56 protein-coding genes (2 of these 56 cut by a window edge) are annotated in these 55,200 nt (G+C 70.5%); 35 read left to right on the top strand and 21 right to left on the bottom strand.

Annotated elements, in window-relative coordinates:
* From ASF45_RS24350 to ASF45_RS24340, 3 genes are all read left to right on the top strand, one after another.
* On the top strand, positions 1–934 hold the 3' portion of the coding sequence (locus ASF45_RS24350) for an ABC transporter substrate-binding protein (protein ID WP_056669277.1). Its footprint begins 287 nt before the window's first position; 934 of the gene's 1,221 nt are visible here — the last part of the coding sequence; its start codon lies off the left edge, out of view; it ends in the stop codon at positions 932–934.
* Between the two features lie 125 nt (positions 935–1,059).
* On the top strand, positions 1,060–2,706 hold the full coding sequence (locus ASF45_RS24345; protein WP_056669273.1) for a long-chain-fatty-acid--CoA ligase: 1,647 nt from the start codon (positions 1,060–1,062) through the stop codon (positions 2,704–2,706).
* Positions 2,707–3,042: 336 nt separating this feature from the next.
* Complete coding sequence (locus tag ASF45_RS24340; protein ID WP_056669270.1) at positions 3,043–3,354, top strand: MTH1187 family thiamine-binding protein; 312 nt, start codon at positions 3,043–3,045, stop codon at positions 3,352–3,354.
* 187 nt (positions 3,355–3,541) lie between these two features.
* Here the strand turns inward: ASF45_RS24340 and ASF45_RS24335 are convergent, their stop codons facing one another.
* Together ASF45_RS24335 and ASF45_RS24330 are read right to left on the bottom strand one after the other, a co-directional pair.
* A complete protein-coding gene (locus ASF45_RS24335; protein ID WP_056669265.1) occupies positions 3,542–3,853 on the bottom strand; it encodes a DUF4148 domain-containing protein in 312 nt (103 codons plus the stop codon).
* Between the two features lie 196 nt (positions 3,854–4,049).
* The gene (locus tag ASF45_RS24330; protein ID WP_056669263.1) at positions 4,050–4,967 is read right to left on the bottom strand and encodes a YicC/YloC family endoribonuclease; all 918 of its coding nucleotides are present in this window, start codon (positions 4,965–4,967) and stop codon (positions 4,050–4,052) included.
* Between the two features lie 73 nt (positions 4,968–5,040).
* Between ASF45_RS24330 and ASF45_RS24325 the strand changes: the two genes are divergently transcribed.
* From ASF45_RS24325 to ASF45_RS24300, 6 genes are read left to right on the top strand one after another with little or no spacing between them, the layout of a single operon-like run.
* Positions 5,041–6,051: a serine/threonine-protein kinase gene (locus ASF45_RS24325; protein WP_056669259.1), complete on the top strand. Its 1,011-nt coding sequence runs from the start codon at positions 5,041–5,043 to the stop codon at positions 6,049–6,051.
* A complete protein-coding gene (locus tag ASF45_RS24320; RefSeq protein WP_056669257.1) occupies positions 6,048–6,935 on the top strand; it encodes a PP2C family serine/threonine-protein phosphatase in 888 nt (295 codons plus the stop codon). Before ASF45_RS24325 ends, ASF45_RS24320 begins: the two co-directional genes overlap by 4 nt.
* Before the next feature lie 54 nt (positions 6,936–6,989).
* The gene (gene rph, locus ASF45_RS24315) at positions 6,990–7,718 is read left to right on the top strand and encodes a ribonuclease PH (RefSeq protein ID WP_056669255.1); all 729 of its coding nucleotides are present in this window, start codon (positions 6,990–6,992) and stop codon (positions 7,716–7,718) included.
* 8 nt (positions 7,719–7,726) lie between these two features.
* Positions 7,727–8,326: an RdgB/HAM1 family non-canonical purine NTP pyrophosphatase gene (gene rdgB, locus ASF45_RS24310; protein ID WP_056669253.1), complete on the top strand. Its 600-nt coding sequence runs from the start codon at positions 7,727–7,729 to the stop codon at positions 8,324–8,326.
* Positions 8,326–9,594: a radical SAM family heme chaperone HemW gene (gene hemW / locus ASF45_RS24305; protein ID WP_056669250.1), complete on the top strand. Its 1,269-nt coding sequence runs from the start codon at positions 8,326–8,328 to the stop codon at positions 9,592–9,594. The genes rdgB and hemW overlap by 1 nt, the downstream gene beginning before the upstream one ends.
* A 26-nt stretch (positions 9,595–9,620) precedes the next feature.
* Positions 9,621–10,418, top strand: coding sequence for an SDR family oxidoreductase (locus tag ASF45_RS24300; protein ID WP_056669246.1), 798 nt, complete (start codon positions 9,621–9,623; stop codon positions 10,416–10,418).
* Between the two features lie 6 nt (positions 10,419–10,424).
* Here ASF45_RS24300 and ASF45_RS24295 read toward each other — a convergent pair whose 3' ends face one another.
* Both ASF45_RS24295 and murJ read right to left on the bottom strand, forming a co-directional pair.
* Complete coding sequence (locus tag ASF45_RS24295) at positions 10,425–11,282, bottom strand: SirB1 family protein (RefSeq protein ID WP_056669236.1); 858 nt, start codon at positions 11,280–11,282, stop codon at positions 10,425–10,427.
* A gap of 52 nt (positions 11,283–11,334) precedes the next feature.
* A complete protein-coding gene (murJ, locus tag ASF45_RS24290) occupies positions 11,335–12,903 on the bottom strand; it encodes a murein biosynthesis integral membrane protein MurJ (RefSeq protein ID WP_056669233.1) in 1,569 nt (522 codons plus the stop codon).
* 118 nt (positions 12,904–13,021) lie between these two features.
* Between murJ and rpsT the strand changes: the two genes are divergently transcribed.
* Positions 13,022–13,327, top strand: a complete 306-nt coding sequence (rpsT, locus tag ASF45_RS24285) for a 30S ribosomal protein S20 (protein ID WP_056669227.1) — start codon at positions 13,022–13,024, stop codon at positions 13,325–13,327.
* A gap of 123 nt (positions 13,328–13,450) precedes the next feature.
* On the opposite strand, the gene ASF45_RS24280 is transcribed toward rpsT, so the two are convergent.
* Complete coding sequence (locus ASF45_RS24280) at positions 13,451–13,768, bottom strand: DUF3579 domain-containing protein (protein ID WP_056669225.1); 318 nt, start codon at positions 13,766–13,768, stop codon at positions 13,451–13,453.
* Positions 13,769–14,049: 281 nt separating this feature from the next.
* Between ASF45_RS24280 and ASF45_RS24275 the strand changes: the two genes are divergently transcribed.
* From ASF45_RS24275 to ASF45_RS24255, 5 genes are all read left to right on the top strand, one after another.
* Positions 14,050–15,261 carry an aspartate aminotransferase family protein gene (locus ASF45_RS24275; protein ID WP_056669221.1) on the top strand — a complete coding sequence of 404 codons (1,212 nt, stop codon included), beginning with the start codon at positions 14,050–14,052 and terminating at the stop codon, positions 15,259–15,261.
* Complete coding sequence (argF, locus tag ASF45_RS24270) at positions 15,258–16,175, top strand: ornithine carbamoyltransferase (protein ID WP_056669217.1); 918 nt, start codon at positions 15,258–15,260, stop codon at positions 16,173–16,175. The genes ASF45_RS24275 and argF overlap by 4 nt, the downstream gene beginning before the upstream one ends.
* A gap of 13 nt (positions 16,176–16,188) precedes the next feature.
* The gene (locus ASF45_RS24265) at positions 16,189–16,749 is read left to right on the top strand and encodes a hypothetical protein (RefSeq protein ID WP_056669208.1); all 561 of its coding nucleotides are present in this window, start codon (positions 16,189–16,191) and stop codon (positions 16,747–16,749) included.
* A 164-nt stretch (positions 16,750–16,913) separates the two neighbouring features.
* Positions 16,914–17,357, top strand: coding sequence for a DUF2141 domain-containing protein (locus tag ASF45_RS24260; RefSeq protein ID WP_063887775.1), 444 nt, complete (start codon positions 16,914–16,916; stop codon positions 17,355–17,357).
* Positions 17,358–17,367: 10 nt separating this feature from the next.
* Complete coding sequence (locus ASF45_RS24255) at positions 17,368–18,873, top strand: carotenoid oxygenase family protein (RefSeq protein ID WP_056669197.1); 1,506 nt, start codon at positions 17,368–17,370, stop codon at positions 18,871–18,873.
* A gap of 33 nt (positions 18,874–18,906) precedes the next feature.
* Here ASF45_RS24255 and ASF45_RS24250 read toward each other — a convergent pair whose 3' ends face one another.
* A complete protein-coding gene (locus ASF45_RS24250; RefSeq protein WP_082551248.1) occupies positions 18,907–21,117 on the bottom strand; it encodes a TonB-dependent siderophore receptor in 2,211 nt (736 codons plus the stop codon).
* A gap of 124 nt (positions 21,118–21,241) precedes the next feature.
* On the opposite strand from ASF45_RS24250, the gene ASF45_RS24245 reads away from it, so the two are divergent.
* The 4 genes from ASF45_RS24245 to ASF45_RS24230 are packed head-to-tail and all read left to right on the top strand — an operon-like array spanning position 21,242 to position 24,856.
* Positions 21,242–21,898 (top strand): response regulator transcription factor, encoded by a 657-nt coding sequence (locus tag ASF45_RS24245; RefSeq protein WP_056669192.1) that lies wholly within the window; start codon positions 21,242–21,244, stop codon positions 21,896–21,898.
* Positions 21,895–23,274: an ATP-binding protein gene (locus ASF45_RS24240; protein WP_056669188.1), complete on the top strand. Its 1,380-nt coding sequence runs from the start codon at positions 21,895–21,897 to the stop codon at positions 23,272–23,274. The genes ASF45_RS24245 and ASF45_RS24240 overlap by 4 nt, the downstream gene beginning before the upstream one ends.
* Before the next feature lies 1 nt (position 23,275).
* Entirely contained in the window at positions 23,276–24,532 is a 1,257-nt protein-coding gene (locus ASF45_RS24235) for an MFS transporter (RefSeq protein WP_255357808.1), read from the top strand.
* Positions 24,533–24,535: 3 nt separating this feature from the next.
* Positions 24,536–24,856, top strand: coding sequence for a YkgJ family cysteine cluster protein (locus ASF45_RS24230; protein WP_056669180.1), 321 nt, complete (start codon positions 24,536–24,538; stop codon positions 24,854–24,856).
* A gap of 28 nt (positions 24,857–24,884) precedes the next feature.
* Here ASF45_RS24230 and ASF45_RS24225 read toward each other — a convergent pair whose 3' ends face one another.
* From ASF45_RS24225 to ASF45_RS24175, 11 genes are all read right to left on the bottom strand, one after another.
* Positions 24,885–25,628: an aspartate/glutamate racemase family protein gene (locus ASF45_RS24225; protein ID WP_056670010.1), complete on the bottom strand. Its 744-nt coding sequence runs from the start codon at positions 25,626–25,628 to the stop codon at positions 24,885–24,887.
* Between the two features lie 4 nt (positions 25,629–25,632).
* On the bottom strand, positions 25,633–27,051 hold the full coding sequence (gene hydA / locus ASF45_RS24220) for a dihydropyrimidinase (RefSeq protein ID WP_056670007.1): 1,419 nt from the start codon (positions 27,049–27,051) through the stop codon (positions 25,633–25,635).
* A 213-nt stretch (positions 27,052–27,264) separates the two neighbouring features.
* Entirely contained in the window at positions 27,265–28,071 is an 807-nt protein-coding gene (locus ASF45_RS24215) for an SDR family NAD(P)-dependent oxidoreductase (protein WP_235581022.1), read from the bottom strand.
* Positions 28,064–29,059, bottom strand: coding sequence for an NAD(P)-dependent oxidoreductase (locus tag ASF45_RS24210; RefSeq protein WP_056669177.1), 996 nt, complete (start codon positions 29,057–29,059; stop codon positions 28,064–28,066). Before ASF45_RS24210 ends, ASF45_RS24215 begins: the two co-directional genes overlap by 8 nt.
* On the bottom strand, positions 29,059–29,829 hold the full coding sequence (locus tag ASF45_RS24205; protein WP_056669173.1) for an ABC transporter ATP-binding protein: 771 nt from the start codon (positions 29,827–29,829) through the stop codon (positions 29,059–29,061). Before ASF45_RS24205 ends, ASF45_RS24210 begins: the two co-directional genes overlap by 1 nt.
* 1 nt (position 29,830) lies before the next feature.
* Positions 29,831–30,655 carry an ABC transporter permease gene (locus ASF45_RS24200; RefSeq protein WP_162244050.1) on the bottom strand — a complete coding sequence of 275 codons (825 nt, stop codon included), beginning with the start codon at positions 30,653–30,655 and terminating at the stop codon, positions 29,831–29,833.
* A 10-nt stretch (positions 30,656–30,665) separates the two neighbouring features.
* Positions 30,666–31,661, bottom strand: coding sequence for an ABC transporter substrate-binding protein (locus ASF45_RS24195; protein WP_156473169.1), 996 nt, complete (start codon positions 31,659–31,661; stop codon positions 30,666–30,668).
* A gap of 208 nt (positions 31,662–31,869) precedes the next feature.
* Complete coding sequence (locus ASF45_RS24190) at positions 31,870–33,225, bottom strand: amidohydrolase family protein (protein ID WP_056669171.1); 1,356 nt, start codon at positions 33,223–33,225, stop codon at positions 31,870–31,872.
* Between the two features lie 67 nt (positions 33,226–33,292).
* Positions 33,293–34,030, bottom strand: coding sequence for a GntR family transcriptional regulator (locus tag ASF45_RS24185; protein WP_056669168.1), 738 nt, complete (start codon positions 34,028–34,030; stop codon positions 33,293–33,295).
* Between the two features lie 66 nt (positions 34,031–34,096).
* Positions 34,097–34,828 carry an aspartate/glutamate racemase family protein gene (locus ASF45_RS24180; protein WP_056669165.1) on the bottom strand — a complete coding sequence of 244 codons (732 nt, stop codon included), beginning with the start codon at positions 34,826–34,828 and terminating at the stop codon, positions 34,097–34,099.
* A gap of 190 nt (positions 34,829–35,018) precedes the next feature.
* Positions 35,019–36,068 (bottom strand): ABC transporter substrate-binding protein, encoded by a 1,050-nt coding sequence (locus tag ASF45_RS24175; RefSeq protein ID WP_056669162.1) that lies wholly within the window; start codon positions 36,066–36,068, stop codon positions 35,019–35,021.
* A gap of 288 nt (positions 36,069–36,356) precedes the next feature.
* On the opposite strand from ASF45_RS24175, the gene ASF45_RS24170 reads away from it, so the two are divergent.
* From ASF45_RS24170 to ASF45_RS24160, 3 genes are read left to right on the top strand one after another with little or no spacing between them, the layout of a single operon-like run.
* Positions 36,357–37,445, top strand: a complete 1,089-nt coding sequence (locus ASF45_RS24170) for an ABC transporter ATP-binding protein (protein WP_056669159.1) — start codon at positions 36,357–36,359, stop codon at positions 37,443–37,445.
* Positions 37,446–37,449: 4 nt separating this feature from the next.
* Entirely contained in the window at positions 37,450–38,307 is an 858-nt protein-coding gene (locus tag ASF45_RS24165; RefSeq protein ID WP_056669156.1) for an ABC transporter permease, read from the top strand.
* Complete coding sequence (locus tag ASF45_RS24160; RefSeq protein ID WP_156473168.1) at positions 38,300–39,169, top strand: ABC transporter permease; 870 nt, start codon at positions 38,300–38,302, stop codon at positions 39,167–39,169. Before ASF45_RS24165 ends, ASF45_RS24160 begins: the two co-directional genes overlap by 8 nt.
* A 142-nt stretch (positions 39,170–39,311) precedes the next feature.
* Here ASF45_RS24160 and ASF45_RS24155 read toward each other — a convergent pair whose 3' ends face one another.
* Complete coding sequence (locus tag ASF45_RS24155; protein ID WP_056669153.1) at positions 39,312–39,776, bottom strand: nucleoside deaminase; 465 nt, start codon at positions 39,774–39,776, stop codon at positions 39,312–39,314.
* Between the two features lie 32 nt (positions 39,777–39,808).
* Here ASF45_RS24155 and ASF45_RS24150 point away from each other — a divergent pair, with 32 nt between their 5' ends.
* The 11 genes from ASF45_RS24150 (at position 39,809) to kynA (ending at position 51,117) form a co-directional block, all read left to right on the top strand.
* Positions 39,809–41,323, top strand: a complete 1,515-nt coding sequence (locus ASF45_RS24150; protein WP_056669150.1) for an amidohydrolase family protein — start codon at positions 39,809–39,811, stop codon at positions 41,321–41,323.
* Between the two features lie 52 nt (positions 41,324–41,375).
* On the top strand, positions 41,376–42,224 hold the full coding sequence (locus ASF45_RS24145; RefSeq protein WP_056669147.1) for a transporter substrate-binding domain-containing protein: 849 nt from the start codon (positions 41,376–41,378) through the stop codon (positions 42,222–42,224).
* Positions 42,224–42,877 (top strand): amino acid ABC transporter permease, encoded by a 654-nt coding sequence (locus ASF45_RS24140; RefSeq protein ID WP_056669143.1) that lies wholly within the window; start codon positions 42,224–42,226, stop codon positions 42,875–42,877. Before ASF45_RS24145 ends, ASF45_RS24140 begins: the two co-directional genes overlap by 1 nt.
* Positions 42,871–43,629, top strand: coding sequence for an amino acid ABC transporter ATP-binding protein (locus ASF45_RS24135; protein ID WP_056669140.1), 759 nt, complete (start codon positions 42,871–42,873; stop codon positions 43,627–43,629). The genes ASF45_RS24140 and ASF45_RS24135 overlap by 7 nt, the downstream gene beginning before the upstream one ends.
* Positions 43,622–44,968 carry an amidohydrolase family protein gene (locus ASF45_RS24130; protein WP_056669992.1) on the top strand — a complete coding sequence of 449 codons (1,347 nt, stop codon included), beginning with the start codon at positions 43,622–43,624 and terminating at the stop codon, positions 44,966–44,968. The genes ASF45_RS24135 and ASF45_RS24130 overlap by 8 nt, the downstream gene beginning before the upstream one ends.
* Before the next feature lie 2 nt (positions 44,969–44,970).
* Entirely contained in the window at positions 44,971–45,876 is a 906-nt protein-coding gene (locus tag ASF45_RS24125; RefSeq protein WP_056669989.1) for a polysaccharide deacetylase family protein, read from the top strand.
* Positions 45,873–46,619 (top strand): aspartate/glutamate racemase family protein, encoded by a 747-nt coding sequence (locus ASF45_RS24120; RefSeq protein WP_056669138.1) that lies wholly within the window; start codon positions 45,873–45,875, stop codon positions 46,617–46,619. Before ASF45_RS24125 ends, ASF45_RS24120 begins: the two co-directional genes overlap by 4 nt.
* Complete coding sequence (locus ASF45_RS24115) at positions 46,616–48,004, top strand: amidase (protein WP_235581021.1); 1,389 nt, start codon at positions 46,616–46,618, stop codon at positions 48,002–48,004. Before ASF45_RS24120 ends, ASF45_RS24115 begins: the two co-directional genes overlap by 4 nt.
* Before the next feature lie 281 nt (positions 48,005–48,285).
* Positions 48,286–48,927, top strand: a complete 642-nt coding sequence (gene kynB / locus ASF45_RS24110) for an arylformamidase (RefSeq protein WP_056669132.1) — start codon at positions 48,286–48,288, stop codon at positions 48,925–48,927.
* Positions 48,928–48,931: 4 nt separating this feature from the next.
* Positions 48,932–50,281: a kynureninase gene (kynU, locus tag ASF45_RS24105; protein WP_056669129.1), complete on the top strand. Its 1,350-nt coding sequence runs from the start codon at positions 48,932–48,934 to the stop codon at positions 50,279–50,281.
* A complete protein-coding gene (gene kynA, locus ASF45_RS24100; protein WP_056669126.1) occupies positions 50,281–51,117 on the top strand; it encodes a tryptophan 2,3-dioxygenase in 837 nt (278 codons plus the stop codon). The genes kynU and kynA overlap by 1 nt, the downstream gene beginning before the upstream one ends.
* Before the next feature lie 12 nt (positions 51,118–51,129).
* Here kynA and ASF45_RS24095 read toward each other — a convergent pair whose 3' ends face one another.
* The 3 genes from ASF45_RS24095 to ASF45_RS24085 all read right to left on the bottom strand — a co-directional run bounded on the left by ASF45_RS24095 (position 51,130) and on the right by ASF45_RS24085 (position 53,876).
* Positions 51,130–52,011: an alpha/beta hydrolase gene (locus ASF45_RS24095; protein WP_056669122.1), complete on the bottom strand. Its 882-nt coding sequence runs from the start codon at positions 52,009–52,011 to the stop codon at positions 51,130–51,132.
* A gap of 81 nt (positions 52,012–52,092) precedes the next feature.
* Positions 52,093–52,770 (bottom strand): nitroreductase, encoded by a 678-nt coding sequence (locus tag ASF45_RS24090; RefSeq protein WP_056669119.1) that lies wholly within the window; start codon positions 52,768–52,770, stop codon positions 52,093–52,095.
* Positions 52,771–52,886: 116 nt separating this feature from the next.
* The gene (locus tag ASF45_RS24085) at positions 52,887–53,876 is read right to left on the bottom strand and encodes an AraC family transcriptional regulator (protein ID WP_056669116.1); all 990 of its coding nucleotides are present in this window, start codon (positions 53,874–53,876) and stop codon (positions 52,887–52,889) included.
* Positions 53,877–53,955: 79 nt separating this feature from the next.
* On the opposite strand from ASF45_RS24085, the gene ASF45_RS24080 reads away from it, so the two are divergent.
* Together ASF45_RS24080 and ASF45_RS24075 are read left to right on the top strand one after the other, a co-directional pair.
* The gene (locus ASF45_RS24080) at positions 53,956–55,164 is read left to right on the top strand and encodes an MFS transporter (protein ID WP_056669113.1); all 1,209 of its coding nucleotides are present in this window, start codon (positions 53,956–53,958) and stop codon (positions 55,162–55,164) included.
* 28 nt (positions 55,165–55,192) lie between these two features.
* A protein-coding gene (locus tag ASF45_RS24075) for an ion channel (RefSeq protein ID WP_056669986.1) crosses the window boundary here: on the top strand, positions 55,193–55,200 show its 5' portion. The gene runs 655 nt beyond the window's last position; 8 of the gene's 663 nt are visible here — the first part of the coding sequence; the start codon lies at positions 55,193–55,195; the stop codon falls past the right edge of the window.

The following is a 55,200-nucleotide window of genomic DNA, read 5'->3' as shown; positions in this document are numbered from 1 at the left end:
GCGCACCGTGGAGCAGGCGCGCAAGCTGGTCGAGCAGGACGAGGTGCTGCTGTTGTTCGGCACCCTGGGCACGGCCCACAACATGGCGATCCAGCGCTACATGAACGCCAAGAAGGTGCCGCAGTTGTTCGTGGCCACGGGCGCCACGCGCTTCGGCGATCCCAAGGCCTTCCCCTGGACCATGGGCTGGCAGCCGACCTACCAGGCTGAGGGCCAGATCTACGCCCAGCACATTTTGAAGAACAAGCCCGACGCCAAGATCGGCATCCTGATGCAGAACGACGACTTCGGGAAGGACTACCTGAAGGGCTTCCTCGACGGCCTGGGCGACAAGGCCAAGACGATGGTCGTCTCCCAGCAGACCTACGAGGTGACCGATCCGACCGTGGACAGCCAGCTCGTGGCGCTCAAGGGCTCGGGCGCCGACGTGTTCTTCTCGATCACCACGCCCAAGTTCGCGGCCCAGGCCATCCGCAAGGTGGCCGAGATCGGCTGGAAGCCCACGCACTACCTGGCCAGCGTCTCGCAGTCGGTGACCTCGGTGTTCAAGCCGGCCGGTTTCGAGAACGCCAAGGGCGTGATCTCGGCCGCCTACCTGCGCGACCCCACGGACTACAAGGACACCAAGGAAGTGCAGGACTACCTGGCCGTGATGGCCAAGTACTACCCGGGCGGCGACCCGAACGACTCGCTCAACGTGCTGGGCTATTCCTCGGCCCAGACGCTGGAGGCGGTGCTGCGCAAGGCCGGCGACAACCTCACGCGCGAGAACATCATGAAGATCGCGGCCAACCTGCAGCTGAATTTGCCCATGCTGTATCCGGGCATCGACCTGAAGACCGCGCAGGACGACTTCTACCCGATCGAGCGCATGCAGCCGCAGCAGTTCGACGGCACCAAGTACGTGCCCATGGGTCCGGTGCTGGGGCGTTGAGGCAGCACGGCGGCGCAATCGTCCGTTCCGACGACGCCGCCAGTGGCGCCGCCGCCTAGCATGCCGGCGCACCGCCAGGCCCGCCGGCCGGCACGGCATTCGAGATGAAAGAGGACACACACGCCATGGCATCCCCCTTGTTCGGCCTCATGCAGGACCGCCCGTTGCTGATCTCGTCGCTGATCGAGCATGCGGCACGCTTCCACCCCAAGGCCGAGATCGTCTCGCGCCTGCCCGAGGGCGGCATGCACCGCACCGACTGGGCCGGCATCCGCAGCGAGGCCTGCAAGGTGGCCAATGCCTTGAAGACGCTGGGCATCGGCACGGGCGACCGCGTCGGCACGCTGGCCTGGAACAGCTACCGCCACCTGGCGCTGTACTTCGGCGTGTCGGGCTCGGGCGCGGTGCTGCACACGGTCAATCCGCGGCTGTTCCCCGAGCAGATCGAATACATCGTGAACCATGCCGAAGACCAGGTGATGTTCTTCGACACCAGCTTCGCGCCGCTGGTCGAGAAGCTCGCGCCGAAGTTCAAGACGGTCAAGGCCTTCGTCTGCATGTGCACACGCGAGGCCATGCCCAAGATCGACGTGCCCAACCTGCACTGCTGGGACGACCTGATCGGCGGCCAGAGCGATGCCTTCACTTGGCCCGAGTTCGACGAGCGCACGGCCTCCTCGCTGTGCTACACCTCGGGCACCACGGGCAACCCCAAGGGCGTGCTGTACTCGCACCGCTCGACCATGCTGCACACGCTGATGGAGCTGGCGCCCGACACCTTCGGCGTGAGTTCGCGCGAGACCGTGATGCTGATCGTGCCGATGTTCCACGCCAACGCCTGGGGCACGCCGTACGCCGCTGCGATGGTCGGCTGCCGGCTCGTGCTGCCCGGCCCGCACCTGGACGGGCAGAGCGTCTACACGCTCATGCGCGACGAGAAGGTGACCTTCTCGCAGGGCGTTCCCACGGTCTGGCTCATGCTGTTCCAGTACCTGGACGCGAATCCCGACATCGACCCGAAGAAGCTGGGCATCACGCGTGTGGGCATCGGCGGCGCGGCCGTGCCGCGGGCCATGCTGGAGCGCTTCGAGAACCAGTTCGGCGCCGAGGTGGTGCAGGGCTGGGGCATGACCGAGACCAGCCCCATCGGCGTGATCAGCAAGCTGCTGCCCAAGCACGACGGCATGGACCCGGAGGAACTGGTCAAGGTCAAGCTCAAGCAGGGCCGCGGCGTCTGGGGCGTGGACCTCAAGATCGTCGATGACGCTGGCCAGGTCCAGCCCTGGGACGGCGAGGCCTTCGGCCACCTGCGCGTGCGCGGCCCCTGGATCGCGAGCGGCTACTTCAAGGGCGAGGGCGGCTCGCCGATCGACGAGGAGGGCTACTTCAGCACCGGCGACGTGGCCACCATCGACCCGGATGGCTTCCTGCAGTTGGTGGACCGCGCCAAGGACGTGATCAAGTCGGGCGGCGAGTGGATTTCGTCGATCGACGTGGAGAACGCCTGCATGAGCCACCCGGGCGTGGCCGAGGCCGCCGTGATCGGCCTGCCGCACCCCAAGTGGCAGGAGCGGCCGCTGTTGGTGGTGGTCAAGCGTCCCGGCGCTGAGGTCGACAAGCAGAGCGTGCTCGACCACCTGGGCCAGCGCATCGTCAAGTGGTGGATGCCGGACGACGTGGTCTTCGTCGACAGCCTGCCGCACACGGCGACGGGCAAGCTGCTCAAGACGCAGCTGCGCCAGCAGTTCAAGGACTACCAGCTGCCGGGCTGACGGCCGGCAGGCACGCGGCGCACTGGTTAGCATCGCGGCATGCCTTTGCCGGAGTTCGCCGCACTCCACCACCACGCCGATCCGCTCCGCGGACGGCATGGCAGGCCGGCACGCCTGCGCAGGTGCGCGCATCCGGCGGCGGCCTGGTGCCCCTCGCAAGACCCCGGCCTGTGGAACCAGATCCTGCTGTGGCGCACGGCCAGGAGCGGGCCTGTGCACTGGCCGGGCTTGGCGTGGCGGCATCGGCGCAGCCCGTGGACGGCTCCTTCTGCGGTGGGCGCTACGACCTTGCTGCGCACGGCGTGGGCCTCCCCTGAACAACTTCAAGGAACAAGCATGGTCCTGCTCGAATTCCAGATGTCCCCCCGCGCCGAGGGCGACAGCGTGAGCGCCTACGTGGCCCAGATCATCGACCTCATCGACAGGAGCGGCGTGCCCTACCAGCTCACGCCCATGGGCACCATCCTCGAAGGCGAGTGGGACGAGACCTTCGCTGTCGTGAAGGCGTGTTTCGACCACCTGCGCGCCGTCGGCTGCACGCGCATCGGCCTGCACCTCAAGGTGGACTGGCGCGAGGGTCCGGCCGGCCGGCTGCAGGCCAAGACGGCCAAGGTGGAACAGCTGCTGGGCCGCAAGCTGCACACCTGAGTCGCCCGCCTCGGCCGCGACTGCCTGTTTTCCGGGCATCGCGTCGCAGCCCGCGCCGGGCATGGGTTTCGGGAGATTCCGCGGCGCTTGTCCACAACCTTGCCCACGGCGTCCAGGGACAAGTCGGCCGCCCGGAAAAGCAAAAACCGCCCGAAGGCGGTTTGTCCGGAGGCGCGTGCCGGTGGGGTCAGACTTCGCCGCCCACTTGCTGGCCATGGCGCACGGCGTACACGGCTTCGGCGCGCACGGCGTCGCGGCCCAGGCTGCTCTTGGCGGTGGCCACGGCACCGGTGTCGGCGCCTTCGCCCAGCTCGGGCAGCGTGCCGTTGCGCTCGGCCTGCAGATACTCGGCACGCACGGCTTCGCGGGTCAGGCTGCTCTTGGCGCTACTCACCTGCGGCACGTAGCCGACTTCACCGCTGATGTTGTCGCCGGCAAAGCTGGGGGCGGCGGCAAAAGCGGCTGCGGCGACGAGGGCGGATGCGATGAACTTGTTCATGGTGGATTCCTTTGGAGATGGCGGATGCAACTTCCCATTCGGCGTGGCCAGACCCCATGTCTGCCGCGTCTCGATGAGTCGTCTTGCATGCGTCTCATCGATGGGTTGAATTGTCGGATTCGCGTCTCGAAAGAAAAACGGGTCCGCGGGCAATGCATGGTTTCCACGGGCAGAACAATCGTGCGCTCTCGGCGGGCTACTCGATGTTCTGCACCTGCTCGCGCATCTGCTCGATCAGCACCTTCATGTCCACCGAGATGCGCGTGAGTTCCAAGGCGGCGGACTTGGAGCCCAGCGTGTTGGCCTCGCGGTGCAGTTCCTGGATCAGGAAGTCGAGCCGCTTGCCGAGTTCGCCGCCCTTCTTGAGCAGGCGCTCGATCTCGTCCAGGTGCGAATCCAGCCGCGTGATCTCCTCGGCCACGTCGATGCGGATCGCGAAGGCCGTCGCTTCGCTCAGCGCGCGGTCCTGCGCGGCCTCGGGCAGGGTGGCGCCGTCGGCCAGGGCCATGGCCTCCTTCCAGCGGTCCAGGAAGCGCTGGCGCTGCTGCTCCACGAGTTGCGGCACGAGGGGCAGGGCCTGTGCAGCCAAAGCCCGCAACTGGCCCAGCCGCTCGTTGAGCATCAGCGCGAGGCGGGCGCCTTCGCGCTGGCGTGCGGCCAGCAATTCCTTGACGACCTTCTCGGCCAGCGGCAGCAGCTGCTCGTCGAGTTCGCCCGCGCCATGCTGCTCGGTCGACGACAGCCGGATCACCTCGGCCACGGACAGCGGCGTGGCGTTCGGCAGCCAGGAGCGCACCTGGTCCTGCACGCCGTTCAAGCGCTGCAGCAGGCGCGGCGTGGGTTCGGGCACGCTGCCGGTGTCGATGCTGTCGATGGACGCGCGCAATTCGACCTTGCCGCGCTTGAGCTTGGCCGTCAGCAGCTCGCGCAGCGCGGGCTCCTGCTGGCGCAGCTCGTCGGGCAGGCGGAAGGCGAGGTCGAGGAAGCGGCTGTTGACGGCGCGGATCTCGATGCCCAGGCGGCGCGACGGCTGACTCCTGGCGTCGGTTTCCGCGGGGTCACTGGCGCCACTTTGCTGGGCGCTTGCGTAACCGGTCATGCTGTAGACTGGCATGAGAACGTTTCTGGTCGTTGCAAAGGCCAGAGAATAACGGCTTCCACCATCCGCGACGATTGCAGCCCTTTCCATGACCAAGAGCAAGCCGGCGCCGTTGCGGCCCGAGACCGTCATCGGTGGCTACCGCGTCGTGCGCAGGCTCTCTTCCGGTGGCTTCGGCATGGTCTACCTCGCCGTCGATGGCGAAGGCAACCACGTTGCGGTCAAGGAGTACCTGCCGTCCTCGCTGGCTTCTCGGGAACCGGGCCAGACGCTGCCCGTGGTATCGGCCGAGAAGCTCTCGCTGTACCGCCTGGGGCTGAAAAGCTTCTTCGAAGAAGGCCGCTCGCTCGCGCAGATCGCCCACCCCTCGGTGGTCAGCGTGCTGAATTTCTTCCGCGAGAACGAGACCGTCTACATGGTCATGAACTACCTGGAGGGCGCGACCCTGCAGGACTTCATCATTACCTCGCGCGAACTCAAGCGGCCCAAGGTGTTCCGCGAGTCGACCATCCGCTCGCTGTTCGACGAGGTGCTGCGCGGGCTGCGCATCGTGCACCAGCACAAGATGCTGCACCTGGACATCAAGCCGGCCAACATCTTCATCACCGACGACGACAAGGCCGTGCTGATCGACTTCGGCGCCGCGCGCGAGGTGCTGAACAAGGAAGGCAACTTCATCCGGCCGATGTACACGCCCGGCTTCGCCGCGCCCGAGATGTACCGGCGCGATGCCACCATGGGACCGTGGACCGACATCTACGCCATCGGCGCCTGCATCTACGCCTGCATGCTGGGCTTTCCGCCGGCCGAGGCGCCGCAGCGGCTCGAGAAGGACCGCATCACCGCCTCGCTCGCGCGCCTGCGCGGCGTGTACTCCGACAACCTGATCGAGGTGGTCGAATGGTGCATGGCGCTGGATCCGCTGTCGCGGCCGCAGTCGGTGTTCGCCTTGCAGAAGGAACTCAGCCGCGAGGGCGAGCGCCGCTACACCAAACTGTCCATGGGCGAGAAGATCCGCATGCAGTTCGACACGCTGGTGTCGGACGGCAAGAAGAGCGGGCCCGCGCCCGCTGGGTCGGCCGACAAGACCTCGCGATGAGGTTCTCGGTCTTCCAGGTCAGCCGGCGCGGTGGCCGGGCCAAGAACGAGGACCGCATGGGCTACTGCTACACGCGGGAATCGGGCCTGTTCGTGTTGGCCGACGGCATGGGCGGCCACCCCGAGGGCGAGGCCGCGGCCCAGCTGGCGGTGCAGACGGTGTCGTCGCTGCACCAGCAGCAGGCCACGCCGCAGCTGCCGCAGGCCGGCGATTTCCTCGTGCATGCGCTGCTGGCCTCGCACCGGCGCATCCTGCGCTACGGGGAGGAGCGTGGCCTGGCCGACAAGCCGCGCACCACGCTGGTGGCGGCTGTGGTGCAGGGCGATAGCGTGACCTGGGCGCATTGCGGCGATTCACGGCTGTACCTGGTGCGCGGCGGTGCGCTGCTGGCGCGCACGCGCGACCATTCCTACCTTGAGCAGATGCCCGCGGACATGGCGCGCGCCGGCCGGGTCAGCCGCAATGTGCTGTACACCTGCCTGGGCTCGCCGGTCGCGCCCGAGTACCAGCTGACCGGCCCGGTGGCGCTGCAGCGCGGCGACAAGATCCTGCTGTGCTCCGATGGCCTGTGGGCCAGCCTGAGCGACGAGCGCATCGTCGAGCAACTGAGTGCCATGCCCGTGGCGCAGGCCGTGCCGGAGCTCGTGGAGCAGGCGTTGCGCGCAGCGGGTGACAGCAGCGACAACGTGACCGCCCTGGCGCTGGAGTGGCGCTCGGCGGATGCCTTCGCCTCCACGCGCGGCCAGGCGCCAGATGCATTCGCTGCCACCGTGCAGGGCACGGACCCGAAGGCCGCCGCGCCCGATCTGGACGAGGCCGCCATCGACCGCTCCATCGCCGAGATCAACGAAGCCATCCGCCGCACGGCTGCCCGCCGGATTTGACCCGCGCCGGGCACGGACAAGGCGTGGGCTGCGGGCTTGGCGACAATCGGCCCCATGACTGAATTTGCGAGAACCGGCGGACGCTCCGCCGACCAGTTGCGCCCCGTGCGCATCACCCGAGGCTTCACCATCCACGCCGAGGGCTCGGTGCTGATCGAGTTCGGCCAGACGCGCGTGCTGTGCACCGCCTCTATCGAGGAGAAGGTGCCGCCGCACCAGAAGGGCAGCGGCGAGGGCTGGGTCACGGCCGAATACGGCATGCTGCCGCGCGCCACCCACACGCGCAGCAGCCGCGAAGCCGCCAAAGGCAAGCAGACCGGCCGCACGCAGGAGATCCAGCGCCTGATCGGCCGCTCCATGCGCGCCGTGTTCGACCTGAAGCGCCTGGGCGAGCGCACCATCCACCTCGATTGCGACGTGCTGCAGGCCGACGGCGGCACGCGCACCGCCGCCATCACGGGCGCCTTCGTGGCCGCGCAGGACGCGGTGAACAAGCTGCTGGCCCAGGGCAAGCTCGCCGCATCGCCCATCGTGCAGCCGGTGGCGGCGATCTCGGTCGGCATCGTCGAAGGCACGCCGCTGCTCGACCTCGAGTACGTGGAAGACTCGGCCTGCGACACCGACATGAACGTGGTCATGACCGGCGCCGGCCACTTCGTCGAAGTGCAGGGCACGGCCGAGGGCGCGGCCTTCACGCGTGCCGAGATGGACCAGCTGTTGCAGTTGGCCGACAAGGGCATCCAGGAACTCATCGCGCTGCAGCTGCAGGCGCTGGCAGGCTGAGGTCGGGCATGGACCTGGTCCTGGCTTCCAACAACAAGGGCAAGCTGGCCGAGCTGCAGGCCTTGTTCGCGCCGCTGGACGTGCGCCTCGTGGCCCAGGGCGAACTGGGCGTGCCCGAGGCCGAGGAGCCCTACCGCACCTTCGTCGAGAACGCGCTGACCAAGGCCCGCAACGCCGCGCGCCACACGGGCCTGGCCGCGGTGGCCGACGACGCCGGCCTGTGCGTGGACGCCTTCGGCGGCCTGCCCGGCGTGGACACGGCCTACTACGCCACGCAGTTTGGCTATGCCAAAGGCGACGACAACAACGTGCGCGCGCTGCTCGAGCAGATGCGCGGCATCGCCAACCGGCGCGCCGCGCTGGTCAGCACGCTGGTGGCCGTGCGCAGCCCCGAAGACCCGGAGCCGCTGATCGCGGTCGGTCGCGCGGTGGGCCGCATCACCGAGGCGCCGGTGGGTGCGGGCGGTTTCGGCTTCGACCCCGTCATGTGGATCGAGGCCTTCGGCAAGACCTTTGCCGAACTGCCGGCCGAGGTCAAGAACGCCAACAGCCACCGCGGCCAGGCCGCGCGCGAGATGCTGCGCCTGATGCGCGAGCGCTGGTTCTGATGTCCGGCCTGCGCCCGCGCGAACTCACCGCCTACGTGCGGCCCGGCCTGCTGCAGCTGCAGGCCCAGCCGCCGCTCGCGCTGTACCTGCACCTGCCCTGGTGCATCCGCAAGTGCCCCTATTGCGATTTCAACTCGCACGCCGTGCGAGGGGACGAGGCGGTGGTGCGCTGGGCCGGTGCCGATGCGCCAGCCGTCACCCAGGTGGCCGCGCCAGCCGAGCTGCCTGAGCAGCGCTACATCGATGCGCTGGTCGCCGACCTGGAGGCTGCGCTGCCGCTGGTCTGGGGCCGCACCGTCCACAGCATCTTCATCGGCGGCGGCACGCCCAGCCTGTTCTCGCCGCAGGCCATCGACCGGCTGCTGGGCGACGTGCGCGCGCGGCTGCGGCTGGAGGCCGATTGCGAGATCACGCTGGAGGCCAACCCCGGCACCTTCGAGAAGGACCGCTTCCGCGCCTACCGCGCGGCCGGTGTCACGCGCCTGTCGGTGGGCGTGCAGAGCTTCGACGATGGCCTGCTGCAGGCCGTGGGTCGCGTGCACGACCGCCGCCAGGCCGTCGCCGCGCTCGAGGAGGCGGCCCAGGCCTTCGACACCTTCAACCTGGACCTCATGTATGCGCTGCCCGGCCAGACGCCCGCCATGCTGGCGCAGGACCTGGGCACCGCGCTGGCGCTGGCGCCGCCGCACCTGTCGGTCTACCACCTGACCATCGAGCCCAACACCTTCTTCGCCAAGCACCCGCCGGTGCTGCCCGAGGACGACGTCGCCTACGGCATGCTGGACCAGATCACCGAGGCCACCGGCCGCGCGGGCCTGGAGCGTTACGAGGTCTCGGCCTATGCGCGCGCCGGCCACCGCTGCGTGCACAACCTCAACTACTGGCAGTTCGGCGACTACCTGGGCATCGGCGCGGGCGCGCACAGCAAGCTCAGTTTCGCGCACCGCGTGGTGCGCCAGGTGCGGTTGCGTGAGCCCGGCCTGTACATGGAGCAGGCCCTGGCTGGCGCCGCGCTGGCGCAGGACGAGGACGTGCGCCGCGCCGACCTGCCGTTCGAGTTCATGCTCAATGCGCTGCGCCTGCGCGAGGGCTTCGCCCTGCAGGACTTCACCGAGCGCACAGGCCTGCCGCTTTCGGCCATCGCGGCCGGCCTGGCCGAGGGCGAGCGGCGCGGCCTGCTCGTGCGCGACGCGGCGCGCGTACGGCCGAGCGAGAAGGGCTTCGACTTCCTGAGCGACCTGCAGGAGATCTTTCTGTCCGGCGCGTAGCGCCTTCCACTTCAACGGAGCACACCATGGATTTGCAGTTGACGGGCCAGCATGTCTTGATCACGGGCGGTAGCAAGGGCATCGGCCTGGCCTGCGCCCAGGCCTTTCTGCGCGAGGGCGCGCGCGTGAGCCTGGTCTCGCGCGATGGGGGCAACCTGGAGCGCGCGGCGATGGCCTTGCGCGCCGACTTCGCCGACGCCGGCACAAGGGTGCAGACCCATGCGGCCGACCTGCGCGACGCAGCCGCGGCGCTGGCCGCGGTCGATGCCCTCGAGCAGCAGGCCGGCGCGGTGCAGGTGCTCGTGAACTCCGCGGGTGCCGCCAAGCGCACGCCCCCGGACGAGCTCACGCCGCTGGCCTGGCACGAGGCCATGGACGCCAAGTACTTCAGCTACATCCATGTGCTGGACCCGCTGGTCAAGCGCATGGCCGCGCGCGGCGGCGGCGCCATCGTCAACGTCATCGGCGCGGGCGGCAAGGTGGCCAGCCCCATCCACATGCCGGGCGGCGCGGCCAACGCGGCGCTGATGCTGGCTTCGGCCGGCATGGCCGCCGCCTACGCGGCCAAGGGCGTGCGCGTGAACGCGGTGAATCCCGGGCTCACGCTGACCGAGCGGCTCAAGGAGGGCCTGGCGGCCGACGCGCGCCTGCAGGGCATCGATGCCGAGGAGGCCTTGCGCCGCGCCACCGCCCGGCTGCCGCTGGGTCGCATCGCCGAGCCGGCAGAGATCGCCGATGCCGTGCTGTTCCTGGCTTCGGCACGGGCCAGCTACATCACGGGCGCGATCCTGGCCATGGACGGCGCCGTGACGCCGATGATCTGACGCAGGCTAGTGCTGCGCGCGCCGCAGCGCAGAGACCCGGTCCGCAATGACAGCCGTGTCCTGCGGCTCGTCGGCAAAGACCAGGTACTTCTCCAGGTCGAGCACGGCCTCGTCGGTGTTGCCCAGGTCGGCGTGCGTCAGGCCGCGGTCGCGGTACTCGGACCAGGCCTCGGGCAGCAGCACCACGAGCCGGTTCTGCACCGCCAGCAGGCGTTGCGCATCCGACTGGCTGCGGTGGATTTCCTTGAGGTTGCGCAGCATGCGGGCCAGGATGTCGCGCGGCTTGGCCGACTGCAGGTACAGGCCCAGCGGCACCTCGAAGTCCTCGCCGTGCTCGGCCTGTTGCTGCTGCTTGTAGGGCGCCAGGCGCTCGACCAGTTCCTCGCGGCTCAGCGACTGGCCGGCGAAGGGGTCGATCACCACCTGCCCCTTCGGCAGGTTGACCTTGACCAGGAAGTGCCCCGGGAAGTTGATGCCGCGCACCTGCAAATGCAGGCCCTGGGCCAACTCCATCCAGAGCACGGCCAGCGAGATCGGGATGCCCATGCGCGTGCGCAGCACGGCGTTGAGGTAGCTGTTGTCGGGGTCGTAGTAGTTGTTGACGTTGCCGCCGAACCCCAGCTCGCGGTAGAAGAACTGGTTCAGCATGCGCAGCCGGTGCAGCGGCGGCGCATCGGCTGCCAGGCGGCGCTGCAGGCGCGCCTGCAGCTGGTCCATGTCGCCGAGCACCTGCTGCACGTCGAGCTCGGGGTATTCGTCCTGGGCCAGGCTGGCGCAGGCCTCGAGCAAAGGGAATTGCTCGTCGCTCTGGACCAGGGCGGTGAAGTACTCGAGCGGTGTCGGGATCGTGTAGCTGGGCGGCATCGGTTCTTTGTAATGGACGGGCCAGGGCGCGTCAAGCAAGGGCCGGATGGCCTCAAATGCCGTGGCGCAGCATGCGCTTGAGCTGGATGCCGCCGGCCCAGGCCGCGCCGAAGTACACGACCGCCGAGGCGGCCAGCGCCAGCGCCATGCCGCCCATGCGCAGCCAGCCATGGCCGACCTGGGTCCACGGATAGGCGCGCGAGGCCCAGATCAGGAAGATGGCCAGCACGGCGCTGGCCGCCACCACCTGCAACAGGAAGCGCCCCCAGCCCGGCGAGGGCCGGTAGCTGCCGCGGCGCAGCAGGCCGATCAGCAGCAATGCCGCATTGAGTGTGGCGCCCAGGCCGACCGACAGCGCCAGCCCGGCATGCTGCAGCATGGGCACCAGGCCGAAGTTCAGCAGCTGGGTGAAGACCAGCACCACGAGCGCGATCTTCACCGGCGTGCGCACGTCCTGGCGCGCGTAGAAGCCCGGCGCCAGCACCTTGATCGCCACCAGGCCGAACAGGCCGGCGCCGTAGCCCATCAGCGCCAGGCTGGTCTGGCGCACGTCTTCCTCGCCGAACATGCCGTGGTGGTAGATGGTGGAGACCAGCGGGGTGGCGAAGGTCAGCAGCGCCACCGCGCTGGGCACGGCCATCAGCACCACCAGGCGCAGGCCCCAGTCCAGCATGGCCGAGTAGCGCGCCGTGTCGCCGGCCGCGTGCGCGCTGCTCAGCTGCGGCATCAGCACCACGCCCAGTGCCACGCCCAGCAGCGCGGTCGGGAACTCCATGAGCCGGTCGGCATAGCCCAGCCAGCTCACGCTGCCCGGCGCCAGGTGCGAGGCGATCTGGGTGTTGATCATGATGGACACATGGGCCACGCCCACGCCCAGCAGGGCCGGGCCCATCAGCTTGGCGATGCGCCGCGTGCCCGGATCGGCCCAGGCTTCGCGCAGGCCCGCGAGGCCCAGGCGCACGCGCGGCAGCAGGCCCATGCGGGCCAGGGGCGGCACCTGCACGCCGAGCTGCAGCAGGCCGCCCAGCATCACGCCGCCGGCCATGGCGTAGATCGGCTCGATGCCGCGTGCGGCCAGCCAGGGGGCGCCCAGCCAGGCCGAGCCCATCATGGCCAGGTTCAGCAGCACCGGCGTGACGGCCGGCACGGCGAAGCGTTTCCAGGTATTCAGGATGCCCGAGGCCAGCGCCACCAGCGACATGCAGCCGATGTAGGGGAACATCCAGCGGGTCATGACCACGGCCGCGTCGAAGCCGGCGGCATCCTGCTGCAGGCCCGCGGCCAGCACCCAGACCATCCACGGCGCGGCCAGCACGCCGGCCAGGCACACCAGCACGAGGATGGCCGTCAGCACGCTGGCCACGTGGTCGATCAGCTGCTTGGTGGCGGCTTCGCCCTCCTGCGCTTTGCTGGCCGCCAGCACGGGCACGAAGGCCTGGCTGAAGGCGCCCTCGCCGAACAGGCGCCGGAACAGATTGGGAATGCGGAAGGCGACGTTGAAGGCATCGGTCATGGCGCTGGCGCCGAACAGCGATGCCATCAGCAGCTCGCGGCCCAGGCCGGTGATGCGCGACGCCAGCGTCAGCAGCGAGACCGTTGAGGCGGATTTGAGGAGACTCACCGCAGGGAGTGTAGCCAGCGGCCCGGGGCGTCCTGGGCGCGCCTGCCGGATGGTGGCGGCACTGTTATACTCGCGGGCTTTGCTGGCAACATCCTCAAGCCCTTAAGGAACACATACCATGGCAACCAAGCCCAAGAAGAAGAACCCGCGCCTGGCGTCGGGCCGCAAGCGCGTCCGCCAGGACGTCAAGATCAACGCCGCGAACACCTCGCTGCGTTCCAAGTACCGCACCTTCGTCAAGAACGTCGAGAAGGCTGTTGCCGCCGGCGACAAGGACAAGGCCACCGAACTGTTCGGCAAGATGCAATCCGTGGTCGACACCGTCGCCGACAAAGGCATCTTCCACAAGAACAAGGCCGCGCGCGACAAGAGCCGCCTGGCCGCCAAGGTCAAGGCCCTGGCCACTGCTCCGGCCGCAGCCTAAACCAGCCAACCCGCCCGGGTTGCACGTGCAACCCGCTGTTTGACCGGGTGCGCTGCCAGCAAAGAAAAAGAGAAACCGCCTTCGGGCGGTTTTTTCTTGGGCGCGTGAAAGTGGAAAAGAGGTTCAGCGCTGGGGCGGCTCGGGCACCAGGCAGGCCTCGGCCACCTGCAGTTCGTTGTCCTTGGCGAAGTTCATCGCGAAATCCCAGGCCATCACGTCGTAGTCGCGCAGGTCGCGGTGCACGATCACGCACTTGATGCCGTTGACCGTGGTCGGCACGCACCAGGGCGAGTAGCCCAGGTGGCTGCCTGGCTGTGGCCCGCCCGGGCGGAACTGGCTCAACACGCCGGCCAGCCGCTCGGCCCAGTCGCTGGGACGAAAGGTCCTGCCGTCGCGCGTGATGCCCTGGATGAAGACTTCCTTGGACGGGGGCGGGGTCATCTGGTGGGATCGATGGGGAAAGAGGCGCTGGGACGCTGCATTGTGTGCAGGATTCGCTGCAAGAACGGTGCCGGTTCTATGTTGCGGCGCACCAGAGTTTAGCCGAGCCGCCTGTCATTGGCCTGTCGCCGGGCGCATAGCTGTGATGCGGATTTGTCAAAAAAGCGAGCAATCGCTGCGCCTAGAATCGCCGTTCAGCGGGCCTAGGCGAGATGCCGAGCAGGCGCCGGTCTTGCTGAATCCCTCGTGTTTCGCCGTTGTTTACTGGAGAGATCAGCACCATGACCGCTGCCGCAGAGCCCACATCCCCCCACGTCATGAACACCTACGGCCGCGTGCCGATCGCGCTGTCGCATGGCCAGGGCGTGCGCGTGTGGGACACCAACGGCAAGCAGTACCTCGATGCGCTGGGCGGCATCGCGGTCAACACGCTGGGCCACAACCATCCCAAGCTGGTGCCTGCGTTGCAGGACCAGATCACCAAGATCATCCACAGCTCCAATTACTACCACGTGCCCGGTCAGGAGAAGCTGGCGGCCAAGCTGACCGAACTGGCCGGCATGACCAACGCCTTCTTTTGCTGCACGGGCCTGGAGGCCAACGAGGCAGCCATCAAGCTGGCGCGCAAGTTCGGCCACGACAAGGGCATCGAGAAGCCCGAGATCGTCGTCTACGAGAAGGCCTTCCACGGCCGCAGCATCGCCACGCTGTCCGCCACCGGCAACACCAAGGTGCAGCAGGGCTTCGGCCCGCTGGTCGAGGGCTTCATCCGCGTGCCGCTCAACGACATCGCCGCGCTGAAGGCCAAGACCGAAGGCAACCCCAACGTGGTGGCCGTGTTCTTCGAGACCATCCAGGGCGAGGGCGGCGTGAACCCCATGCGCGCCGAATACCTGCAGCAGGTGCGCAAGCTGTGCGACGAGCGCGACTGGCTGCTCATGATCGACGAGGTGCAGTGCGGCATGGGCCGCACCGGCAAGTGGTTCGCGCACCAGTGGGCCGGCATCGTGCCCGACGTGATGCCGCTGGCCAAGGGCCTGGGCTCGGGCGTGCCGATCGGCGCCGTCGTCGCCGGCCCCAAGGCCGCCCACATCTTCGGCCCCGGCAACCATGGCACCACCTTCGGCGGCAACCCGCTGGCCATGCGCGCGGGGATCGAGACCATCCGCATCATGGAAGAAGAGGGCCTGCTGGAGAACGCGGCCAAGGTCGGTGCGCACCTGAAGCAGTCGCTGCTCAACGCCTTCGAGGGCCTGGAAGGCTTCAAGGAAATCCGCGGCCAGGGCCTCATGCTCGGCGTGGAACTCACGCGCCCCTGCGGCGTGCTGACGGCCCGCGCAGCCGAGCGCGGCCTCTTGCTCAGCGTGACCGCCGATTCCGTGATCCGCATGGTGCCCTCGCTGATCCTGTCGCAGGCCGAGGCCGACGAGATCGTCGCCATCCTCGTGCCGCTGGTGAAGGAGTTCCTGGCCGAACCGGTGGCAACGCCATGAGCCTGAAGCACTACCTGCAGTTCAGCGACTTCTCGGCCGACGAGTACGCCTACCTGTTCGAGCGCGCCGCGCTGATCAAGCGCAAGTTCAAGGCCTACGAAAAGCACCACCCGCTGGCGGACCGCACGCTGGCCATGATCTTCGAGAAGGCCAGCACGCGCACGCGCGTGAGCTTCGAGGCCGGCATGTACCAGCTGGGCGGCTCGGTGGTGAACCTCACCACCGGCGACAGCCAGCTGGGCCGCGCAGAGCCGATCGAAGACAGTGCCAAGGTCATCAGCCGCATGGTCGATCTGGTGATGATCCGCACCTTCGGGCAGGACAAGATCGTCGCCTTCGCCGCCAACTCGCGCGTGCCCGTCATCAACGGCCTGACCAACGAGTTCCACCCCTGCCAGATCCTGGCCGACATCTTCACCTTCCTGGAGCACCGCGGTTCGATCAAGGGCAAAACGGTGGCCTGGGTCGGCGACGGCAACAACATGGCCAACACCTGGCTTCAGGCCGCCGAGATCCTGGACTTCAAGGTCCATGTCAGCACGCCCAGCGGTTATGAGATCGACCAGTCTGTCGCCGGCCTGCGCTCGGCCGACAGCTACCAGGTCTTCAAGGACCCGATGGACGCCTGCCGCGGTGCCGACCTCGTGACCACCGACGTCTGGACCAGCATGGGCTACGAGGCCGAGAACGAGGCCCGCCGCGAGGCGTTCGCCGACTGGTGCGTGGACGAGGAGATGATGAAGGTCGCCAGGCCCGATGCGCTGTTCATGCACTGCCTGCCGGCCCACCGCGGCGAGGAAGTGGAGGCCGAGGTCATCGACGGCCCGCAATCCGTGGTCTGGGACGAGGCCGAGAACCGCATGCACGTGCAGAAGGCGCTGATGGAGTACCTGCTGCTGGGGCGCATCGCCTGAACCGCCGCGCGCCATGGAACTCATGGAGCGCTACCTGCCGCGCTTCCAGTTTGCCGAGGAGCACGGCTGCCACGTGCCCGCGGCACCGGCGTGCGTGCTCGACATGGCTGCCCGGCCCGATGTGGTGGACGACCCGGTGGCGCGCGGCCTGATCGCCCTGCGCGAACTTCCGGGGCGCCTGGCGGGCCGGTTCGGCTTCACGTCGTCGTTGCAGCACCGTCCACCTTTCGGGCTGGCGGATTTCACCGCGCTCGGCCGCGACGGCGACCGCGAACTGGCGTTCGGCCTGGTCGGGCGCTTCTGGCGGGCCGACTATGGGCTCGAACCCGTCGCGGATGCCGAGGCCTTCGCGGCCGTGGACGCAGCCGGCATGGCCAAGCTGGTGCTGCACTTCACCGCCGAACCCGCGGCCGGTGGCACACGCCTGACCACGCGCACCCGCATCTGGTGCGGCGGCGACGAGGCGCGGCGCCGCTTCACGGCGTACTGGTGGCTGATCCGTCCCGCCAGCGGCCTGATCCGCCGGCGCCTGCTGCGGCGCGTGCACGACGCCGCGTTGTCCTGCACGCCCTGAGCCGCGGCGCACCGCCGGCGCTGCAGGTCGCGCCGCCTGCCTGCAGCCCGCACCGCGGCGGCGGCGTTCCGTCGCAAACCGGTCGCCGTGCGACCGTGCCGTTCCTACAGTCAGGACATCGAAGGCGCTGGTGCCTTCGTGTCCCCACTGACCGGAGCCACACGATGTCCGCAACCTTTTCCTGCATCCCCCGCACCGCGCGGGCCACGACGGTAGCCGCCATGCTGGCGCTGGCCGGTGGCATGGCCGGCGCTGCCGACCTGACCGTCGAAGTGCTCGGCGCCCGCTCGGCCCAAGGCAGCGTCGCCGGCGCGCTGTTCGCCGGCAGCACGGGCTGGCCCAAGCCGGGCCAGGCCGTGCAAGGCCAGTTCGTGCCGGCGTCGGACAAGGTCGTCCTGCTGTTCCGTGGATTGCCCCCCGGCCGCTACGCCGTCTCCACCTACCACGACGAGAACGGCAACGCCAGACTGGACGCCAACGTGGTCGGGCTGCCGACCGAACCCTACGGCTTCAGCCGCGACGCACAGGGGCGCATGGGGCCGCCGGCCTTCGACGACGCGGCGTTGGACCTGCAGTCCGACACCACCATCCGGATCCAGCTGCGCTGAAGGGGCTGCCATGGATCGCCGCTCCTTCACCCGTGCGCTGCTGGGCGCCGCCGGCCTGGGCCTGGCGCAGGCCCGCGCGCAGACCGCACCGGACACCTGGCAGGCCGAATTCGCCGCGCGCCGCGACCAGCAGTCCTGGCAGATGGGCTTCGAGGGCTTGCAGGCCGACGCCGCAGCGATGCCGCTGCAGATGCGTGGCCGCATCCCGCCCGCGCTGTACGGCGCGTTCTACCGCAACGGCGCGGCCCGCCATGCGCTCGGTGGCGAGCGCTACCACCATTGGTTCGATGGCGACGGCATGCTGCAGCAGTACCGGTTGGGACCGGATGGCGTGGTGCACCAGGGCCGCTTCGTGCGCACCGAGAAGTTCCTGGCCGACAGCGCCGCCGGCCGGCCGGTGCGCGCCGCGTTCGGCACCAACCCGCCGCATGCCGAGCCCGTCCGTTCGGCCGACGCCATCAACGTCGCCAACACCAGCGTGGTGGCGCACGGTGGCGAACTGCTGGCCTTGTGGGAGGGCGGCTCGGCCACGCGCGTGGACGCGCAAACCCTGCAGACGCGTGGCCTGAAGACCTGGACGCCCGAGTACACCGGCATGCCGTTCTCGGCACACCCACGCATCGGTCGCGATGGCAGCCTGTGGAACTTCGGTGTCAGCAGCGGCGCCGGCCTGCTGTCGATCTACCACGTGTCGAAGGACGGGCGCGAGGTTCGCACGGCCAGCCTGCCCGTGCCCGACATCGCCATGGTCCACGACTTCGCGGTGACCGAGCGGCACCTGGTGTTCCTGCTGCCGCCGCTGGTGTTCGACGTGGGGCGCATGCGTGGCGGCCAGACCTTCCTCGCCAGCCACGTCTGGCGGCCCGAGCTGGGCATGCGCGTGCTGGTGTTGGCCAAGGACGCGCTCGACGCGCCGCGCTGGTTCCAGTTGCCGACCGGCTTCGTCTTCCACATCGGCAACGCTTGGGAAGACCTGCGCCGCGGCGTGATCCAGCTCGACTACATCCGCGCGCCCGACGCCTGGTGGGCCACCCAGGGCCTGCAGGACCTGATGCGCGGCGAGTACCGCAATGCGGACCGCACGGCGATGGCATTGGTCACGCTGGACCTGCGGTCGGGCCAGGCTCGGCAGGAGTTGCTGCTGCACGTGGCCGAGTTCCCGCGCATCGACCCGCGCTTCGTCGGCCAGCGCACGCGCCAGGTGCTGGTGGCCGAACGCGTGGCCGCCGGCCCGCGGCCGGGCTATGACGCCGTTACCCGCGTGGACTTGCAGACGGGGCGCGCGGACCGTTACCGCTATGGCACCGAGGTGATGGTCGAGGAGCATGTGTTCGTGCCGCGCGCAAGCGCGCCCGAGGGGCACGGCTGGGTGCTGGGCACCGCGCTGGACCTGCGGCAACGGGCCATGCTGCTGTCGGTGTTCGACGCGCAGCACCTGGCGGACGGGCCGATCGCGCAGGGCGTGCTGCCGCGCGTGATGCCGATGGGCTTACACGGGATCTTCGTCCCGGCCTAGAAACCGGTCCTGAAGGCCGGTCGCGCGCCCGCCTCAGAACTGCGTCCCCACCGTCAGGTACACCCGCGGCGTGAGCAGCATGCGCGTGCGTGTCTCCACCTCGCCGCCGCTGGCGTCGACGCTGCGGCGCGTGCGCTCGAACGGCGCATCGCCGATGTTGAACACGCCGACGCGCCAGTAGCCCCAACCGCGCACCAGGCCGCCCAGGTAGACGTCCAGCGACGCACGCGCCGCGCTGCGCCCGCTGACCGGCGCGCTGTTCAACTGCGCCGGACCGGTGAGCGTCAGCGTGGCGCCACCGAACAGGCCGCCCGCGCGCGGCACCGGCTTGGCGATGGTGGCGCTGGCCGTGTAGCGGGCCTGGCCCGGAATGCGGCTGCCGGCGTCCGCACCGTCCAGCATGCGCGACTGCAGCAGGCTGGCGTTGGCCGACAGCGTCCAGTCCGCGCCCAGGCCCAGCGCGGTGAGGCCGGTCTTGGCGTCGGCCTCCAGGCCCCAGACGACCGCGCCGCCGACGTTGGCGCGCTGTTCGGTCCAGCGGCCGGCCTGCTGCGTGGTCACCGTGGCGATGGTGTCGTGCAGGCGGCGCACGAACAGGTTCAGGCCCAGTTGCCCCTGCGGCGCCAGGCGCCGCTCCAGGCCCGTGTCCAGCGTCCACGCGGCTTCCGGCCGCAGCGCTGGATTGCCCACCGTGTCGGGGTTGTCCAGGCCGTTGCTGCCCTGGCTGGGAATGCGACGGTCCACCAGGTCCCAGATGTTGGGGTTGCGCGTCACGCGCGAGAGGTTCAGCCGCCACTGCAGTTGTTCGTCGACCGGCGTGCGCAGGTGCAGCGAGGGTTGCAGCAGCTGGGTGCGGCGCTGGGCCAGCAGCTCGGTGTCGCTGCCGCTGATCGACAGCCATTCGGCCCGCAGGCCTGCAGTCAGCGTGGTGTTGGCGGGCAGCTCCCACTCGTTCTGGCCCCACAGCACCTGCCGGCGCACCACCACGCCCAGGTCCAGCCGGTTCGCGTCCCCCCCGGCCTGGCTCTGGTTGCGCACCTGCAGCTGCCGCTCGTCCACCAGCGCGCCCACTTGCCACAGCAAAGGGTCGGCCGTGCCGGAGAGCTTGGCCGACAGCGAGCGCAGGCGGTCGGAGCGGTCGTCGTGGAACGCATAGGCGTCGCTGCCGGGCGCGCCGCCAGTGTCTTGCAACACGCTGCCGACCCGGTCCACGGTGTCGGCCGCGCGGCTTTGCGAGAGCGTGGTCTCCAGCTTGCTGCGCTCGAAGCGGTGCGTCCAGTCGGCCGCGCCCTGCAGGTACTGGCGCCTGTAGCGGTGCGCCTCCGTGGTGTCCAGCTGGTAGGGACCGGTCGCGGCCAGGCCATCGCCCTGGGTGTCGTAGTGGCCCGCGAAGCGCGCGCGGCTCAGCGTGCCGCGCAGCGCCAACTGGTCCGCTGCGCCCAGCCGGCCCTGCAGGCGTGGCAGCAGGGTCTGGTCGGTGCGCCGGTAGCGTCCTTGCGCCTGCGAGGCGAACGCGCGTGCGCCGTTGGCCAGGCGTTCGCGCTCCACGTCCGACCCCAGCAGGATGCCGGTGCTGGACACCGCGACGAAGTACGACCAGGGCTGTTCGGCCAAGGCTGCTGCCTCGGTTGGCGGCGCGGCCCCCGTGCCGGGCAGCGGGCCCGACTTGGAGAAGAACAGCTGCGTGGCGTCGCGGCCCCAGACATGGTTGTCGGTCAGGCGGATGGTGGTCTCGCGCTGCACGCTGGCCTGGCGCAACACGATGTTCAAGGTGCCGCCGGTGGCGCCCGAGAACTCGGCCGTCGGTGCGCGCACGACCTCGATGCGCTCGACCACCTCGGCCGGCAACTGGTCCAGCGGCAGCTGCGCGCGGCCGCTGCCCGCGCGCTGGCCGTCGATCAGCAGCTGCGTGGCACTGCGCTCCATGCCGCGCATGCGGATCTCCACGCCACCGCTGGCGTTGGGGGTGACCTGCACGCCGGGCAGCTGGCGCAGCACGTCGGCCACCGAGAAGGCGCCGAGCTGGGCGATGTCGGAGCGGTCCACCACCACCAGCGAGCCGGTGGCGAAGAAGCGCTGCTCGATCGAGCGCCGTGCGTTGACCGTCACGCCTTCGAGCTGGCGCGTGGGCGTGTCGTCGTTGTCACCGGGAATGCCCTGGGCCGCGGCGGGCGCGGCGTGCGCCGACAGCATCGCCGCAAGGACCCAGCCGCAACGCCGGCGTGGCAGTCTTCTTGTCGTCATGCGCGGGCTTCCTGTGTCCGTGTGTTCTTGTGGCCGGCGATTCTGGGCTGGCCGAGCTTAAGGACAGCCAAAGCCGGCGCGGCGCGCCGCCGCGCCGTGCTGCGGCTTCGCCACAATCGCCGGCATGCACATCCTGCTGATAGAGGACGACCTGGACCTGGGCCGCGCACTGCAATCGGCATTGCGCGTCGAGGGGCTGAGCAGCGAATGGCGGCGGCGCGCGCTCGACGCGCCGCAGGCGGTCGATGCCGGTGCGTTCGACTGCGTGCTGCTCGACCTCGCTCTGCCCGACGGCTCGGGCCTGGACCTGCTGCTGCGCTGGCGCCGCGACGGCATGCAGGTGCCCGTCATCATCATCACGGCGCGCTCGGCCGTGGCCGATCGGCTGGCCGGGCTGGACGGTGGGGCCGACGACTTCGTGGTCAAGCCCTTCGCCACCGAGGAACTGGTCGCGCGCATCCGCGCCGTGCTGCGCCGTGCGGCGCACCAGGCAAGCGAGCGCTGGACCGTGGGTGCGCTCGTGGTCGAGCCACGCAGCCGCCGCGTCACGCGCGACGGCGTGCCGCTCGCGCTGTCGCCGCGCGAGTTCCAGATCCTGCTGGAGCTCGCGCGCGAGCCCGGCGCCGTGCTCGCCAAGGGCCAGCTCGCGCAGCGGCTTGCACCGCTGGGCGAGGCCATGGATTTCAGTGCGCTGGAGGTCCACATCTCCAACCTGCGCCGCAAGGTCGGGGCCGACGCGATCCAGACCGTGCGCGGCGTCGGCTACCTGCTCGTGCCATGAAGCGCCTGGCCGCCTGGCTGGCCGAGCCGACGCTGGTGCGGCGCAGCACCTGGTCGGTGCTGCTGGCGTTCGTCGTGGTCTGGGCCGCGCTGCTGGCCTACGAGTACGCGCTCAACCGGCAGGCCCTGGCGACCGGGCCGAACCTGCAGAAGTTCGGCCATGCACTGCTCGGCGCCCTGGCCGAGATCGACGATGCGGCCCAGGCCCGCGCCGCGCTGGCGGCCACCGCCCGCTGGGTCAACGAGCGGCGTGCGCAGGACCCGCGCTTCACCGGCCGCTACCGGTTCGCGCTGGCCGACCGGGACGGCCAGACCGTCTATGCCTCGCCGGGCTTCGCTGCCGATGCCGCGCGGCCCGGGCATCCGGTCTCGTACGCCGAGATCGACGGCCGGCAGCACCGCATTTTCCAGGCCGGCGCCGGCCGCTGGACGCTGCGCATCGCCGAGCCCCAGCGCATGCCCGCCGACTTCCTGGCCTACAACGCGCGCTTCCTGGTGCCCTACGTGCTGCTGGCCTCGCCCATCGTGCTGCTGGCGGTTTGGCTGTCGGTGCGCAACGGCCTGCGGCCGCTGCAGGCCCTGGCCGACCGCATCCGGGGCCGCGCCGCCGGCGATCTGCAACCGGTCGGCTTTGCTGCGCGGCACCGGGAGCTGCGCCCGCTGGTGCATGCGCTGGACCAGCTGCTGGGCCGTGCGCGCGACACGCTGCAGCGCGAGCGCGCCTTCGTGCAGGACGCGGCACACGAGATGCGCACGCCGCTGGCGGTGGTCACGGCCCAGGCCCATGTGCTGGCCCGCTCGACGGATGCCGGTGCGCGCGCCGCGGCGCAGCAGCACCTGGAACAGGCCATCGCGCGCGCCGCCCATCTGGCGCAGCAGCTGCTGGACCTGGCGGCGCTGGACGAGGCGCCGCGCGCCGTGCCCGCGCCAGCCGACGTCGCGGCCCAGGTGCGCGCGCAGCTGGCCCAGGCCGCGCCGGCGGCGCTGTCGCAGGGTGTCGAACTGGCGCTGGAAGCGCCCGACGAACTGTGGCGCGTGGCCGAGCCGGCAGCGCTGCAATCCATCATCGCCAACCTGCTCGACAACGCGTTGCGCTATGGCGGGCCTGGCTGCACGGTGCAGGTCACGCTGTCGGCCGGGTCGGCGCCGGGCTGGTCGCTCACCGTGCAGGACGACGGCCCCGGCATCGCGCCGGCCGAGCAGGCACGCGTGTTCGACCGCTTCTACCGCGGTGCCGGGCAGGCCGCCAGCGGCTCGGGCCTGGGCCTGGCCATCGTGCGCCAGGCTGCGCTGCGCCTGGGGGGCAGCGTGGCCATCGTCCCGGGCCTGGCCGGGCGCGGCGTGGGCCTGCAGCTGAGCGTGCCGGCGCAAACCTAGAATTGCGCGCCGCGGTACGTCGCGCGCCGCCTGTCCCATGCCCGACTCCCAAGCCCTTTCGCCCGCGCTGCGGCGCTCCATCCTGCTGCTGTCCCTGTCGAACTTCTCGAGCATGTCGGTGCAGCGCATCTGCGACGCCATGCTGCCGGCACTGGCGCAGGAGTTCTCGGTCTCGCTCGGCCAGGCCGCCCAGGTGGTCTCGTTCTTCGCCATTGCCTACGGCGTGGCCCTGTTGTTCTACGGCCCGCTCGGCGACCGCTTCGGCAAGTTCAAGCTGATTGCGCTGTGCACGCTGGCCTGCAGCGTGGGCAGCGTGGTCTCGGCGCTGGCGCCGGACCTGGCCACGCTGGTGCTGGGCCGCGTGCTGGTGGCCGTGGCCGCCGCGGCCATGATTCCGATGGCGCTGGCCTGGGTCGGCGATGCGGTCAGCTACGACAAGCGCCAGGAGACGCTGGCGCTGCTGGGCCTGGGCTCCACGCTGGGCCTGGTGAGCGGCCAGCTGCTGGGCGGCCTGATCACCGACTGGTTCGGCTGGCGCTGGGCCTTCTGGTTCCTGACAGCGCTGTTCGGCGTGGTCGGCACGCTGCAGTGGCGCGACTGGCGCGCGCAGCAACAGCGCCCGCACCACATGGCCGGGCTGGCCGGTGCGGCCGGTACGCCGCAGGGCTTTGCCGCCCAGCTGCGCAGCCTGTGGCGGCGCCCGCATGCGCGGGCCGTGCTGCTGGTCTCGCTGCTGCAGGGCGCGCTGGCCTTCGGCGCGATGGCCATCTGGGCTTCGCACCTGCATGCGCACCTGGGCCTGTCCCTGGCCGCCTCGGGCGCCAGCGTGGCGCTGGCCGGCGTGGGCGGCGTGCTGTACATGCTGACCGCGCGCCGGCTGATCCCGCGGCTGGGCGAACGCGGCCTGGTGCTGACCGGTGCCACCTTGCTCGCGCTGGGCGCCTGCGGCCTGGCTTTCGTGCCGCACCCGGCGCTGGCGCCCTTGGCCACGCTGGTTGCGGGCTTCGGCCTCTTCATGCTGCACAACACGCTGCAGACCAATGCCACGCAGATGGCGCCCGAGGCACGCGGACTGGGCGTGGCCATGTTCTCCACCTTCCTGTTCATGGGCCAGTCGCTGGGCGTGGTGCTGGCGGCCGGCCTGGTCGGGCGCTGGGGCTCCACGGCCGTCGTGGCCGCGGCCGGCTGCGGGGTGCTGTGCATGGGGCTGTTCTTCGCGCGGGCGCTGCGCCGCCGCGATGCGTTGCGCGGCGCCTGAAGCATGCCGCAAGCCGTCTCGCCCTGCCTGTCCTGCGGCGCCTGCTGCGCCTGCTTCCGCGTCGACTTCTCGGTCCACGAACTGCTGAGCGAGGGCGGCAGCGTGCCCGACGGCCTGACCGTGGAGGTCAATGGCCACACCGCGCGCATGCGCGGCACCGACCACGTGCCGGTCCGCTGCGCGGCGCTGACCGGCAAGCTCGGCCAGCACGTGGGCTGCGGCATCTACGAATGGCGGCCTTCGCCCTGCCGTGAGTTCGAGGCCGGCAGCGAGGCCTGCGACCGGGCGCGTGCGCGCCACGGCATGGCGCCGCTGGGCGCCTGATCGGCTGCGTGCGAGCAGGCGCGTGCAATCAGTCGCGCGCCAGCAGCCGCGCGATGGCGTCCGGCAGTCCGGCGTTGGGCTTGACCGGCGGCGGCGCGAAGCTGCCATGCGTGGCCTTGCCCGGCGCCAGCGCGACCAGCGATTCGGCATGCCGCACGGCGCTGGACACGCCGTCGACCACAGGCACCGGCAGTTGCCCGCGCAAGCTGCGCGCCAGCCCCGCCAGCGGCGCGCCAGCCAGCACGATCACATCGGCACCGTCCTCGGCGACGGCGCGCTCGCACAGCGCCTTCAGTGCCAGGCCGTGGTCGGTCTGCACGCTGCCGATGCCGGCCAGCGGCTGGTCCAGCGCGCGGATGCTGGCCAGCCGGCCGATGAGTCCGTTGGCCTCCACCACTTCGCGGTACCAGGCGCTGATGCGCTGCGAGATCGCGACGATGGAAAAGCGCTGGCCCAGCAGGCAGGCGCTGGCCAGCGCCGACTCGGTCAGGCCCAGCACGGGCATGGGCAGCACCTCGCGCAGGCCGGCCAGACCCGGGTCGCCGAAGGCGGCGACGACCACGGCGTCATGGCCGCTCGCATGCTCGGCCGCGACCTGGGCCGTGGCATAGGCGCCGATCAGCGCCTCGAAGCGCGTCTCGATGTAGGCCACGCCGAAGGGCGCGGTCTGCATGCTCAGTGCCGTGGTGTCGGAGGCGCTGCGCCGCGCCTCGGCCTCGATCAGCGCCGTGACGCTGGTGGAAATGTTGGGGTTGATGATGAGCAGGCGCATGGTGTCAGGCCGGGCGGCGTTGCGGGAGAAGAGAAGGGGTGCCGCAGGCGAGCAGCTGGCCTTGGCCGGGGCGTGCATGGAACTGGCCGTCCCACACCACCTCGCCGCGGCTCAGCGTGATCCCGGGCCAGGCCTTGAGCCGCATGCCCTCGTAGGGCGTGTAGTCCACGGCGTGGTGCAGCTGTGCGTTGCGCAGCACGAACTCGCGCTCGTCCCAGATGACGAGGTCGGCGTCCGCACCGATCGCGATCGTGCCCTTGCGCGGGTGCAGGCCGTAGGCCTTGGCCGGTCCCGTGGCCGTGAGTTCGACGAAGCGGTGCGGCGTCATGCGGCCCGCCAGCACGCCCTCGGACCACAGCAGCGCCATGCGCGTTTCCAGGCCCGGGATGCCGTTGGGGATGTGGCGGAACGACACTTCCTCGCCGTTCGGTTTCTTGCCTTCCGGCGCGTCGAACTTGAACGGCGCATGGTCGGACGAGAACACCGTGAACAGCCCGTCGTTGAGCCCGTCCCAGATCACCTGCTGGTTGGCGCGGTCGCGCGGCGGCGGGCTGCAGACGCACTTGGCGCCTTTGTAGCTGTCGTCGATGCCGAGGTCCTCGGCCGTCAGGAACAGGTACTGCGGGCAGGTCTCGGCGAAGATGTTCAGGCCGTGCGCGCGCGCCCAGCGGATCTGCTCCACGGCCTCGCGGCCCGAGACGTGCACGATCAGGATGGGCACGTCCACGAGCTCGGCCAGCGCGATCGCGCGGTGCGTGGCCTCGCGCTCCACGAGCATGGGCCGTGCGTGCGCGTGAAAGCGCGGCGCCGTGCGGCCCGCGGCCTCCAGCCGGCGCGTGAGCCACTCGATGCAGTCGGCGTTCTCGGCGTGGACCATGGCCAGCGCGCCGTGCTGGCGCGCCACATCCAGCACGTCCAGGATCTGGCCGTCGTCGAGCTTCATGTCGTCATAGGTCATGTAGATCTTGAACGAGGTGAAGCCCTCTTTGATCAGTGCTGGCAGCTCCTCCTGCAGCACCTGGGGCGTCGGGTCGCTCACGATCAGGTGGAAGGCGTAGTCCACATGGGCCTTGCCCGCAGCGCGTGCGCGGTAGTCCTCCACCGCCGCGCGCAGCGACTGGCCCTTCTGCTGTGCAGCGAACGGGATCACTGTGGTCGTGCCACCGCAGGCCGCCGAGCGCGTGCCGGTGTCGAAGTCGTCGGCCGTGCGCGTGGGCGGCGGCATGGGCTGGTCCAGGTGGCAGTGCGCATCGACACCGCCGGGGGTCACCGTGCGGCCGGCCGCGTCGATCTCCTGCTTGCCGGGCGGCAAGGCGAGGCCCAGTTGGGCGATGCGGCCGCCGCGGATGCCGATGTCGCAGTCGAAGCTGTCGGAAGCGGTGACGGCCCGCGCGTTGCGGATCACGAGGTCGAAGTCGGACATGGTGGTGTCTGAGGTGAAGAATTGGAAGAAGAGCGGTTGCACAGCGCGCGGCCCGCAAGTCGGACTGCGACCGTTGCCAGCCGCGGTGCAGAAGGCCGCGGAGCAGGCCATGCCAGCGCGCCCGCGGAACCGGCTCTGCCGGGCCGCTGGGTGCGCCCCCTGGAGGGGGTATGGGACTTCCACACGAAGTGAAGAAGTCCAAACGGGGAGGTCTCATGCCGCCATCCAGCCGCCGTCGACCATGAGCTGGGCGCCGGTGGTGAAGGTGCAATCGCGGCTGGCCAGGAACAGCACGGCGCGCGCCACGTCGATGGGCTCGCCCAGGCGTGGCCAGGGCGTGCGGCGCGTGGCGCGGTCCATCACGGCCGGGTCGAGCGCGCGGCCGCCCTGGCCGGTCTGGATCTTGCCGGGCGCCACCGCGTTGCAGACGATCTGCTGCGCCGCGTAGTCGGTGGCCACCTGGCGCGTGAGGTAGGCGATGCCGGCCTTGCTCACACCGTAGGCCAGATCCTCGGGCGCGGCGATCATGCCGTGCTGCGAGGCCAGGTTCACGATGCGGCCGCGCACGCCGTCCACGGGCTCCTGGCCGACCATCTGGCGCACGGCGGCGCGGCAGCAGCGGTAGACGCCCGAGAGGTTCACATCGAGCACGCGCTGCCAGTCGGCCTCGTCGAGCTCCAGCAGCGGCCGCGCATGGCGGATGCAGGCGTTGTTGACGAGCACGTCGAGCCGGCCGAAGCGGGCCACGGTCTGCGCCACGAGCGCATCGACCTGGGCCGTGCTGGCCACGTCGGTGGCGATGAAGCAGGCGCGGCCACCGGCGGCCTCGATGGCGGCCACGGTGGGCGCGCCGCCTTCGATGACGGCGGTGGTCACGTCGGCCACGACCACAGCGGCACCGTGCGCGGCCAGCAGGCGCGCGATGGCGCGGCCGATGCCGGAGGCCGCGCCGGTCACGATGCAGACCTGGCCGGCCATGCGGGCCGCCGCCGCGGGTTGGAGAGCGTAGGGATCAGGCATGGGTGGCTGCGGGTTGGGCGGCGCCATGCTGTTGCCGCCATGCAAGGAAGTCGTCGGCCGCGGCGCGCAGGTCGTAGCGCGGCACGAAGCCGGTGTCGGCGCGCAGGTGCGCGATGTCCATGGGCGCGCGGTCGTCGAGCGCGTAGTAGTCGATGTCGGCGGCGCCGCCGGAGATCTGCCAGGACCAGCCCGGGTGCGCGGCGGCCACGGCGGCGCACCAGTCGGACATGCGGCCCATGAAGCCCGCGGCCACGTTGTAGACGGGGCGTGGCAACTGCGGGCGGTCCAGCAGGGCCTGCAGTCCCGCGGCGGCGTCGCGCACGTAGAGCCAGTCGCGTGTGCTCTCGCGCGGCAGCCGCACGGCCTCGCCGCGCTCGGCGCGCAGCAGCACCTGCAGCGGCGCGCTGAGCGTGTCGCGCACGCCGGTGTCGGCCTCCCAGGGGCCGAAGCAGGTGCCCAGTCGGCCGACCACGAGGTCCAGGCCGTGCAGGGCGGCCAGGCGCAGCGCTGCGGCTTCGGCGGCCTGCTTGGAGATGCCGTACAGGCCTTCGGGCCGCAACGGCGTGCTGTCTTCGTGCAGCGCTTGCGCGTCGATGCCACTCGCGCCATAGACCGATCCCGAGCTGGCGTGCACGATGCGCTGCACGCCCGTGGCTGCGGCGGCCGTCAACGCCGCCACCACGCCGCCCAGGTTGACCTCGAAGATCGCGCCGGGCGTGGTGCGCTCGCGCCGCGCGTCGGCCGTGATCGCCGCCAGCGTGACCAGGCGCTGTGGCCGGTGCGCGCGCATGGCGGCTTCCAGGGCCGCCGCGTCGCGCACATCGCCCTGCACCAGGCCGAAGCGGCCGGGCAGCGCGGCAAAGGCCCGCGCCGCGGCCGGCGGCAGCGGCGCGCGGTCGAAGCCCACGACGGCTTGGCCGTCCTGCAGCAGCCGCTCGGCCAGCGCCAGGCCGACGAAGCCGCAGGCGCCCGTGATGAAGGTCGGCATCAGGCCGGCACCGCCACCGGTTCCGGCCGCAGCAACTGCAGGATGCGGCGCTTGTAGTCGTTGAACTGCGGGCTGGTCGAATCGCGCGGGCGCGGCAGGTCGATGGTCAGCATCTCGCGGATGCGGCCCGGCCGTGCCGACATCACGGCCACGTGCGTGCCGAGGGCCAGCGATTCCTCGATGCCGTGCGTCACGAACACGATGGTGCTCTGGCTGTCGCGCCAGATGCGCACGAGCTCGGCGTGCATCTCCATCTTGGTCTGCTCGTCGAGTGCGCCGAAGGGCTCGTCCATGAGGATGACCTCGGGGTTCATGAGCAGCGCGCGCGCGATGCCCACGCGCTGGTTCATGCCGCCCGACAGCTCGCTCGGGTAGTGGTTCTCGAAGCCCTTGAGGTTCACCATCTCGATGTAGTGCTGGGCCTTCTTGCGGCGGATCTCCTTGCCCACGCCCTGCATGGTCAGGTGGAAGGCCACGTTCTCCCAGACCGTGAGCCAGGGCATCAGCGTGGGCTGCTGGAACACCACGCCGCGGTCGGCGCCCGGCGCCGTGATGGTCTGGCCACCCACGCGCACGCTGCCGCTGGAGGGCATGTCGAAGCCCGCGATCAGGTTCAGCAGCGTGGACTTGCCGCAGCCGCTGGGGCCCAGCAGGCACAGGAACTCGTTGCGCGCCACGTGCACGCTGACATCGTCCAGCGCCTTCACGGCGCTGCCGCGCTTGGGGTCTTCGAACAGGCGGGTGACGTGGTCGATCTCGATCAGGCTCATCTCATGCCTCCTTGGCTTGCAGGGTGGAGCCGCGCTGCCACCGGAGAACGCGGCCGGCGAACAACTTGATCGCCAGGTCGCTCAGGAAACCCAGCAGGCCGATGCTGACCATGGACGCGATCACGATGTCGTAGCGCAGGAAGTAGTAGGAATCCCACAGCACATAGCCCACGCCGCTCTTGACGGCCACCATCTCGGCCGTGACGGTCAGCATCCAGGCCGAGCCGATGGCGATGCGCAGGCCCGAGAACACGCTGGGCAGCGCGGCCGGGAACACGATGTGGCGCAGCAGCTTGCCCGGCGTGCCGCCGGCCATGGCGCCGGCGCGCAGCAGGTTGCGGTCGCAGGTCTTCACGCCGTGGATGGTGGACAGCAGCACCGGGAAGAAGGAGCCCAGGAACACCAGGAAGATGGCGGGCTTGTTGGCGATGCCGAACCAGATGATGGCCAGCGGAATCCAGGACACGGGTGGCACCGGCCGCAGGATCTGCAGAACGGGCTCGATGAGCCGCTCCACGGTGCGCGACCAGCCGATGGCCATGCCGATGGCGATGCCCAGCACGGTGGAGATGGCGAAGCCGGCGAACACGCGCGAGGCGCTGGCGGCCACGTCCTGCAGCCAGTGGCCGCTGTAGGTCTGGGTGTTGCCGTCGGTCGCGAAGACCCAGTCCGCCCAGGCCAGCAGCACCTGCGAAGGCGCCGGCAGCAGCGCGGGCGGCAGCACGCCGGAGCGCGAGAACAGCTCCCAGCCGATCAGCAGCGCCACGGGAACCAGGGCGCGCTCGATGCGGCGGTAGAAGCGGAGCAGGGCGGAGTCGTGGGTCACGCGGCGGTCCTCAATAGCCCAGCGCCGACTTCGGCTGGCCGGTCGCGGCTTCGAGGAAGCGGTAGTCCATGTTCTTCTGAACCGCGGCGCTCACGTCGCTGTTGATGTACTTCAGCTCGCGCATCATCTGGGCGATGGCCACGGCCGATTCGCGGTGCATGGCGTAGTCGGGGTACAGGTTGGCGGCGGCGCCGGTGGCGATCGCCTTGTCCAGGCCCGTCACCTTCTGGATGGTGTCGATGAACTGCGCCTTGTCGCTCTCCATCAGCTTGTTGACCTTGATGATGGAACGCACGGTTTCCTCCACGCCCTTGGCGCGGCCGGCAACCACGTCCGAGCGCGTCACGATCAGGTTGGTCAGCTTGCCGGCGGCCTGGTCGTAGGGGAAGGTGAAGAACTTCGCGGCCTTCACTTCACGGATCTGGGTGGCGAAGGGGTCGACCGAGCAGATCAGTTCGACCTCGCCGCGGCGCAGCGCCTGCACGTGGTCGGACGGGTTCGGGATGTTGATGAACTGCACATCCTTGTTGATGTCGATGCCCTGCTTGGCGAAGGCGCCGCGCATGTGGATGTCCTGCGCATTGCCGCGCGAGGCCGCCACGCGGAAGGGCTTGCCCTGGGCCTTGTACTCGGCGATCAGCTTCTTGAGGCCGGCCCAGTCGTTCTCGGCCAGCGGCAGGTCGTTGCCCACGAGGATCTGCGAGCCGCCGTTGATCTGGCCCGAGATCGCGACCACGTCGAAGCCCTTGTCCAGCGCGGTGGCGTAGTGCAGGTAGGTGACCTGGGCCACGTCGATGCTCTTGGAGAGCAGGGCCGTCAGCACGTCGTTGCCGGTGTTGAAGGCGATGGCCTCGAGCTTGACGTTGCTGGCATTGGCCGGTGTGAGCGCCAGCGGCGTGCAGTGCGCGCACTTGGCGTAGCCGAGCTTGATGGCGTCCTGGGCGTGTCCTGCCAGCGGCAGGATGGCGGCCGCCGCGAGGGCGAGGCGGGCGAGAAGTTTGAACATGGTGCTCCCTTGGGTTGGCCGGGCCCGCGAGCGCGGGACCTGCATCTGGTCCAGCAAGGGACATGCCAAGTTTGTATCCAATCTGTTAAGTGTTTGGCGCCAAAAGGATTCACCGGCGCATCGGCGTGGAAGCCTGCGACGCAGGGCACGGAAATGGATCCATGCCATGCGCCAGATTGGATACAAATTGCCCGGACTTGGTGCGTCCTCAGACCCAGTAACGCTTGCCCTCGGCGCCCCAGAGCGCGCGGGCGGCCTCCTCGGCCTCGCGGCACACCGTGTCCATGTCCACGCGCGTGGGCCGGCCGTCCTCCACGAGGATCTCGCCGTCCACGAGCACCATGGACACGTCGCGGCCCTGGCCCGTGTGGACCAGGTTGCCCAGCGGGTTCACATGCGGGCGCAGGTGGGGCCGGTTGGCGTCGAAGACGACGAGATCGGCCGCCTTGCCCAGCGCCAGGCTACCGATTTCGTCCGCCATGCCCAGGGCCTTGGCCCCGCCCATGGTGGCCATGTGGAACACGTCGCGCGGCTGCCAGCTGTCGTCCACGCGGCCTTCCTGCACGCGCGCTGTGACCAGGGCCCAGCGCATGAGTTCCACCATGTCGCCGTGCTGGGTGTCGGTGGCCAGCGCCATGTTCACGCCCGCGCGCTGGAGCATGGGCGTGGGCGCCAGCCGGCCCGAGGTGGCGTTGCACTTGGGGATGTGCACGGCATGCGCGCCGGCCGCCGCCATGCGGGCGGCGTCCTCGGGCGTCACGTAGATGCAGTGGCCGCCCATCAGGCGTTCATTGAGCAGGCCGGTGTCGGCCAGCACCTCGGTGGAGCTGCGGCCGCAGCGTGCGCGCACGCGCTCGACCTCGACCTGGCTCTGGCCCAGGTGGGTGCTGACGACCAGGCCGTGCTGTTGCGAGGCAGCGGCCACTTCGCGCAGGAAGCCTTCGGAGCAGGTGTCGACCGCGTGCGCGGCCAGGTTCACGCGCACGCGTGGGTGATCGGCCCAACGCGCATGCAGGTCCAGGCCGGCCTGCAGCGTGGCGTTGCCGATGGCCGCACTGTGCTGCCAGTCGCCATGCGCCACGCGCGCGAAGTCCACGTCGTGGATGCGCCAGCTGGGCGCCAGCCGCATGCCGAGCTCGACCATGGCCTCGGTCGTCACATCGGCGTGCACGAAGTTGTCGCCCAGCACGGTGGAGCCGAACAGCAGCGCCTCCAGCGCGCCGAGCCGGGCCAGCGCGCGCGCCTGCGCGGGGTTGACCTGCGTGCCCTTGGGAATGCCGGGCGTGTACGAGGGCGCGAAGCCCAGGTCGGCCGCCACGCCGCGCACCATGGTCAGGATGGAATGCGCATGGGTGTTGACGAAGCCCGGTGTGACGAAGTGGTCGGGCAGGCGCAGCACGCGCGTGGCGGCGTAGCGCTCGGGCGGCTGGGCGGCCAGCCAGGTGATGCGGCCGTTCGCGATGCCGATGGCGGCGCCGCGGATCTCGGGCTGGGCGGGGTCGGCCGTCAGCGCGATCGCATCGAGCAGCAGCAGGTCGAAGGTGGGGATGTCGGTGGTGGTCATGCGGCCGTTGCAAGCAACGGCCGTGCCGACTTTGTATCCAATCTTCCGCCAGCCTGTCGCCAGCGGCTCAGCCCAGGAGCGCTTCGGCCAGGTCGATCTCGGGCGCTGCCTCGGCGTCCAGGTTCAGCGACTTCTCGATGTGATGCAAATGCTCGTCCATGAGGGCCACGGCCGCCTCGGCATCGCCGGCCTCGATGGCGTCGAGCAGCTCGGTGTGTTCGTCGTTCGGGCAGGCCGCGCCGGTGGGCGCGTCGAAGGTCAGGATGGCCAAACAGGTCAGCGGCGTCAGTTCGCGCAGCATGCGCGCCATGATCGCGCTGCCCGACAGCTGGGCCAGCAGCACGTGGAACTCGCCCGACAGCCGCACGGCTGCGCGCCGGTCGCCGTTGGCATGGGCTTGCTGCTCGCGCTTGACCAGCGTGCGCAGTTGCTTGAGGGCCGTGCTGGCCTTGCCGGCGGCGATGCGCTCGATCAGCCGCCGCACCACGGCCGGCTCCAGCGTGCGCCGCACCTCCAGCACGTCGTGCGCCTCCTCGGCGCTGGGCGTGGTCACGAAGGCGCCGCGGTTGGGGATCAGCGTCACGAGCTGCTCCACGGCCAGGCGCTGCAGCACGCCGCGCACCTGGGTGCGGCTGACCGCGAACAGCTCGGCCACGCGCTCCTCCGACAGCTTGGTGCCGGGCAGCAGCCGGTGCTCGACCACGGCCTCGTAGATGCGTTCGTAGATGTCGTCCTTGGAGGCGGCCTTGCCGCTGGCGTGGGGGGAAGACAGCCGCAGCGTGCGCCGGGACGGAGGGGTGGCCATGGTGGACCTGATGACGGTGGTGGTGGAGGGCAGGTGGCGGGCGAATGGTAGCGGCAGGCCGCGCCGTCAGCTGCCGGGCAGCTCGCTGAACAAGCGGCCCCAGCCCTGCACGCGGCGCGTGTCCACGCCGGCCAGGCGCAGCGACTTCCAGACCGCGGTGGCGATGGTGTCGTAGACGGGGATGCCCAATTCGGCTTCGAGCGCCGGCACCAGCTGCGCGGCGCGCAGATTGGTGCAGAAGGTGGTGATGCACTGCGGCTCCGCAAACGCCAGTGCGCGGGCCATGGCCTCGATCTGCGCGGGTGTGACCTCGGAGAACTCGAAGTTGACCTGCTGGTCCAGGTGGCGCTCGGCCACGCAGTCGTAGCCGCTGGCGCGGTAGTTGGCCACGATGCGCTGCTGCACATCGTCCAGGTAGGGCGAGGCCAGGCCGAAGCGCGTGCGGCCGGACAGTTGCATGGCCTCGTTGAGCGCGAGCACCGAGGTGCAGGCCGGGATGCCGGTCTCTTCCGTGATGCGCGCACACAGGGCCTCGTCGGTCTGAAAGCCCAGCCAGCCGGACGAGGTGCCGTTCCAGGCGATCACATCCACGCGCGCATCGGCCAGCAGCCGTGCGGCCTGCAGGATGGGCTCCAGGTCGAACTGGCCCAGGGCCTGGGCACGCAGCGAGATCTCGGTCACGCGAAAGCGCGCGAAATGCGCCGACACCTCGGGCAGCCCCGCGAGCATGGCCGCCGTGAGCGGCTCCAGCGCGGTGTTGGACGAGGGCGTCAGCATGCCCAGCAGAACTCTTTTCATGTCAATGATCCATTGCGCTGCGCGCCGCCGGCATCGGCTGCAGTCGGCTCGCGAGCAGCGGTTCCGAAGGCCGCGGAGCAGGCCATGCCAGCAGACGCCGCGGAACGGGCTCTGCCCGGCCGCTGGCGGTGCCCCTGGAGGGGGATGGGCTGGCTACACGCAGTGAGCCAGCCAAACGGGGTGGGTTCGATCACACCTTGACCTCCCGGTTGAAGCGGTCGATGTACTCGCCGCGGCGCGGGTTGAGCTTGGCCCAGTCCACCCCGTTCATGGCTTCGATCTCGGCCACGTTCTTGGCGTAGGCCTGCAGGCCGGGGCTGAACTGCGCCTTGCTGCTGACCGGCGCGACGAAGTAGGGCGCGGCGGCCATCTGCGTCTGCACCTCGGGGCTCAGCGCGGCGTTGATGTAGGCGGCGGCCAGGTCCGGGTTCTTGGTGTTCTTGACGATGTGCATCACGCTCTTGATGTGGATCCAGCCGGTCTCGGGCCTGGCCAGCGCCACCGGCACGCCCTTGCCCTGCAGGTCGCCCACGTTGTTGTTGTAGTGCACGGAGATGTCGATCTGGCCCTGCTGGAACAGCGTGGCCAGCGCGCCCGGGTTGCTGGCCACGGCGCTCACGTTGGGCAGCAGCTTCTTGACGAACTGGAAGGCGGGTTCGAGGTTCTCTTCGCTGCCGCCGTTCAGGCGCGCGATCTCCACCATCCAGGCCGACATCAGCGTCGAGCCCATGCCGGCCAGGCCCACGCGGCCCTTGTATTCGGGCTTGAGCAGGTCGTTCCAGTTCTTGGGCGGGTTCTTGATCTTCTCGGTGTTGTAGGCGATGCCGATGATCTGGCCCGACACGAAGACGCCGAGGCCGCGCGGGTCCACCAGCTTGGGCGGCACGTCCTTGAGGTTGGGCATCTTGTCCACCGGGATCTTCTCGAAGATGTCCTGCGACAGCGCGGCCAGGTAGGGGCCTTCGTCCAGGATCACCACGTCGTAGGGCGGGTTGGCCTTGGAGGCGACGATCTTGGAAACGGTGTCCACCGCCAGCGAAGAGACCAGGCTGGTCGAGGCGCCCGTGGCCTTGGCGAAGGCCGGCAGCAGGATGCTGCGGTGTGCCGATTCCCAGGCCCCCGGGTAGGTGGTGGCCGAGATGGTCTTGGACTGCGCGTGCGCCAGGCTGGCGTGCAGCGGCAGTTGGGCGGCACCGAAACCGGCGGCGGCCTGCAGCAGTGTGCGGCGGGACAGGGACATGGGTGGACTCCTAGGTTGCGAGGGCTGCCCGATGGCGGGACTGACCCTGCCAGCGCAAGCTTTGTGCCACGGCCTGTATCCAGGGCTGCACAGGCGCTTGCCTCCCAAGCCGGTGCGGCAGCTGCGCCAATGTGGCGCATTTCGCACCAAATTGTGCTCAATGAAAAACGAGATTGTGTCCAATCTCAGTTTTTTTTGTGGCCACGCGGAGATGCGTCGTGTGGCACGTTTCTTGAGTTGCCGCAGGGACCGCGGCGCATCCGGTGCCGCCCCCAACCAGGCCACCGCATGCAAACTCCCGATCGAACCGCCGGCGTCGGCATCGTGCTCGACCAGATCCAACACCGCTATGCCGGTGCCACGGCGGTGGAGTCCGTGTCGCTGGACATCCCGGCCGGCGAACTCGTCGCGCTGCTGGGCCCCAGCGGCTGCGGCAAGACCACGCTGCTGCGCATCGTGGCGGGCCTGTTGCGCCAGAGCGGCGGCCATGTGCGCATCGGCGGCGAGATCGTCGATGCGCTGCCGACCAACGAGCGCGGCGCCGGCATCGTGTTCCAGAACTACGCGCTGTTCCCGCACATGACGGTGGCCGACAACGTGGCCTACGGCCTGCGCGCACGTGGCGTGGCGGCCACCGAGGCGCGCGCCACGGCCGCGCAGATGCTGGCCATGGTGCGCATGGCCGACTACGGCAAGCGCTACCCGCGCGAGCTGTCGGGCGGCCAGCAGCAGCGCGTGGCGCTGGCGCGCACGCTGGCCGTGCGCCCGCGCGTGCTGTTGCTCGACGAGCCCTTCGCCGCGCTCGACAAGAACCTGCGGCTGGACATGCAGATCGAGATCCGGCGCATCCAGCGCGAGCTGGGCATCACCACCATCCTGGTCACGCACGACCAGGAAGAGGCCATGTCCATGGCCGACCGCATCGCCGTCATGCACGCGGGCCGGGTCGAGCAGTTCGACACGCCCGAGGCCATCTACGACCGGCCGGCCACGCTGTTCGTCGCCACCTTCATCGGCACGGCCAACCTGCTGCCGGGCCAGCTGCGCAGCGCCGAGGGCGGCTACGTGGTCGATTGCGCGGACGGCGGCGCAATCTCGCTGGAGCGGGCCGCGCCGTGCTCGCGCGTGGGCAGCGTGGTGGTCGCGGCGCGGCCGGAGAACCTGGTGCTGGCCGGCTCCGCGCTGGGCGCGCTGCCGGCCCGCGTGGAGATGGTGCTGCCGCTGGGGCCTTCGCTGGTCTACGAACTTGCGCTGGCCACGGGCGGCACGATCAAGGTCACGCAGCCGCGCAGCGCGGGCCAGATGCGCTTTGAGGCCGGTGAACAGGTGGGCGTGCGGCTGCGCCCCGGTGCCCCCGCCGGCGTGTTCGCAGGCTGACGCGATGGCCAGCGCCACCGCACCCCGCTTCGCGCCGCCGCTGGGCCTGGCGCTGCCTTTGGGCCTCTTCTTCGGGGTCTTCGTGCTCGCCCCCATGCTGCTGCTGGGCTGGATCAGCCTGCACGACGACCAGGGCATGACGCAGTTCGGCATCGCCCAGTACGCCAAGTTCCTGGGCGACGGCTTCAACCTCTCGGTGCTGGGCGGCACGCTGTTGCTGGGGCTCAAGGTCACGCTGCTCACCTTGCTGATCGGCTTTCCGCTGGCCTACCTCTACACCCAGGCGCCGGCGCGCTGGCAGGGCCTGCTCATGCTGCTAATCGTGCTGCCGCTGCTCACGAGCTCGGTGGTGCGCACCTTCGCCTGGGTCGTGATCCTGGGCCGCCAGGGCATCGTCAACACGGTGCTGATGGACTGGGGCCTGATCGCGGAGCCGCTCAAGCTGCTCTACACGCCGGGCGGTGTGACGGTGGCGCTGGCCCAGATCGAGCTGCCGCTCATGGTGCTGCCGCTCATCACCTCGCTCATGAACACCGACGCCAACCTGCGCCAGGCTTCGCTGGCGCTGGGCGCGGGCCACTGGCGCACCTTCTGGCAGGTCACGCTGCCGCTCACGATGCCGGGCCTGCTGGCCGGGGCGCTGCTGGTGTTCGCCTCCAGCATCAGCGCCTTCGTCACGCAGACGCTGGTGGGCGGCGGGCAGCAGATGTTCATGCCTTACTACATGTACCAGCAGGCCATCCAGGCCAACAACTATCCGTTCGCCGCCGCGATCGCGATGCTGCTGCTGGCCAGCGTGCTGGCCGTGGTCGTCGCCATCAACGCGGTGGGCCGCCGCAGCCGGGGATTCGTCCATGCCTGATGCCTTCGTTTCCGGCGCCCTCGCGCGCCCCGCCACCGCGCCGCGCGCGGCCGAGTCGCTGGCCGGTGCCCTGGAGCGGCGTTCGTTCTGGGCCGTGTTCGGCGTGCTGGGCGTCTGCGCCGGCGTGCTGCTGCTGGCGCCGACCGTGGTGGTGCTTATCACCTCGTTCACGAGCGGCTTCTCGCTCAAGTTCCCGCCGCCGGGCTACTCGGTGCGCTGGTACCAGGCGCTCTGGGAGTCGCCCGAATTGATCGACGCAGGCGTGCTCTCGCTCAAGCTGGCGGCTGTGGCCACCAGCATCTCGGTGGTGCTGGCCGTGGCCGCCGCGCTGGCGCTGGCACGCCGGCGCGAGGGCTGGGCGCGCGCAGCCGAGGCCGTGCTGCTCTCGCCGCTGATGCTGCCGGCGCTGGCCATCGGCCTGTCGCTGCTGATGCTGTTCAACATCGCGGGCACGGGCCTGTCGTTCTGGACGCTGGTGCTGGGCCATGTCGCCATCACCACCCCGTACATCCTGCGCACCACCTCGGCCAGCCTGCTGCAGATGGACGGCGTGCTGCTGGAAAGCGCACATTCGCTGGGCGCCTCGCCGCTCTACGTGTTCCGCACCATCACGCTGCCGCTGATCGCGCGCGGCGTGCTGGCCGGTGCCTTCATCGGCTTCATGTACTCGTTCGACAACGTGGCGGTGTCGCTGTTTCTGTCGGACGCGCGCAGCGAGGTGCTTCCGATCCGCATGTGGCACATCATCGAGTCGAACCTGGATGTGCGGGCGGCCGCCGTGTCGGGCGTGCTGATCGCAGCCACGCTCGTGCTGATGATCGTCATGGAGCGCGTGGCCGGCATCACACGCCACATGCGGTGACATGAATCCACCCCGTTTGGCTGGCTCACTTCGTGTAGCCAGCCCATCCCCCTCAACGGGCGCCGCCAGCGGCCTGGCAGAGCCAGTTCCGCGGCGTCTGTTGGCATGGCCTGCTCCGCGGCCTTCGGAGCCGCTGCCGATTTCAACCTTGCCGATGGACCTGGTCGCCGCCCCAGCGCAGCCGCAGCGCGAGGTAGTCGGCCTCGAGCACGCCATCGCGCAGCGCCACGGCGTGGCCGGTCAGCGTGCAGAAGCGCTCGATGCTGTACTCGCCCAGGTCGCTGCGGCGCAGCGTGGCATGGCGCAACGCCAGCACCAGCGTGGACACACCGGCCAGCTTGAGCGCGCCCGCGCACATGGGGCAGGGCTCCATCGTGCAGTACAGCGTGGCGCCCTGCGCCGCGGCCGGGCCGTGGGCCGCGAAGGCCTGGCGCAGCGCGTCGGGCTCGGCGTGCAGCGTCGGGTCGCCCTGGCTGACCTGGCGGTTCTGGCCACGGCCCAGCAGCTGCCCATCGCGTACCAACACCGCGCCGGTCGGCCAGTCGCCGCGGGCGTAGGCGGCCTCGGCTTCATCCAGCGCGAGGCGCATCCAGTGCGCGTCGTTCATCCATCGTCCTTCCAAACATTCGGAGCCAAACCATGAGCAAGAAACGCACCCTGCTGCGCAATGCGCGCGTGCTGCTGGGCGATGCGCTCGCGCCGTCCGAGCGGCCGCAGGACCTGCTGGTCGAGGGCGACAGGATCGCCGCCATCGCGCCGGCCGGCCAACTGGCCGACGCGGACCGCGTCGTCGACCTGTCGGACCACCTGCTGGTGCCGGGCCTGGTCAACGGCCACCAGCATTCGCACGAGCATTTCCAGCGCGGCCGCACCGAGAACCTGCCGCTGGAGCTGTGGATGCACCTGGTGCGCACGCGCATCCCCGTGCCCCTGACACCGCGCCAGGTCTACCTGCGGACCATGATCGGTGCCATCGAATCGTTGCGCACGGGCTGCACCACGCTGGTCGACGACACGGCGCTGGGCGGCGCGATCGACCGCACCCGCATCGACGCCATGTTCCAGGCCTACGAGGACATCGGCATCCGTTCGCTGGCCGGCTTCGCCATGATGGACCGGCCCATCATCGACAACTTCCCGTTCGCGGACGAGCACTTCCCGCCCGCGCTGGCGGCCGAGCTGCGCGCCGCGCCGCCGCCGGCCAGCGGCGACCAGCTGGGTCTGGTGCGCGCGTTGGCGCGCACGCGCCATCCGCAGCACAACCGGGTCGGCGTGCTGGTCTCGGCCTCGGCGCCGCAGCGCTGCAACGAGCCCTTCCTGCTGGCGGTGCGGGCGCTGGCCGACGAGCTGGCGCTGCCGCTGATCACCCATGTGCAGGAGACGCGCATGCAGGTCGTGACCGGGCAGATCTTCTACGGCAGCCCCATCGTGGAGTATCTGGACCGCATCGGCTTCCTGAAGCCGGCGACCAGCCTGATCCACGCGGTCTGGCTGAACCCGCGCGAGATCGAGGCGCTGGCCCGCAGCGGCGCCACGGCCCAGCACAACCCCTGGAGCAACCTGACCCTGGGATCGGGCGTGCAGCCCGTGCGCGAGCTGCTGGAGGCAGGCGTCAACGTCAGTCTGGGCTCGGATGGCTCGTGCTCCACCGTCACGGTCAACATGCTCAACGTGTTGGGCAGCGCTGCGGCGGTGTCCAAGCTGCGCGGCGACGAGCCCGGGCGCTGGCTGTCGGCGCGCGAGGCGCTGTCCGCCGGCACGCTGGCCGGTGGCCGCGCGCTGGGTTTCGGCGAAGCGCTGGGCAGCCTGCGCGTCGGCGCGATCGCCGACCTGGTGGCCTACCGCACCGACACCGTGACGTTCACCCCGTACACCGACCCGGTCCGCCAGCTGGTCTATGCCGAGCGCGGCGCCGGCCTGGGCTTCTCGATGGTGGCGGGCGAGGTCGTGCTGCAGGGCGGCGCACTGACGCGCATCGACGAGCGCGCGCTGCTGCGCGAAGCCCAGTCCGAGTTTGGCGAGCTGGCCGAGCGCTTCGACGCCGCCGAGGCCTCGGTGCAGCCGGTGCTGCAGGCGGTCGAAGCCATCTACCGGCGCACGCTGGCCATGCCGATTCCGTCCGACACCCACGCCGCGCGCCTCCCGGTGCACTGACCCACGCCGTCCCCTGTTCCGATCCACCGTTGCCAGCCCTGGAGTTCCTCCCATGACCACTTCGACGATTTCCCGCCGCCACCTGCTTGCCGCCAGCGCCGCGACGGCCCTGCCGCTGGTGTCCCGCCTGGCACATGCCGCCGGCATGCCACTGGCCCAGATCAAGGCCGCCGGCGAGCTGCGCATCGGCTGCGAGGCGGCGTATGTGCCCTTCACCTACCGCCAGGGCGCCGAGATCGTCGGCTACGACGTCGAGCTGGCCGGCCTGCTGTGCAAGCCGCTGGGCGTCAAGCCGGTGTTCGTCGACACCGCCTGGTCCGGCGTGATCCCCTCGCTGTACACCAAGAAGTTCGACATCGTGATGAGCTCGATGAGCTACACCAAGGAGCGCCTCGAACGCGTGGGCTTTTCCATCCCCTACGCCGAGGCGTCGCAGGCGCTGCTGGTGCGCGCGGGCGATGCGGACAAGATCAAGGCCGTCGGCGACCTCAATGGCCGCACGCTGGCGGTCAAGCTGGGCTCGCCCGGCCAGATCCTGCAGGAGAAGATGAACGCAGCGCTCAAGAGCGGTGGCGGCAGTGGCTTCAAGGAGCTGCGCACCTTCGACGACCATCCGTCCGCCTATGTGGCCCTGGCCCAGGGCCGGGTCGATGGCGTGCTGAACACCCTGGCCACGCTGGGCATGGTGCTCAAGGATGCACCGGGCAAGTACGCCATCGTCAAGGGCATGGGCGGCGACAACTGGGCCGGCATTGCGGTGCGCAAGGAAGACACCGAGATCATCGCCTACCTGAACGAGCAGCTCGCGGCGCTGAAGGCCAGTGGCGCGATCTACCAGCTGCAGGAGAAGTGGTTCGGCTTCCGCATGCAGCTGGCCGACAACATCCCGACCTTCGGCTGATGGCCTTCGACTGGAACCTGGTCGAGAACTCGGTCCCCCTGCTGGGGGCCGGGCTGCTGACGACGCTCAAGATCTCCTCGCTCGCCATGCTGCTGGGCCTGGCCCTGGGCGGCGTGCTGGGGCTGGCGTCGATGTCGCGCTCCGGCACGCTGCGCTGGCTGGTGCGCGCCTATGTCGATTTCATCCGCGGCACGCCGCTGTTGATCCAGATCTTCCTCGTCTACTTCGCGTTGCCCGAGATCGGCATCAACCTGCCCGAGTTCTGGGCCGGCGTGATCGCGCTGGCGCTGAACGCGGCGGGCTTCCTGGCCGAGATCTTCCGCGCCGGGCTGAACGCGGTGGAGAAGGGCCAGGCCGAGGCCGCGCGCTCGATCGGCATGCGCCACACCCAGATCCTGTGGCATGTGCTGCTGCCGCAGTCGCTGCGCTCCGTGGTGCCGCCGGCGACCAACGAGCTGATCTCGCTGGTCAAGGGCTCGGCGCTGCTGTCCGTGATCTCGGTCTACGAACTCACGCGGGCCGGCCAGGCCGTGGTCGCGGTGCACTTCGCCCCGTTCGAAATCTTCCTGATGATCGCGCTGTACTACTACCTCACGGTGTCGGCGCTGGCCTGGCTCTCGCGCTGGCTGGAAAGGCGGTTGCCCGCATGGTGAAACCGGTACTGCAGGCCACCGGTGTCTGCAAGAGCTTTGCCGGCCGGCAGGTGCTGCGCGATGCCGCGCTGACCGTGGCCGAGCGCGAGACCGTGGTGCTGATCGGCCCCTCGGGGTCGGGCAAGACCACCTTCCTGCGCTGCCTGAACTGGCTGGAGACGCCCGATGCGGGCCAGATCCGGCTGCGCGGCGACCTGATCGGCCGCGACGTGGCCGGCCGCGAGCACAGCGAGGCCGTGCTGTCGCGCCAGCGCAGCCGCATCGGCTTCGTGTTCCAGCGCTTCAACCTGTTCGCCCACCAGTCAGCCCTGGACAACGTGGCAACGGGACCGCGGCGTGTGCTCGGCGTTTCCGCTGAGGAGGCGCGCGAGCATGCCCGCACCGAGCTGGCCCGCGTGCACATGGATCAGCACGTGGACAAGCGGCCGTCGCAGCTGTCCGGCGGCCAGCAGCAGCGGGTGGCGATCGCGCGGGCGCTGGCGATGCGGCCCGAGCTGATCCTGTTCGATGAGCCGACCTCGGCACTCGACCCGGAACTCGTGACCGAGGTCGTCGACGTGATGCGCGAGCTGGCCCAGGGCGGCATGACCATGGTGGTGGTCACCCACGAGATGCGCTTTGCGCGCCAGACCGCCGACCGCGTGGTCTTCATGGATGGCGGCCTCGTTATTGAGCAGGGACCGCCCGAACAGATCTTCGATGCGCCGCAGGCCGAACGCACGCGCCGCTTCCTGGGACACCTACATGCATGACACGATTGACCAACTGCTGACCGATCTGACGGTCGTGACCGTGGATGCGCAGATGCGCGTGCTGAAGGACGCCGGCGTAGCGATTCGCGGCGGCCGCATCGCCTGGGTCGGCCCCATGGCCGAGCTGCCCGCCGAGCTGGCGCCGCTGCCGCGCCAGGCGCTGCCGGGGCGGGTGCTGACGCCGGGCTTCGTGAACGTGCACACGCACGCCATTCTGAGCATGGTGCGCGGCGTTGCCGAGGATCTCGGCTTCGCGCCGGCCTACACGCCGGGCATTCCGCACGGGCACGACGTGACGCCCGATGAGGCCGTGGCGCTGGCACGGCTGGGCGCGGTCGAGGCGCTGCTGTTCGGCTCCACGCTGGTCAACGACACCTATGTGCACGCCGACCTGACGCTGCCGGCCATGGCCGAGATCGGCGGGCGCGTCTACAGCTGCGGCCGCATCCACGATGCCGACTTTTCGCTGATCGGCGATGGCCGCTGGGAGCACCACGACGCCATCGGCGAACGCACGCTGGACGAGGCGCTGGCGCTGGCCAGCCGCTGGCATGGCGCGTTCGACGGCCGCACCGGCGTGCAGCTGTCGGCGCATGCGCCGGACACCTGCTCGGACGCACTGCTGGCCCGCATCGGCGAGGCCGCGCGTCGCCACGGCCTGCGCGTGAACACGCACCTGGCGCAGAGCCGCAAGGAGGTGGCGCAGGTGCTCGCGCGTTCGGGTCGCACGCCGGCGCAACTGCTGGAGGACACCGGCCTGCTCAACGACGAGCTGGTGGCCGCGCACTGCCTGTTCCTGGACGAGGCCGACATCGCGCGCTGCGGCCGCGCCGGCATCCACGTGGCCCACATCCCCAAGGGCAACGCGACCGGCGGCACGGCGGCGCCCACCTCGGCGCTGCGCCGCGCCGGTGCGGCGTTGACGCTGGGCACCGACAACATGCATGCCGACATGGTCGAGGTGCTGCGCTGGGCCCTGGCGATCGGCCGCATCCAGGAGGACGGCGTGGACGACTTCTGGCAGCCCGAGGATGTGCTGCGCATGGGGACCATGGGCGGCGCGCGGGCCATGGGCCTGGCCGAACAGGTGGGCAGCATCGAGGTCGGCAAGCAGGCCGACCTGGTGGCCTTCGACTTCCGCCGCGCGCACCTGGTGCCTTGCGTCAAGCCGGTCGGCAATCTGGTGCACACGGCCCAGGGCCGCGATGTGGAGCATGTCTGGGTCGCCGGCCGCCAGGTCGTGGCCTCGGGCCGGCCCACGCAGGTCGATCTGGAGCAGATCCTGGCCGACGCGCAGCGCGCGGCCGATGCGCTGTGGCGGCGCGCGCGGGGCGGCTGAGCATGGCCACCGCACGCGATTTCTCCGGCTACCGCTGGAACTACCCCACGCTGCGCTGGCCCGGCGATGCCGGCCTGGCCGTCTCCTTCGTGCTCAACGTGGAGGAGGGCGCCGAGCTCGCGCTGAGCGCGGGCGATGCGCGCAACGAGAGCCACCACGAGGTCACCCATGAGGTGGTGGGCGCGCCCGACCTGTGCATGGAAAGCCAGTTCGAGTACGGCGCGCGCGTGGGCTACTGGCGCATCACGCGCGCGCTGATGGCCGCCGGCATCCCGCTCACGCTGAACGCCTGTGCGCGGGCGCTGGAGACCACCCCCTGGATCGCCACGGATGCGGCCGCGCAGGGCTTCGAGGTCTGCTGCCACGGCTGGCGCTGGGAGTCGCACGCGGGCATGGGCGAGGCCGACGAGCGTGCGCTGATCGCGCGCTGCGTGGAGAGCATCCGCCGCCTGCACGGCCGCGCACCCGTGGGCTGGCACACCAAGTCCTCGGCCTCGGTCAACACGCGGCGCCTGCTGGTCGAGCAGGGCGGTTTCCTCTACGACAGCGACGCCTACAACGACGACCTGCCCTACTACGTGCGCGTGGCCGGCCAGCCGCACCTGGTGCTGCCCTATGCCTTCGACACCAACGACATGCGCTTCTTCGACAGCCACGCCTACGTGCGTGGCAGCGATTTCGCCGACTACGCGATCGACGCCTTCGACGCGCTGCTGGCCGAGTCGCGCGAGACGCCGCGCATGCTGTCCATCGGCCTGCACACACGCATCATCGGCCGGCCCGGCCGCATCGAGGGGCTGCGCCAGCTGATGCGCCACATCGCCCAGCGCGGCGGCGCCTGGTGCGCCACGCGCGAGCAGATCGCGCGCCACTGGCTGGCCCACATGCCACCGGAGGCCGCCGCATGAAGCTGCTGCTCGTCAACCCGAACCTGACCCAGGCCGTGACCGACGCGGTGCTGGCCGCGGCGCGCAGCCGCGCAGCGCCCGGCACCGAACTCGTGGCCGTGACCGGAAGCTTCGGCCCCGCCGTGATCGGCTCGCGCGCCGAGAACGCGCTGGCGCAGCACGGCGTGCTGGACCTCGTGGCGCAGCACGCGCCGGGCTGCGATGCCGTGGTGCTGGGCGTGTCGCTGGACACGGCGCTGTGGGCCTGCCGCGAACTGCTGGACATGCCCGTCGTCGGCATGACCGAAGCCGGCCTGCTGTGTGGCGCCACCGTGGCGACGCGCATCGGCCTGTTGACCAACGGTGTGCGCATGGGGCCGCTGTACCGCGAACTCGTGCAGTCCTATGGCCTGGGCGAACGCCTGGCCGGCGTCGAGACCTTGGCGCTCACGCCGCAGCAGATGGTGGGTGCGCCGCAGGATGCGCAGGACGCCGTGCTCGCTGCCGCCAGGACGCTCATCGAACGCGACGGCGCCGAGGCCGTGCTGCTGGCCGGCGCGGCCATGGCGTCCATGGCCGAGGCCTTGCAGCCGCAGCTGCCGGTGCCGCTGCTCGACGGCGTGGGCTGCGCCGTGGCGCTGGCCCAGGCCCTGGTGGGCCTGCGGCTGCCGCGCGCCCGCGTGGGCAGCGTGGCTCCGACGGGCGGGCGCAGCGTGCAGGGCGTGTCACCCGCTCTCACGGCATTGTTCGGACGGTCGGCATGATGGAACTCCACGAACGCAGTGCGCGCGCAGTGGCCGCGCAGGTCCAGGCCGGAACGCTCAGCGCAGTGGCGGTGGCGCGCCACTTCATCGACCGGGTGGAGCGCCTGAACCCTGGGCTCAACGCCATCGTGCAGTTCGACGCCGAACAGGTGCTGGCCGAGGCCGCGGCCGTCGATGCGCGGCTGGCCGCAGGCGTTGACCTGCCCATGGCGGGCGTGCCGTTCACGGTCAAGGACAACCTCTGGGTCGCGGGCCGGCGCATCGCCCAGGGTTCGCGCCTGTTCGAGGACTTCGTCGCACCGCGCGACGCCTGGGCCGTGGCCCGGCTGCGCGCCCGGGGCGCGGTGGTGCTGGGCATCACCAACTGCTCGGAGTTCGCCTGCAAGGGCGTGACCAGCAACCTGCTGTACGGCGCCACGCGGCATCCGCTGGACCCGGCGCTGACGCCGGGCGGCTCCTCGGGCGGGGCCGTGTCGGCGCTGGCCGCGGGCCTGGGCCTGCTGGCGCTGGGCACGGACGCGGGGGGCTCCACGCGCCGGCCGGCCGCGCACTGCGGCCTGGTCGGCTTCAAGCCCAGCAACGGGCTGATTCCGCACCCCTGGGGTTTCGCCGAGCCGAACTTCGGGCTCTCGGTGATCGGCCAGCTCGCGCGCGACGTGGACGACTGCGCCTGGCTCTACGACCAGCTGCTGGCCTACGACGCAGCCGACCCGGCCGGCGTGCCGATCGCCGTGGGGCTGGAGACTTCCGCGGGCCTGCAGCAGCCCGCGGGCGGCCTGCGCGTGGCCTGGAGCCCGCAGCTGGGCTGCGACTTCGCGGTCGATGCGGATGTGCTGCAGGCGCTGCAGCAGCGCGTGGATGCGCTGCGCACTGGCGGCTGGCAGATCGACGATGCCGATCCGCCCTGGCCGGCCGAGGCGCGCGAGTACCCGCTGCTCGCGCTGCAGCAGGCCGGCCTGCATGCGCTGTACGGCGCGCGCCTGGCCGATGCGCGCGACCGGATCGACCCGGTGCTCGTGGCCCAGATCGAGGCCGGCGCCGCGGTCACGCCCGCGCAGGTGGCGCGTGCGCTGCGGCTCAAGGAAAAGCTCATCGCCTGCCTGGCGGGCTTCTTCGAACGCTACGACCTGCTGCTGTGCCCGACCACGCCGGTCACGGCCTGGCCGCTCGACCAACTCGGCCCGCCCGAGATCGGCGGCCGGCCGGCCGGGCCGCGCGGGCATGCGGCGTTCACGCCCTTGTTCAACTACTGCGGTGTGCCGGCCTGCTCGGTGCCGGCCGGCACGGTGCGCGGCCTGCCCGTGGGGCTGCAGGTGGTGGGGCCGCGCTTCGAGGACCCGCGGGTGCTGCAGGCGGCCCGCAAGATCGAGAAGCTCAAGGCGTAACGGGCTGCGCTGCGGATCGGCGGGTTCAGCGCCAGAGCGCCGCGAAGTCGGATGACAGCTGCCGCTGGTGGCGGATCGGTTGGCCCTGGCTTGCGACAGCGGACTCACGTCACCTGCGGAGATGGCCATGGTCGATTCCTTTCAAAATTCTGTACAAAACTCTGTGCACCATGCGCGCCTGAAATGGCAAGCGGCGCAGGCATTTGTTCCATTGCAGGATGCGCCCATCTGTTGGAAATAACCGACACCACGCCCCTCCGCATGGCGCTACCTTCGCGCCCATGCCTACCGAACCACGCCTGTGGGACATCTCGCCGCCCGTGCACGCGGGCACGCCGGTGTTCCCGGGCGACACCCCCTACCGCCAGCGCTGGGCCGCCAGCATCGGCCCCGGCTGCCCCGTCAACGTCGGCGAGCTGATGCTGTCGCCGCACGTGGGCGCGCACGCCGACGCGCCGCTGCACTACGACCCGGACGGCGCCGCCATCGGTGCCGTGGACCTCGCTCCCTACCTGGGCCCGTGCCGCGTGGTCCATGCCATCGCTTGCGGGCCACTCGTGCAGTGGGCGCACCTCGCGCACGCGCTGGAAGGCCTGCCGCCGCGCCTGCTCGTGCGCACCTACGCCACCATGCCGCAGGACCGCTGGGACCCGCAGCTGGCGGCCTACGCGCCCGAGACCGTGGAGCGGCTCGCGGCGCTGGGCGTGCGGCTGATCGGCATCGACACGGCCAGCATCGACCCGGCCGACAGCAAGACGCTCGACAGCCACCAGACCATCCGCCGCCACGGCATGCGCGTGCTCGAGAACCTCGTGCTCGACGACGTGCCCGAGGGCGACTACGAACTCATCGCGCTACCGCTCAAGCTCACGACGGCCGATGCCTCGCCCGTGCGTGCCGTGCTGCGCGAACTCCGAAGCTGACACCATGACCACTCTCGAAGACTGCCGCGCGCGCGACGCCGCGGACCCGCTGCGCGCGCTGCGCGACCTGTTCACGATTCCGCCAGGCGTGGTCTACCTCGACGGCAATTCGCTGGGCGTGATGCCGGCCGCTGCGCCCGCGCGCATCGCTGCCGCCGTGACCGAGGAGTGGGGTACGCAGCTGATCCGCGCCTGGAACTCTGCCGGCTGGTTCGACCTGCCGCAGCGCCTGGGCGACAAGCTCGCGCGCTTGGTCGGCGCACAGCCCGGCGAGCTGGTTTGCACCGACTCCACCTCGGTCAACCTGTTCAAGGTGCTCTCGGCCGCGCTCAAGATCGCGGCCGAGGATGCGCCGCAGCGCCGCCTGGTCGTCAGCGAGCGCAGCAACTTCCCGACCGACCTGTACATCGCCGAAGGCCTGTGCCGCGAACGCGGCTACGAACTGCGCCTGGTCGACGCGCCTGGCCAGGTCGCCGCGCTGCTGCCCGAGACCGCCGTGCTCATGCTCACGCACGTGAACTACCGCACCGGCGCCATGCACGACATGGCAGCCGTCAGCGCCGCGGCCCATGCGGCCGGCGCGCTGGCGGTCTGGGACCTCGCGCACAGCGCGGGCGCCGTGCCCGTGGACCTCAACGGTGGCGGCGCCGATTTCGCGGTGGGCTGCGGCTACAAGTACCTCAACGGTGGCCCGGGCGCGCCCGCCTTCGTCTGGGTGCATCCGCGCCATGCGCAGCGCTTCTGGCAACCGCTGTCGGGCTGGTGGGGGCATGCGGCGCCGTTCGCGTTCACGCCCAATTACCAACCTGCGCCGGGCATTGCGCGCTACCTGTGCGGCACCCAGCCCATCCTGAGCCTGACCGCCCTGGAATGCGGGCTGGACACGGTGCTGGCCGCCGAGCCGCTCGGCGGCATGGCCGCGCTTCGGGTGAAGTCGCTGGCGCTGACCGACCTGTTCATCGCGCTGGTGGAGGAACGCTGTGCCGGCCACGGCTTGGCATTGGTCACCCCGCGCGAACACGCACGGCGTGGCTCGCAGGTCTGCCTCTCGCGCAGCGAGGGTGCCTATGCCATCGTGCAGGCCCTGATCGCACGCGGCGTGATCGGCGATTACCGGGCCGGCGATGCGTCGGCGGCGCCGGGCCGCTCCCAAGCCGCCGAGCTCCCCTCGGGGGCCGGACTCGGCTTGCCGAGGCCTGGGGACACAGGTCTTCCGGACATCCTGCGCTTCGGCTTCACGCCGCTGTACCTGGGCTTCGAGGACGTGTGGAACTCCGTCGAGCACCTGCGCGAAGTGCTGGCGACCGAGGAATGGCGCCGCCCCGCGTTCAACCAGAAGAACGCGGTGACCTGATGTCCTCCGAAAAGATCGTCCACGACGAAAAGGCCCAGCTGGACTTCAGCCGGTCCATGAGCTACGGCGACTACCTGCACCTGGACGAGATCCTGAACGCCCAGCACCCGCTGTCGCCCGCGCACGACGAGATGCTGTTCATCGTGCAGCACCAGACCAGCGAGCTCTGGATGAAGCTCATGCTGCACGAGCTGCATGCGGCCATCCGCGCCATCGCCGGCGACCAGCGCGCCGATGCCTTCAAGATGCTGGCGCGCGTCACGCGCATCATGGAGCAACTGGTCAGCGCCTGGACCGTGCTCTCGACCATGACGCCGCCCGAGTACAGCGCCATGCGGCCCTACCTGGCGAGCTCCAGCGGCTTCCAGAGCGCGCAGTACCGGTGCATCGAGTTCGCGCTGGGCAACAAGAACGCGGCCATGCCCCAGCCGCATGCGCACCGGCCCGATCTGCTGGTCCAGGTGGAGGCCGCGTACCACGCGCCCTCGCTCTACGACGAGGCCCTGCGCCTGCTCGCGCGCGAGGGCCTGCCCATCCCGGCGGACCACCTGGACCGCGACTGGACCCAGCCCTACCAGGCCAGCCCCGAGGTCGAGGCCGCCTGGGCGGTGGTCTACTGCGACCCGCACCAGCACTGGGATCTCTACCAGCTGGGCGAGAAGCTGACCGACATCGAGGACGCGTTCCGGCTCTGGCGCTTCCGCCACGTGACCACGGTGGAGCGCGTGATCGGTTTCAAGCGCGGCACGGGGGGGACGGGCGGCGTGAGCTACCTGCGCAAGATGCTGGACGTGGTGCTGTTTCCCGAGATCTGGTCGGTGCGCACGGCGCTGTGAGCGCGGTTGCGCTCATCGCTGGCCGATAAAGGTCCGCACATCCGCGAGCACCGGCGCCAGCCAGCGCAGCGGCCAGGCGAAGGCGCCGACCAGCGTGGCGTGGTTGGGGCGCTCGTACAGGCGCAGCGTCACCGGTACGCCGGCGGCCTGCAGCTTGCGCGCCAGCTGCAGGCTGCTGCGCTCGGTGCTGACGATGGCGTCCTGCGTGGCCGCACCCAGGAAGGTCGGCGGTGCATCGGCCGGCGCGAAGTCGATGGGCTGCGCGTTCGGCGGGTAGTGCGGGTGGAAGAACACGGGCTGCGCGGCGGGGTTGTCGGTCGGGAAGAAATCGTAGGGCCCGGCCAGGCCGATCCAGCCGGCCAGCTCGCGCGGCGCATGGCCCGTGGGCTGCAGCCAGCGCGCGTCGAGCGCCAGCATGGCCGCGTTGTAAGCGCCGGCGCTGTGGCCCATCACGAACACGCGGCGCGGGTCGGCGCCCAGGCGCTGCGCCTGCTCCAGGCCATGGGCCAGCGCGCGTGCGCTGTCGTGCAGGAAGTCGGGAAAGCGCACTTCGGGGTAGAGCCGGTAGTCGGCGATCAGCGCCAGCACGCCCTGGGCGGCCAGGGCCTCGCCGACGAAGCGGTAGTCGCCGCGTTCGCCGGTGTTCCAGGAGCCGCCGTAGAAGAACACCACCATCGGCCAGCCCGCGGCCGGCGGTGCGGCCGTGGGCGTGTAGATGTCGAGCCGCTGGCGCGGCGCGTCGCCATAGGCCACGCCGGCTTGCAGCGTGTAGCTGCCGCGCGCCGACAGCGCGTTGAGCGTGCCGGTGGCAGAGCAGCCGCCCAGCAGCGGCAGGGCGGCGAGGGCGGCGATCAGCAGCGCCAGCGTGCGGTACAGGGAGGGTGTGCGGCGCAAGAGACCTCGTGCGGGGAATGCTCTGGACACCGCTGTACGCCGGCGTCGGGCGTTCGGATCACCGCACAGGTTCTGGGCCGGTCAGTCCTCGAAGCCCACGAAGCGCGCTGCTTCGTCCACCGACTTGCGCTGCGACACCACGGCGTTGGCCGGGAAGCTGTCGTCGGGCCAGCCCATCGCGATGCAGGTCTGGATCACCTGGTCGTCGGGGATGCCGGCCTCGGCCCGCACCACGGGCGACTGCATGATGCCCTGGCTGTTGATCACGCAGCCCAGTCCGCGCGACCAGGCCGCGTTGACGATGGCGTTGACCACGCCGCCGCAGTCGAAGGGCGCGATGTCGCTGCCGTGGATGGCGCGGTCGTAGGTCACGACGATGGACACCGGTGCGCCGAACTGGCGGAAGCCGCGCAGCACCCAGTCTTGCCGCGCGGCCTTGTCCTCGCGTGCGATGCCCATGGCCGCGAACAGCTGCTTGGCGATGCCGATCTGGCGTTCGCGGTGCACGCTCGCGTAGTCCGGCCCGAGCCGGAATTCGCGCGAGTGCGGAATGCCGGCCAGGTTCCGCTCCACGTTGCCGGCGCGGATGCGGTCCAGCACCGCGCCCGTGACCACGTGGAAGTTCCAGGGCTGGGTGTTGAGCGAGGTCGGCGCGCGCATGGCGAGCGCGAGCACCTCGCGGATCAAGGCCTTGGGCACCGGTTTGTCGCGGTAGCCGCGGATGCTGCGGCGCTGCTGCACCACGTCGTCGAAATCCATGCTGTCTCCCTGTCGCTGCTGTAGGGCGCCGACGGACCTGCGGCCCCGGCGACTGCGCGCGGATCATCCGCAGGCTGTCCGGCGCCTGCGATCACCTGCGCGACAGGCGCAGGCCCCTACCCGCGCACCGCACTCGGCGGCTGCCCGATCACGCGCTTGAAAGCGCGGCTGAACGAGGCCTCGGAGTCGTAGCCGAGCCGGCTGGCGGCCACGGCCACGCGCATGCCCTCCTGCGCGATCCAGTGCCTGGCCTGGAACATCTTGACCTTGGCCACGTAGCGCGCCGGGCTCTCGCCCACGGTCTTGGTGAAGGCCTCGGCGAAGCGCGAGCGCGAGGCGCCCATGAGTTCGGCCAGCGCGGGCACGCTCCAGTCGCGCTCGGGCTCGGCGTGGATGGCGGCCAGCACCTTGCCGATGCCGGGGCAGTGCACGGCCGCCAGCCAGCCCGTGGCGTCGTTGCAGGCGCATTCCACCCAGGCGCGGATGATGCTGGCGGCCAGCACGTCGGCCAGCCGCGCGAGGATGCCGCAGCTGCCGATGCGGTCCAGCGCCACCTCGCGCTCCATGGCGTCGAGCAGGGCCGGCACGCCGGGGTCGCGCAGCGCGAGTTCGCCCGCGCGCATGAGGTCCGGCATCAGCGCCATGAGCGGGTGCAGCGGGTCCAGGTTGAAGCGCATGCTGCCGCAGAACAGCAGGTCGGAAGGTGCGTCGCCCGCGTCCGGCGCGCCATCGCGCACGAGGTAGACCTGCTCGGACACCGGTACGCGCGCGAGCGCCGCGATGTCGGTGGCCGGCAGGTCGGGCGCGCTGGCCAGCTCGTGCGCGCTGCCGCGCGGCAGCAGCACGGCGTCGCCGGGGTCCAGTCGCAGCCAGTCGCTGCCTGGCAGGCGCAGCCAGGCGCCGCCGCTGGCGACGAAGTGAAAGCGCGCGTCGCGCTGGGCCGGAAAGCGCAGCGCCCAGGGCGCGCGCACCAGGCAGCGGCCGTATTCCACGCCATCCAGCCGCAGGCCCAGCAGGATGCGCGTGAGCGTGTCGCGCCGATCGGGTGCGATGGAGGGCGGCTCCTGGATGGTTTCGGCAGTGGTTCTGGAGGATTCGTCAAGCATTTCGGCTTTTCCGGCATTCAAACGCCGGAATCTTAGGCCTAAGCTCCGCGCTCTGCTTGTCCAACCTGGTGTTTACCCTGTGTCTTCCGCTGCCTGCACCACCTGTTCCTCTACTGCCGGCGCACCGCCGGCGCCCACCCAGGCCCATTGGCCGGCCGTCGCCGCGCTGGCGCTGGGCGTGTTCGGCCTGGTCACGGCCGAGTTCCTGCCGGCCAGCCTGCTCACGGCCATGGCGGCCGACCTGCACGTCAGCGAGGGCACGGCCGGCCAGACCGTGACGGCCACCGCCCTGGTCGCGGCTGTGGCCGCGCCCAGCCTGCCGCTGCTCACGCGCAACCTGGACCGCCGCGCCGTGATGCTGGCGCTCACCGTGCTGCTGGTGCTGTCCAACGGCCTGGCCGTGGCCGCCACCAGCCTGCCGGCGCTGCTGGTGGCGCGCGTGCTGCTGGGCGTGGCGCTGGGCGGCTTCTGGTCGATGTCGGGCGCATTGGCGCTGCGGCTGGTGCCGACCGACCGTTTTGCGCGTGCCATGGCGCTGATCCTGACCGGCGTGTCGGTGGCCACGGTCTGCGCCGCGCCCATCGGCGCCTGGATGGGCGAGCAATGGGGCTGGCGCAGCGCCTTCTGGGCCGCCGGCGGCGTGAGCCTCGTGACGCTGGTGTTCCAGCTCGCCACGCTGCCCCCACTGCCGCCACGCGACCGGCCCGACCTGCGCGTGCTGGCCGAGCTGCTCACGCGGCCCGACGTGCGCGTGGCGCTGCTGGCCGTGCTGCTCGTGATCTCGGGCCATTTCGCGGGCTTCACCTACATCCGCCCGCTCATGGAGAACGTGACGCACCTGTCGGTCGGCGCCATCACGGGCGTGCTGCTGGGCTACGGCATCGGCGGCTTCTTCGGCAACCTGGTCGGCGGCGCCATCGCCGAGCGCAGCGAGCGCCGCGCCATCGTGGCCGGCGGCAGCCTGGTCGCGCTGCTGGCCGGCGTGCTGCTGCTGGGCGCCTCCTCGGTGGCCGTCACGGCCGTGGCCGTGGTGCTCTGGGGTTTCGCCTTCGGCGCGTTCCCGGTGGGCTTCCAGACCTGGATCGTGCGTGCTGCGCCCGACCAGGCCGAAGGTGCGGGCGGGCTGCTGGTCGCGGCCTTCCAGGTCGCGATCGCCAGTGGCGCCATCGGCGGCGGCCTGCTGGTCGACCATGTGGGCGCGCACGGCGGGCCGCTGTTCGCGCTGGGCTCGGTCACGCTGGGGGCGCTGCTGGTCTGGCGGTACGGGCCGCGGCCGGCCCAGGCCTGAGCCATGTGCTGCGCCGAGAATGCGGCGCATGCGGCC

It is taken from the genome of Pseudorhodoferax sp. Leaf265, from assembly GCF_001422365.1.
Taxonomy (GTDB): Bacteria; Pseudomonadota; Gammaproteobacteria; order Burkholderiales; family Burkholderiaceae_C; genus Pseudorhodoferax.
Note: the sequence above shows the minus strand (reverse complement) of the source record. Positions and strands in the feature narration are given on the sequence as shown.

Coding starts and splice junctions, on each gene's coding strand:
- ASF45_RS24240 (WP_056669188.1), top strand. CDS start 21,895: ATGAAGCGCCTGGCCGCCTGGCTGGCCGAGCCGACGCTGGTGCGGCGC.
- ASF45_RS24120 (WP_056669138.1), top strand. CDS start 45,873: ATGAAGCTGCTGCTCGTCAACCCGAACCTGACCCAGGCCGTGACCGAC.
- ASF45_RS24340 (WP_056669270.1), top strand. CDS start 3,043: ATGGTCCTGCTCGAATTCCAGATGTCCCCCCGCGCCGAGGGCGACAGC.
- argF (WP_056669217.1), top strand. CDS start 15,258: ATGAGCCTGAAGCACTACCTGCAGTTCAGCGACTTCTCGGCCGACGAG.
- kynU (WP_056669129.1), top strand. CDS start 48,932: ATGACCACTCTCGAAGACTGCCGCGCGCGCGACGCCGCGGACCCGCTG.
- ASF45_RS24300 (WP_056669246.1), top strand. CDS start 9,621: ATGGATTTGCAGTTGACGGGCCAGCATGTCTTGATCACGGGCGGTAGC.
- ASF45_RS24325 (WP_056669259.1), top strand. CDS start 5,041: ATGACCAAGAGCAAGCCGGCGCCGTTGCGGCCCGAGACCGTCATCGGT.
- ASF45_RS24230 (WP_056669180.1), top strand. CDS start 24,536: ATGCCGCAAGCCGTCTCGCCCTGCCTGTCCTGCGGCGCCTGCTGCGCC.
- ASF45_RS24215 (WP_235581022.1), bottom strand. CDS start 28,071: ATGCCTGATCCCTACGCTCTCCAACCCGCGGCGGCGGCCCGCATGGCC.
- ASF45_RS24090 (WP_056669119.1), bottom strand. CDS start 52,770: ATGGATTTCGACGACGTGGTGCAGCAGCGCCGCAGCATCCGCGGCTAC.
- ASF45_RS24130 (WP_056669992.1), top strand. CDS start 43,622: ATGCATGACACGATTGACCAACTGCTGACCGATCTGACGGTCGTGACC.
- ASF45_RS24145 (WP_056669147.1), top strand. CDS start 41,376: ATGACCACTTCGACGATTTCCCGCCGCCACCTGCTTGCCGCCAGCGCC.
- ASF45_RS24330 (WP_056669263.1), bottom strand. CDS start 4,967: ATGCCAGTCTACAGCATGACCGGTTACGCAAGCGCCCAGCAAAGTGGC.
- ASF45_RS24135 (WP_056669140.1), top strand. CDS start 42,871: ATGGTGAAACCGGTACTGCAGGCCACCGGTGTCTGCAAGAGCTTTGCC.
- ASF45_RS24265 (WP_056669208.1), top strand. CDS start 16,189: ATGGAACTCATGGAGCGCTACCTGCCGCGCTTCCAGTTTGCCGAGGAG.
- kynB (WP_056669132.1), top strand. CDS start 48,286: ATGCCTACCGAACCACGCCTGTGGGACATCTCGCCGCCCGTGCACGCG.
- ASF45_RS24205 (WP_056669173.1), bottom strand. CDS start 29,829: ATGAGCCTGATCGAGATCGACCACGTCACCCGCCTGTTCGAAGACCCC.
- ASF45_RS24225 (WP_056670010.1), bottom strand. CDS start 25,628: ATGCGCCTGCTCATCATCAACCCCAACATTTCCACCAGCGTCACGGCG.
- kynA (WP_056669126.1), top strand. CDS start 50,281: ATGTCCTCCGAAAAGATCGTCCACGACGAAAAGGCCCAGCTGGACTTC.
- ASF45_RS24180 (WP_056669165.1), bottom strand. CDS start 34,828: ATGAAAAGAGTTCTGCTGGGCATGCTGACGCCCTCGTCCAACACCGCG.
- hemW (WP_056669250.1), top strand. CDS start 8,326: ATGTCCGGCCTGCGCCCGCGCGAACTCACCGCCTACGTGCGGCCCGGC.
- ASF45_RS24210 (WP_056669177.1), bottom strand. CDS start 29,059: ATGCCGACCTTCATCACGGGCGCCTGCGGCTTCGTCGGCCTGGCGCTG.
- ASF45_RS24085 (WP_056669116.1), bottom strand. CDS start 53,876: ATGCTTGACGAATCCTCCAGAACCACTGCCGAAACCATCCAGGAGCCG.
- ASF45_RS24175 (WP_056669162.1), bottom strand. CDS start 36,068: ATGTCCCTGTCCCGCCGCACACTGCTGCAGGCCGCCGCCGGTTTCGGT.
- ASF45_RS24115 (WP_235581021.1), top strand. CDS start 46,616: ATGATGGAACTCCACGAACGCAGTGCGCGCGCAGTGGCCGCGCAGGTC.
- ASF45_RS24140 (WP_056669143.1), top strand. CDS start 42,224: ATGGCCTTCGACTGGAACCTGGTCGAGAACTCGGTCCCCCTGCTGGGG.
- ASF45_RS24155 (WP_056669153.1), bottom strand. CDS start 39,776: ATGAACGACGCGCACTGGATGCGCCTCGCGCTGGATGAAGCCGAGGCC.
- ASF45_RS24320 (WP_056669257.1), top strand. CDS start 6,048: ATGAGGTTCTCGGTCTTCCAGGTCAGCCGGCGCGGTGGCCGGGCCAAG.
- ASF45_RS24185 (WP_056669168.1), bottom strand. CDS start 34,030: ATGGCCACCCCTCCGTCCCGGCGCACGCTGCGGCTGTCTTCCCCCCAC.
- ASF45_RS24335 (WP_056669265.1), bottom strand. CDS start 3,853: ATGAACAAGTTCATCGCATCCGCCCTCGTCGCCGCAGCCGCTTTTGCC.
- rdgB (WP_056669253.1), top strand. CDS start 7,727: ATGGACCTGGTCCTGGCTTCCAACAACAAGGGCAAGCTGGCCGAGCTG.
- ASF45_RS24280 (WP_056669225.1), bottom strand. CDS start 13,768: ATGACCCCGCCCCCGTCCAAGGAAGTCTTCATCCAGGGCATCACGCGC.
- ASF45_RS24250 (WP_082551248.1), bottom strand. CDS start 21,117: ATGACGACAAGAAGACTGCCACGCCGGCGTTGCGGCTGGGTCCTTGCG.
- ASF45_RS24170 (WP_056669159.1), top strand. CDS start 36,357: ATGCAAACTCCCGATCGAACCGCCGGCGTCGGCATCGTGCTCGACCAG.
- rpsT (WP_056669227.1), top strand. CDS start 13,022: ATGGCAACCAAGCCCAAGAAGAAGAACCCGCGCCTGGCGTCGGGCCGC.
- ASF45_RS24345 (WP_056669273.1), top strand. CDS start 1,060: ATGGCATCCCCCTTGTTCGGCCTCATGCAGGACCGCCCGTTGCTGATC.
- ASF45_RS24160 (WP_156473168.1), top strand. CDS start 38,300: ATGCCTGATGCCTTCGTTTCCGGCGCCCTCGCGCGCCCCGCCACCGCG.
- ASF45_RS24125 (WP_056669989.1), top strand. CDS start 44,971: ATGGCCACCGCACGCGATTTCTCCGGCTACCGCTGGAACTACCCCACG.
- ASF45_RS24255 (WP_056669197.1), top strand. CDS start 17,368: ATGGATCGCCGCTCCTTCACCCGTGCGCTGCTGGGCGCCGCCGGCCTG.
- ASF45_RS24195 (WP_156473169.1), bottom strand. CDS start 31,661: ATGTTCAAACTTCTCGCCCGCCTCGCCCTCGCGGCGGCCGCCATCCTG.
- ASF45_RS24190 (WP_056669171.1), bottom strand. CDS start 33,225: ATGACCACCACCGACATCCCCACCTTCGACCTGCTGCTGCTCGATGCG.
- ASF45_RS24260 (WP_063887775.1), top strand. CDS start 16,914: ATGTCCGCAACCTTTTCCTGCATCCCCCGCACCGCGCGGGCCACGACG.
- ASF45_RS24295 (WP_056669236.1), bottom strand. CDS start 11,282: ATGCCGCCCAGCTACACGATCCCGACACCGCTCGAGTACTTCACCGCC.
- ASF45_RS24150 (WP_056669150.1), top strand. CDS start 39,809: ATGAGCAAGAAACGCACCCTGCTGCGCAATGCGCGCGTGCTGCTGGGC.
- rph (WP_056669255.1), top strand. CDS start 6,990: ATGACTGAATTTGCGAGAACCGGCGGACGCTCCGCCGACCAGTTGCGC.
- hydA (WP_056670007.1), bottom strand. CDS start 27,051: ATGTCCGACTTCGACCTCGTGATCCGCAACGCGCGGGCCGTCACCGCT.
- ASF45_RS24245 (WP_056669192.1), top strand. CDS start 21,242: ATGCACATCCTGCTGATAGAGGACGACCTGGACCTGGGCCGCGCACTG.
- ASF45_RS24275 (WP_056669221.1), top strand. CDS start 14,050: ATGACCGCTGCCGCAGAGCCCACATCCCCCCACGTCATGAACACCTAC.
- ASF45_RS24165 (WP_056669156.1), top strand. CDS start 37,450: ATGGCCAGCGCCACCGCACCCCGCTTCGCGCCGCCGCTGGGCCTGGCG.